The sequence below is a fragment of the Streptomyces sp. NPDC099050 genome (assembly GCF_044759865.1).
Lineage (GTDB): Bacteria > Actinomycetota > Actinomycetes > Streptomycetales > Streptomycetaceae > Streptomyces.
The window spans coordinates 1-46257 of the sequence record NZ_JBIWAE010000042.1 but is presented as its reverse complement, the minus strand read 5'-3'; the positions used below and the strand labels follow the sequence as shown (position 1 = coordinate 46257).

35 protein-coding genes and 1 pseudogene are annotated in these 46257 nt (G+C 73.3%); 21 read left to right on the top strand and 15 right to left on the bottom strand.

The genetic code is table 11. The features are described 5' to 3' along the window. Positions 1-85: 85 nt before the first annotated feature. Positions 86-1210, bottom strand: a complete 1125-nt coding sequence (locus ACIQV3_RS38600; protein WP_403721482.1) for a Gfo/Idh/MocA family protein — start codon at positions 1208-1210, stop codon at positions 86-88. 237 nt (positions 1211-1447) lie between these two features. Between ACIQV3_RS38600 and ACIQV3_RS38595 the strand changes: the two genes are divergently transcribed. Both ACIQV3_RS38595 and ACIQV3_RS38590 read left to right on the top strand, forming a co-directional pair. Further along, positions 1448-2533, top strand: a complete 1086-nt coding sequence (locus tag ACIQV3_RS38595; protein WP_403721477.1) for a LacI family DNA-binding transcriptional regulator — start codon at positions 1448-1450, stop codon at positions 2531-2533. Beyond that, the gene (locus ACIQV3_RS38590) at positions 2530-3318 is read left to right on the top strand and encodes a sugar phosphate isomerase/epimerase family protein (protein WP_403721475.1); all 789 of its coding nucleotides are present in this window, start codon (positions 2530-2532) and stop codon (positions 3316-3318) included. The genes ACIQV3_RS38595 and ACIQV3_RS38590 overlap by 4 nt, the downstream gene beginning before the upstream one ends. 757 nt (positions 3319-4075) lie before the next feature. Here ACIQV3_RS38590 and ACIQV3_RS38585 read toward each other — a convergent pair. After that, positions 4076-5068, bottom strand: coding sequence for a hydroxyacid dehydrogenase (locus ACIQV3_RS38585; protein WP_403721473.1), 993 nt, complete (start codon positions 5066-5068; stop codon positions 4076-4078). Between the two features lie 393 nt (positions 5069-5461). After that, positions 5462-6586 carry a substrate-binding domain-containing protein gene (locus ACIQV3_RS38580; protein WP_403721470.1) on the bottom strand — a complete coding sequence of 375 codons (1125 nt, stop codon included), beginning with the start codon at positions 6584-6586 and terminating at the stop codon, positions 5462-5464. A gap of 646 nt (positions 6587-7232) precedes the next feature. Here ACIQV3_RS38580 and ACIQV3_RS38575 point away from each other — a divergent pair. After that, on the top strand, positions 7233-7442 hold the full coding sequence (locus ACIQV3_RS38575; protein ID WP_403721468.1) for a hypothetical protein: 210 nt from the start codon (positions 7233-7235) through the stop codon (positions 7440-7442). A gap of 203 nt (positions 7443-7645) precedes the next feature. Then, complete coding sequence (locus tag ACIQV3_RS38570) at positions 7646-8596, top strand: aldo/keto reductase (protein ID WP_403721466.1); 951 nt, start codon at positions 7646-7648, stop codon at positions 8594-8596. Positions 8597-8621: 25 nt separating this feature from the next. On the opposite strand, the gene ACIQV3_RS38565 is transcribed toward ACIQV3_RS38570, so the two are convergent. The 3 genes from ACIQV3_RS38565 to ACIQV3_RS38555 form a co-directional block, all read right to left on the bottom strand. Continuing rightward, positions 8622-9521, bottom strand: a complete 900-nt coding sequence (locus ACIQV3_RS38565) for a carbonic anhydrase (RefSeq protein ID WP_403721463.1) — start codon at positions 9519-9521, stop codon at positions 8622-8624. Positions 9522-9757: 236 nt separating this feature from the next. Then, complete coding sequence (locus ACIQV3_RS38560; RefSeq protein WP_403721460.1) at positions 9758-10696, bottom strand: ABC transporter permease; 939 nt, start codon at positions 10694-10696, stop codon at positions 9758-9760. Next, positions 10693-13416: an alpha/beta fold hydrolase gene (locus ACIQV3_RS38555; protein WP_403721457.1), complete on the bottom strand. Its 2724-nt coding sequence runs from the start codon at positions 13414-13416 to the stop codon at positions 10693-10695. Before ACIQV3_RS38555 ends, ACIQV3_RS38560 begins: the two co-directional genes overlap by 4 nt. Positions 13417-13757: 341 nt before the next feature. On the opposite strand from ACIQV3_RS38555, the pseudogene ACIQV3_RS38550 reads away from it, so the two are divergent. The 5 genes and pseudogenes from ACIQV3_RS38550 (at position 13758) to ACIQV3_RS38530 (ending at position 17911) form a co-directional block, all read left to right on the top strand. After that, a pseudogene (locus ACIQV3_RS38550) lies at positions 13758-15309 on the top strand (ATP-dependent DNA ligase). A 73-nt stretch (positions 15310-15382) separates the two neighbouring features. Beyond that, positions 15383-16102 (top strand): helix-turn-helix domain-containing protein, encoded by a 720-nt coding sequence (locus ACIQV3_RS38545; RefSeq protein ID WP_403721454.1) that lies wholly within the window; start codon positions 15383-15385, stop codon positions 16100-16102. 18 nt (positions 16103-16120) lie between these two features. Further along, positions 16121-16288, top strand: a complete 168-nt coding sequence (locus ACIQV3_RS38540; protein WP_403721451.1) for a DUF6126 family protein — start codon at positions 16121-16123, stop codon at positions 16286-16288. A 64-nt stretch (positions 16289-16352) separates the two neighbouring features. After that, a complete protein-coding gene (locus ACIQV3_RS38535; protein ID WP_403721450.1) occupies positions 16353-17435 on the top strand; it encodes a dihydrodipicolinate reductase in 1083 nt (360 codons plus the stop codon). Continuing rightward, on the top strand, positions 17432-17911 hold the full coding sequence (locus ACIQV3_RS38530; RefSeq protein ID WP_403721448.1) for a carboxymuconolactone decarboxylase family protein: 480 nt from the start codon (positions 17432-17434) through the stop codon (positions 17909-17911). The genes ACIQV3_RS38535 and ACIQV3_RS38530 overlap by 4 nt, the downstream gene beginning before the upstream one ends. A 126-nt stretch (positions 17912-18037) precedes the next feature. Here ACIQV3_RS38530 and ACIQV3_RS38525 read toward each other — a convergent pair whose 3' ends face one another. Next, on the bottom strand, positions 18038-19693 hold the full coding sequence (locus tag ACIQV3_RS38525) for a GMC oxidoreductase (RefSeq protein WP_403721446.1): 1656 nt from the start codon (positions 19691-19693) through the stop codon (positions 18038-18040). 659 nt (positions 19694-20352) lie between these two features. Here ACIQV3_RS38525 and ACIQV3_RS38520 point away from each other — a divergent pair. Continuing rightward, positions 20353-22401 (top strand): glycosyl hydrolase family 28-related protein, encoded by a 2049-nt coding sequence (locus ACIQV3_RS38520; RefSeq protein ID WP_403721443.1) that lies wholly within the window; start codon positions 20353-20355, stop codon positions 22399-22401. 11 nt (positions 22402-22412) lie between these two features. Here the strand turns inward: ACIQV3_RS38520 and ACIQV3_RS38515 are convergent, their stop codons facing one another. Continuing rightward, positions 22413-23897, bottom strand: a complete 1485-nt coding sequence (locus tag ACIQV3_RS38515; RefSeq protein WP_403721479.1) for an MFS transporter — start codon at positions 23895-23897, stop codon at positions 22413-22415. A 262-nt stretch (positions 23898-24159) separates the two neighbouring features. On the opposite strand from ACIQV3_RS38515, the gene ACIQV3_RS38510 reads away from it, so the two are divergent. Further along, positions 24160-27744: a S8 family serine peptidase gene (locus tag ACIQV3_RS38510; RefSeq protein ID WP_403721441.1), complete on the top strand. Its 3585-nt coding sequence runs from the start codon at positions 24160-24162 to the stop codon at positions 27742-27744. A 74-nt stretch (positions 27745-27818) separates the two neighbouring features. On the opposite strand, the gene ACIQV3_RS38505 is transcribed toward ACIQV3_RS38510, so the two are convergent. Beyond that, positions 27819-28757, bottom strand: coding sequence for an EamA family transporter (locus tag ACIQV3_RS38505; RefSeq protein ID WP_403721439.1), 939 nt, complete (start codon positions 28755-28757; stop codon positions 27819-27821). A 148-nt stretch (positions 28758-28905) separates the two neighbouring features. Next, positions 28906-29883 (bottom strand): zinc-binding alcohol dehydrogenase family protein, encoded by a 978-nt coding sequence (locus ACIQV3_RS38500; protein ID WP_403721437.1) that lies wholly within the window; start codon positions 29881-29883, stop codon positions 28906-28908. Positions 29884-29977: 94 nt separating this feature from the next. Between ACIQV3_RS38500 and ACIQV3_RS38495 the strand changes: the two genes are divergently transcribed. Then, the gene (locus tag ACIQV3_RS38495) at positions 29978-30322 is read left to right on the top strand and encodes an ArsR/SmtB family transcription factor (RefSeq protein ID WP_403721435.1); all 345 of its coding nucleotides are present in this window, start codon (positions 29978-29980) and stop codon (positions 30320-30322) included. A 56-nt stretch (positions 30323-30378) separates the two neighbouring features. On the opposite strand, the gene ACIQV3_RS38490 is transcribed toward ACIQV3_RS38495, so the two are convergent. Then, positions 30379-30669 (bottom strand): hypothetical protein, encoded by a 291-nt coding sequence (locus tag ACIQV3_RS38490; RefSeq protein ID WP_403721432.1) that lies wholly within the window; start codon positions 30667-30669, stop codon positions 30379-30381. Positions 30670-31297: 628 nt separating this feature from the next. On the opposite strand from ACIQV3_RS38490, the gene ACIQV3_RS38485 reads away from it, so the two are divergent. From ACIQV3_RS38485 to ACIQV3_RS38465, 5 genes are all read left to right on the top strand, one after another. Then, complete coding sequence (locus ACIQV3_RS38485; RefSeq protein WP_403721429.1) at positions 31298-32461, top strand: agmatine/peptidylarginine deiminase; 1164 nt, start codon at positions 31298-31300, stop codon at positions 32459-32461. Between the two features lie 189 nt (positions 32462-32650). Then, positions 32651-33346, top strand: a complete 696-nt coding sequence (locus ACIQV3_RS38480) for a DUF4436 family protein (RefSeq protein ID WP_403721428.1) — start codon at positions 32651-32653, stop codon at positions 33344-33346. Between the two features lie 268 nt (positions 33347-33614). Then, positions 33615-34865 carry a cytochrome P450 gene (locus tag ACIQV3_RS38475; protein WP_403721425.1) on the top strand — a complete coding sequence of 417 codons (1251 nt, stop codon included), beginning with the start codon at positions 33615-33617 and terminating at the stop codon, positions 34863-34865. A gap of 254 nt (positions 34866-35119) precedes the next feature. After that, entirely contained in the window at positions 35120-36301 is a 1182-nt protein-coding gene (locus ACIQV3_RS38470; RefSeq protein WP_403721422.1) for a hypothetical protein, read from the top strand. Continuing rightward, positions 36298-36582 (top strand): hypothetical protein, encoded by a 285-nt coding sequence (locus tag ACIQV3_RS38465; RefSeq protein WP_403721419.1) that lies wholly within the window; start codon positions 36298-36300, stop codon positions 36580-36582. The genes ACIQV3_RS38470 and ACIQV3_RS38465 overlap by 4 nt, the downstream gene beginning before the upstream one ends. A 75-nt stretch (positions 36583-36657) precedes the next feature. On the opposite strand, the gene ACIQV3_RS38460 is transcribed toward ACIQV3_RS38465, so the two are convergent. After that, positions 36658-38055, bottom strand: coding sequence for a gluconate:H+ symporter (locus tag ACIQV3_RS38460; protein WP_403721414.1), 1398 nt, complete (start codon positions 38053-38055; stop codon positions 36658-36660). A 147-nt stretch (positions 38056-38202) separates the two neighbouring features. Next, a complete protein-coding gene (locus ACIQV3_RS38455; protein ID WP_403721411.1) occupies positions 38203-38718 on the bottom strand; it encodes a gluconokinase in 516 nt (171 codons plus the stop codon). A 152-nt stretch (positions 38719-38870) separates the two neighbouring features. On the opposite strand from ACIQV3_RS38455, the gene ACIQV3_RS38450 reads away from it, so the two are divergent. Beyond that, positions 38871-39617 (top strand): FadR/GntR family transcriptional regulator, encoded by a 747-nt coding sequence (locus tag ACIQV3_RS38450; RefSeq protein WP_403721408.1) that lies wholly within the window; start codon positions 38871-38873, stop codon positions 39615-39617. A 70-nt stretch (positions 39618-39687) separates the two neighbouring features. Here the strand turns inward: ACIQV3_RS38450 and ACIQV3_RS38445 are convergent, their stop codons facing one another. Beyond that, entirely contained in the window at positions 39688-40536 is an 849-nt protein-coding gene (locus tag ACIQV3_RS38445) for a helix-turn-helix transcriptional regulator (RefSeq protein ID WP_403721405.1), read from the bottom strand. Positions 40537-40674: 138 nt separating this feature from the next. On the opposite strand from ACIQV3_RS38445, the gene ACIQV3_RS38440 reads away from it, so the two are divergent. Next, positions 40675-41451, top strand: coding sequence for an NAD(P)H-dependent oxidoreductase (locus ACIQV3_RS38440; protein WP_403721402.1), 777 nt, complete (start codon positions 40675-40677; stop codon positions 41449-41451). A gap of 137 nt (positions 41452-41588) precedes the next feature. On the opposite strand, the gene ACIQV3_RS38435 is transcribed toward ACIQV3_RS38440, so the two are convergent. Then, positions 41589-41999, bottom strand: coding sequence for an Imm10 family immunity protein (locus ACIQV3_RS38435; RefSeq protein WP_403721400.1), 411 nt, complete (start codon positions 41997-41999; stop codon positions 41589-41591). Positions 42000-43593: 1594 nt separating this feature from the next. Here ACIQV3_RS38435 and ACIQV3_RS38430 point away from each other — a divergent pair. After that, positions 43594-43947, top strand: coding sequence for a hypothetical protein (locus ACIQV3_RS38430; protein ID WP_403721397.1), 354 nt, complete (start codon positions 43594-43596; stop codon positions 43945-43947). A 93-nt stretch (positions 43948-44040) separates the two neighbouring features. Beyond that, entirely contained in the window at positions 44041-46167 is a 2127-nt protein-coding gene (locus ACIQV3_RS38425; RefSeq protein ID WP_403721396.1) for an ATP-binding protein, read from the top strand. Positions 46168-46257: the final 90 nt, after the last annotated feature.

Below are 46257 nucleotides of genomic sequence, written 5' to 3'. Positions count from 1 at the left end.
ACGACCCCGTCACCCACCAGGGCAACAACAAGGTCAACAAGCCCACCGACACGCCTCTGGCGGCATAGAGGTTGACTCAGGGAACTCACAGCGCCACCTCCGGGACCACGAGCCGCCGGCCCTCCGCCGAGGAGCGCAGTCCGAGATCGGCCAGCTGCACCCCGCGGGCCCCGGCCAGCAGGTCCCACTGCCAGGGCTCGTCCCGCACGACATGGCGCAGGAAGAGCTCCCACTGGGCCTTGAACCCGTTGTCGGCGGGGGTGTTGTCCGGCACCTCCTGCCACTGGTCGCGGAAGTTCTCCGTCAGGGGCAGGTCCGGATTCCACACCGGCTTCGGGGTCGTCGCGCGGTGCTGGATCCGGCAGCCGCGCAGCCCGGCGACCGCCGAGCCGTGCGTCCCGTCCACCTGGAACTCCACGAGCTCGTCGCGGTTGACCCGCACCGCCCAAGAGGAGTTGATCTGCGCGACGGTGCCCCCCTCCAGCTCGAAGATCCCGTACGCCGCGTCGTCCGCGGTGGCCTCGTACGGCTTGCCCTCCTCGTCCCAGCGGCGGCCGATGTGGGTGCGCGTCAGCGCCTGCACCGTGCGGACCCGGCCGAACAGCTCGTGCAGCAGGTACTCCCAGTGCGGGAACATGTCGGCGACGATGCCGCCGCCGTCCTGGGAGCGGTAGTTCCACGAGGGGCGCTGGGCGGACTGCCAGTCTCCTTCGAAGACCCAGTAGCCGAACTCCCCGCGCACGGAGAGGATCTCGCCGAAGAAGCCGCCGTCGATGAGCCGCTTGAGCTTCAGCAGGCCCGGCAGGAACAGTTTGTCCTGCACGACCCCGTGCTTGACGCCGGCCGCGTCGGCCAGCCGCGCGATCTCCAGCGAGGACTCGAAGGTGAGGGCGGTGGGCTTCTCGCAGTACACGTGCTTGCCTGCCGCCACGGCCTGCCGCACGGCCGCCTCACGGGCGCTGGTGACCTGGGCGTCGAAGTAGATCTCGACCTCGGGATCGGCCAGCACCGCGGTCAGGTCCGTGCTCACGTGCTCCAGGCCGTGCCGCTCCGCGATGGCCCGCAGGGCCTCCTCGCGGCGCCCGACCAGCACCGGCTCCGGCCACAGCACCGTGCCGTCGCCGAGGTCGAGACCGCCCTGCTCGCGCAGTGCGAGCAGGGAGCGGACCAGGTGCTGGCGATATCCCATCCGCCCGGTGACGCCGTTCATGGCGATCTTGATCGTCCTGCGCTGCACGGTGTCCCCTCCTTCGTGTTGTTGCGTGTTCCTGTGCGGAGCTGCCGAGAAAACGGATAGAAAGCGCTTTCTCTACGATCAGGCTAGGGCCGCTCCCCTGCGTGATGCAAGACTCTTACGGGTGATAGAAAGCGCTTTCTTCATCGGCGAGTATGGAGATCCACACACCGGGTGAGACGATGACCCGGGACGGATCGGAAGGAGGGGGTCATGGCGGTCACACTCGCCGAAGTGGCGGTGCACGCGGGCGTATCGCCCGCCACGGTCTCGCGCGTGCTGAACGGCGGGTACCCCGTGGCGGGCGCCACCAGGACCCGCGTGGAGCGGGCGATCGAGGACCTCGGCTACATCGCCAACGGCCCCGCGCGGGCCCTCGCCGCCGCGACCTCGGACCTGATCGGCGTCCTCGTCCACGATGTCGCCGACAGCTTCTTCGGGATCCTCGCCGGATCCCTGCAGAGCGCCCTGACCCCCGGCGGACAGGGCGGCCCGCGCCGGCTCGCCGTCGTCTGCAACACCGAGGGCGCCCCGGCCGCCGAGCTCGACTACCTCGCTCTCCTGGAGGGCCAGCGGGCCGGCGGGGTCGTCCTGACCGGCGGCGCCGTGGAGGATCCCGAGCACACCCGGGCGCTCGCCGCCCGCCTCGCCCGCATCGCCGCCACCGGCGCGCCGGTCGTGCTCTGCGGGCGGCCCCCGCTGCCCATGCCCGCCGGACTCCCCGTCGCCACCGTCATGTTCGACGACCGGGGCGGCGCCTTCCGGCTCACCGAGCACCTGCTCACGCTCGGGCACCGGCACATCGCCTACGTGGCCGGCCCGCCCGGGCTGAGCACCACCCGTGAGCGCCTCGCCGGACACCAGGACGCCCTGCGCGACCACGACCCCGCCCTGCCCGCGCACTGCGCGGGGCTCACCGTGCACGCCGGGTTCGAGCGCTCCGCCGGATACGACGCCACCCGCGAACTGCTCCGCCGCGGGGCGCCCTTCACCGCCGTTGCCGCCGCCAACGACACCGTCGCCACCGGCGTCGCCGCGGCCCTGCGCGAAGCCGGCCTGCGGATACCCGAGGACGTCTCCGTGGCGGGCTTCGACGACCTGCCCGTCTGTGTCGACACCGCCCCCGCCCTCACCACGGTCCGGCTGCCGCTGCGCGAAGCCGGGGTGCTCGCGGCCCAGCTCGTCACGGGCCGCAGAGCGCTGCCGCCGGGCGGCATCACCACGCTTCCCGCCGAACTGACGGTGCGCGCCTCCACCGCGCCGCCGCCCGCCGTCACCACCGAAGGGGGCCGTCCGTGAGGTACGCCTTCTCCACCCTCGGCCTGCCCGGCACCCCGCTGGAGCGCAGCGCCGGCCTCGCCACCGCGCACGGGTACGAGGGCCTCGAACTGCGGGCCCACCCCGAGGAGCCCCTGCATCCCGCCAGCTCCGCCGCCGACCGCGCGGCCGGCCTGCGCACCCTGACCTCCGCGGGCGTCGCCGTCCTCGGAGTCGCGGGGTACGCCCGGGTTGCCGCGCCCGGCCCCGACGAGCCCGTCCTCGACGAGGTCCGGGCCCTGGTGCGGCTCGCCGCCGACCTCGAAGCCCCCTACGTACGGGTCTTCCCCGGCGGCGGTGAACAGCCGCCGGCCGACGCCGACGACCATGCGGTCCGCAGGCTCCGGGCCGCCGCACCGTTCGCCGAGCGGCACGGAGTGCGGATCCTGCTGGAGACCCACGACTCGCACCGCACCGCGACCGCCACGGCCCGGATCCTCGACCGGGTCGCGCATCCGGGCGCGGGCGCGCTGTGGGACGTACTGCACACCTGGCTCGGGGGCGAGTCCCCGGCCGAGTCGAGCCGGGCCCTCGCCGGGCACCTGGGGTACGTACAGGTCAAGGACGTGGCGTCCGCGCAGGAGCTGACCCCGCTGGGGCTCGGCGGGGGCGCGCTGCCGCTCGCCGAGGCGGTCGCCCTCGTACCGCGGAGCGGCTGGCTCTGCTGGGAGTACGAGAAGCGCTGGTACCCCACCGCCGGCGAACTCCCCGAGCGGCTCGGTCCGGGCCGGGAGTACCTGGAGCGACTGGTCCGCGCGGCGGATTAGGACTTGTCCCGTCGATCATGACTGGTTGCGGCATTCGTGATCGACCGGCCGAATCCTGGCATCACGAAGCGTGATGGGGGCAGCTGAGATACCGTCAAAACACGCCCAAGGAAGCCATGTTCACGGACGTCAGGACCCACAGCTGTCTCCCGTGCAGGAGTTCGCGTGCTGAGTCGCTTCGCGGAGCTCGCGTCACAGCTCGGCTTCGAAGCCGCCGAGGGGGACGGGTTCTGGGAGCATCAGGTGGAGGTCCGTGAACCAGTGGGCGACATCGGTGCGGTCAGCACCTGCGATGCCACCACGCCAACTCCGAATCTTCTGCCGGCTCGTGATGCGTTCGTCCGAGGAGCACCAGGTCCAGGCGCTCCACCTGCATCCGGAGTTCGCCTGAGGCCCTTGGCGGAAGCATGAACAGGGCATCCTGCAGCTTGTCCCGGGCCCAACCCTCGCCGCAGCAGCGGCAGGTGAACTCCGCTTCCCCTTGTCTCCACCGACGCCTCGTGCCGTGGACGCGCACGGACCACACGCTCAGCGCCACCGCCACGATGCCCGGAGACAAGCGCTCCCGTTCGAGCACACGGACAGCGGCATTCGCCGCTCCCGATAGGCCTGGGACATCGCGATACCGCACCCAGGGTTCACCCCGGCCGCGTTCCCGCGGTCGAAGCGAAGCAGGTGTTCTACGAGGCACGGCCCCTTCGGATGCACGTCATGAGCGGCATCTTTCCACAATCCAAGATCGGCCGGCCAGGACCTGCTAGGCGGAGTGGGCGAGCTTGGCCCGGTCGACGGGGTGGTGGAAGTCGAGGCCCCGGGCGTAGCGATCCAGTTCCTCGATGGCCGATGCCGCCAGGCGGTCCAGTTCGGTGCCGAGGGAACCGGCCACGTGCGGGGTGAGCAGCACGTTGGGCAGGTCGTACAGCGGGGAGTCGGCGGGCAGTACCTCCGGCTCGGTGTGGTCGAGTACGGCGTGCAGCCGTCCCGAGACCAGCTCCGCGGTCAACGCCGCGGTGTCGACGAGCGAGCCGCGCGCGGTGTTCACGAGGGTGGCGCCGTCCGGCATCAGGGCCAGGCGGGCCGCGTCCAGCAGACCGCGGGTTTCCGGCAGGTCGGGGGCGTGCAGGCTCACCACGTCGCTGCGGGAGAGCAGTTCGTCCAGGGCGACGGCCTCGGCACCGACGGCGGCGAGAGCGGCCGGATCGGCGTACGGATCGTGCACGAGCACCCGCAGGTCGAAGGGGCGCAGCAGCTCCAGCACGCGCCGCCCGATGAGCGAGGCGCCGATCAGGCCGACGGTACGGCGGTAGTTGCCGACGGCGGGGTAGTCGCGCAGCGGGTCGATGTGGCTTCGGGCCGCCCGGTAGGCGTGCGCGGAGTCCAGTACGCGTTTGTTGGAGAAGAGGATGGCGGCGAGCGTGTACTCCGCGACCGGCCGGGCGTTCACGGCGGCCGAGCTGGAGACGCGCAGACCGCGCTCCCAACAGGCGGCGGTGACATGGTGTTTGACGCTTCCAGCGGAGTGCACGACCGCCCGGAGTTCCGGCATCAGCTCCAGTGCCCGCGCGTCCAGCGGAGGGCAGCCCCATCCGGTGAACAGGACCTCGGCCACGGCCAGCCGACGGCGCAGGGCCTCCTCGGAGCGGGCCGGGCCGAAGTCGGTGACGAGGAGCCCGGGGTCCACATCGGCGACGCGGACCAGGTCCGCCAGGGTCCGGTCGCCGAGGACTGCGGTCCGGGTTCCGGGGCTCATGGCGAGCACGGTGACCGGCCTGCGGGGCGAAGAGCCGGGCGAGGGGCCAGAGGAGGGGGCGGATTCGCGGGCGGGGTGGGTCACTTGACGGCTCCTGCGGTGAGATCCGAAGTCCCGATGGTCACAAACCTCGGCCGCGGTGCCGGGAGCGACACGGGCGAAGGGGCTCCGGGGCCGCCGCTCCCCAAAGAGGCGGTCCCGGAGTTGTTCGCGATCCTCATCCTTTTGCGCGGACGATCATGTCGTCAAGGGCGCATGGAGGATTCGATCGAAACGAACATGCAAAACGCACATGTGGTGTGGGGGTAGGTGAGCGGGCGCTCGTTGGCCGTTGGCCGTTGGCCGTTCCCCGCATGTCGTGGCTCCGATCCATGCCGGGCTGCGGGCTACGGGCTACGGGCGGACAGTCAGCCGGGGAAGCAGGTCCAGATGCTGCCGCGGCCCCTCGCGCCCCGCCGCGCGGTCCGCCAGCCGGTCCAGCAGCATCCCGGCCGCTCGGGCCCCGACCTCGCGCTTGGCCGGAGCCACCGCCGACAGGGGTACGTCGGCCAGTTCGGCCACCTCGTCGTCGTAGGTGATCACCGCCAGGTCCTCCGGCACCCGCACCCCCCGCGCCTGGAGCCGCGGGATCAGCATGATCGCGTCCGTGTCGCTGTGGATCAGGGCGGCGGTCACACCGCCCTCGGCCACCGCCGCGCACAAGTAGTCCAGGGTCCGCGCGAAAGCCTCCGCCTCCGCGAGCGAGGCCGCCCCGGCGGCGGGCCACGCCGGCGGAGGCTCCAGCCCGAGGGTGGCCACGGCCGCCTCGAAGCCCGTGCGCAGCCGCCCCGACGTCGGGGTTTCGCGGCTGGCCAGCGCGATTCGTTGGTGGCCCAGTTCCGCCAGGTGCCGTACGGCCCGCGCCGCCCCGTCCGCGTGGTCGGAGGCCACCCGGTCCAGGGAGGCCGCCGGATGTCCCGGCGGGGCCCACCGCTCCACCAGGACGGTGGGCACCGGCAGTTCGGCCGTCCACGCCCCTTCGCCGGGTCCGGGTGTTCCGGTCCGCCAGGTCGGGGTCAGGAGCAGCCCGTCGGCACCCGTCGACAGCAACCGGTCCGCCTGTGTGCGGTCCTCGCCCGCGAGGTACCGGGTCAGCCCTACGGTGAGCCGCGCGCCCCTCGCTTCGACCACCTCGCGGGCCCCCCGGACGACGTCCGCGAAGTAGTACTCGGTGGTCGGCACGACCATCCCGATCACCAGCCCGGCGGCGCCCCGCTCCCTGCCCGTGCCTGTGTCCGTGCCGGCGCCCGTGCGGTCGCAGGCGGCGCCAGGCTCCGCGCCCGCCAGGTCGGACTCCCGCCGGCTGATCACCCCGTGCGTCCGCTGGATCTCGCCCCGCGCCGCCATCGCCTCGACGTCCCGCCGCAGGGTCACGGGGGACATGCCGAGCTCCCTGGCGAGTTCCGCGACACGGGCAGTGCCCCGCTCCCGGACGAGGGCGAGAACCCGGGCCTGACGCCGGTCGACATGTGGTCTCAAGGATCCCCCTGCGGCTTGTCCGGTCCGTGGTCGGCGGTATGCCGCTCGATTCCACCACAGAAAGCCGAAACGATCGATTCGATCGAATCCGGTCAACGTGGCATCGGCCGGACGCTGTTCGCCGCCGACGGCAGGGTGGGGACCGCGGCACCGAGTTGCCCCCGCGGGACCAGCTGGGCCCCGACCGTCCGACGGTTGTCGACCTCGACCCCCGAGCAACCTCCCGGAACTGTGACGCAGTTCATGCCCGCCGCGTCACCTCGTGGTCCGATAGCCTGGAACTGGGACAAAAGTGATCAATCAAGTATGAAAGGCCTGAACTCCCACGTCCAGGACCTGTCGGATCAGCTGGTCGCCAAATGGACCTCGCCGAAAGGCGTGCGGCTCATGGCCGCCGGGGCCGGTCTCATCGGCGGACTGCCGGCCCAGGGCCCGCTCTCCCCGGCCAGGGCGGGGGAGCTGCTCGGCTGGCCGGCCGACGAGGTCCTCGACCGTTTCCGCGCCATGGACTTCGACCTGGAGACGGACGCGGGCGGCGACATCGTCGGCGCCGGGGTCTCGCTGAACGCGGAACGGCCCTACGCCATGGAGCTCCAGGGGCAGCGCGTCACGGGCTGGTGCGTCATGGACGTCCTCATGTTTTCCCGTGGTCTTCAAGGAGGCCAGCCGGGTCACCGGCCGCTGCGCCACGACCGGTTCAACCGGCGCCGACATCCGCGAAGTCTTTTGCGATCGTGTGAACTTCTACGCCACTCCCGAACTCGCCGGGGCGGCAGCGGCGGCCGACCCCGACCTCGCGGTCTGCTCTGTGGACGAGGGCTGGGCCATCGGAAAGCGGCTCGCCGACCTCTTCTGAGGGCACCAAGAGGCGCCCCGGAGGGAAACCCGGAAGGAGGCGGGAGGAAACTCGGAAGGGGTCCGGAAGGGGTCCGGAAGGGGTCCGGAAGGGGTCCGGAAGGCGCCCGCGCGGGACGCCCGCTCCCGTCCCCGAGGGTCGGGCGGCGATCTACACTGCCGTCCTGTCGATCACGTGCCGGACGAGTGCGGAGGAACGAAAGAATGCGCCATCTCCCCCTGGGCAGTTCAGGTCTTCAGGTCTCGGCGATCGGGCTCGGCTGCAACAACTTCGGCGGCCGCCTCGACGCCCGGGCCACCCGTACCGTCGTCGACGCCGCACTCGACGCGGGCATCACCCTCCTTGACACCGCCGACATCTACGGGGGCGCCGGGGGCTCTGAAAGCCACCTCGGAGAGGCCCTCAAGGGGCGCCGGGACCAGGTCGTCCTCGCCACCAAGTTCGGCTACGACGGCGTGGACATGGGCTACGGACCCGCCGCCGGCTCCCGCGCCGGCCGCGCCTACATCCGGCGCGCCGTCGAAGCGTCCCTGACCCGCCTGGGGACCGATTACATCGACCTCTACCAACTCCACAGCCCCGACCCGGCCGTTCCCGTGGCCGAGACGCTCGCCGCGCTCACCGAACTCGTCGCCGAGGGCAAGATCCGCTACATCGGCCACTCCAACTTCAGCGGATGGCAGCTCGCCGAAGCCGCCCACGTGGCCCGCGAGACCGGCGCGGCGCCCTTCGTGTCGGCCCAGAACGAATGGTCGCTGCTCCAGCGGTCGGCGGAGCGCGAACTCGTCCCGGCCGCCCTCCACTACGGAGTGGGCGTGCTGCCGTACTTTCCGCTGGCCAACGGGCTGCTGACCGGGAAGATCCGCCGGGGCGCGCCCGTCCCCGCGGGCTCCCGCCTCCAAGGCCGCGACGCCTACCTCACCGAGGAGCGCCTCGACATCGTGGAAGCCCTGGCGGCGCTCGCCGACAAGCACGGGCGCACCGTACTGGAACTCGCCATCGGCTGGCTCTCCGCCCAGCCCGGCTGCGCCTCCGTCATCGCGGGCGCCACCTCCGCCGAGCAGGTACGGGCCAACGCGGCCGTCGCCGACCGGCCGCTCGACGCCGAACTCCTCGCGGAGGTCGACGCCGTCGCGGAGGCTGCCGCCGGCTGACCGGAGTCCGGCCGCGGCCCTGCCCTCAGGAGGCGTCGGGCGACGGACTCGCGGAAGCGGACTCCGACGGGGAGCCGGACGCCGACGCAGAGGCCGATTCCGACGCGGATTCCGACGGGCTCGGCGAGGCGCTCGCGGAGGCACTGGCCGACGTACTGGCCGACGTACTGGCCGACGGGCTGGCGGAAGCCGTGCCCGTCGGCGCCCCGGTCAGGATCTCCACCCGGCCGGTGTCCAGCGAGTAGTAGGCGCCGACCACGGCCAGTGACCCCTTCCCCACCAGGGGCGCCAGATCCGCGTTGGCCCGCAGCCCGTCCGCCGTCACCTTGATCTGATTGCGGATCATCGTGTCGACCGGGTCGGAGCCCGGATCCTTGACCGTCAGCTCGTACGCCGGCACCAGCGCCCTTTCGATCGCCCGCAGGTTGCCGGGCAGCGGGTTCCCGTCCCTGAGCGCCTTGTACGAGGCGTCGATGGCTCCGCAGCGCTGGTGCCCGAGGACCAGGATCAGCGGGGTGCCCGCCGTCATGGGCCCGAACTCCACCGATCCGGTCACCACCGGGCCGACCGCCTGCCCGCCCGTGCGCAGCACGAACAGATCGCCGAGCCCGGTGTCGAAGAGGAGCTCCGGCGGTACCCGGGAGTCGATGCACGCCAGGATCACGCCGAAGGGATCCTGCGCCTGCGCCACCAGCGCGCGGCGGTCCGGATCCCGGTCGGGGTGGTTGAGGCTGCCGCTCACCCAGCGCTTGTTGCCCTCCATCAGGCGGCTGTACGCGCCCTCGGGGGTGCTCGGCCGGGGCTCCGGCGCCGCCGCCGTCACCTTCGGGGCGCTCTTCGCCGAGCACCCCGTGAACAGGGCGGCGGCGGCCGTGAGGCCTCCCGTCAGCACGAACCTGCGGGGCGGAAGTCCTGCTCTGTCCATCGGGTCGTACCCCTCGGTGCCGTTCGGACGCGTCCGTACGTCCTGACCGAGGGCGATTCTTGGGCGGTACGGGCCGCCGGGGCGGCAGGCTCACACGGGGCCGCCCGTGTTGGCCCCCGACGGCCGAACGGGACCGTGCGTCGGAGCACGGTCCCGTTCGACCGGAGCCAGAGGCAGAGCTAGAGGCAGGTCCAAGGCCAGAGCCAAGGCAGGGCCAGAGCCCGGGGCCCGCAGCCTCAGGACACGATGTCCTTGCGGGCGAACCCGCGGAACGCGAGCGCGAACAGCACCACGGCGTACGACACCGACACCACCGTCCCCTTGATCATCCCGCCCCATTCGAGCTGCGGCTGCAAGGCGTCGGCCCAGGCGAACTGCCAGTGCGCCGGCAGGAACTCCCGCCAGGACCCCAGAGCCGTCACCGCGTCCAGCACGTTGCCGACGATCGTCAGCCCGACCGCCCCGCCCACCGCGCCCAGCGGCGCGTCCGTCCGCGTCGACAGCCAGAACGCCAGCCCGGCCGTGACCAGCTGCGACACGAAGACGAACGCCACGGCGATCGCGAGCCGCCCGAGCGTGTCCCCGGCCGGCAGCGAGCCGCCCGCGGGCAGTTCCAGCGGCCCCCACCCGTACGCCGCCGTACCCGCGGCGAGCGCCACCAGCGGCAGCAGCACCATCGCCGCCAGGCTGAACCCGAGGGCCACCACCAGCTTGCTCCACAGCAGCCGGGCCCTGGGCACGGGAGAGGCCAGCAGGTAGCGCAGCGAGGACCAGCTGGCCTCCGAGGCCACGGTGTCCCCGCAGAACAGCGCCACCGGCACCACCAGCAGGAACCCGGCCGACACGAACAGGCAGGTGGCCGCGAAGTTCGCGCCCGAAGCCGTCGCCGTGTCGATGAGGGTGATCCGGCCGTCGTCGCCGCCGCGGCTGCCGGGGCCGCCGCCCACCGCGAAGGCGATCATCAGGATGAAGGGCAGCGCGGCCAGGATCCCGCCCATCACCAGCGTCCGCCGCCGGCGCCACTGCCGCAGCGCCTCCACGCGCAGCGGCAGCGTCCGGTTCGCCCGGTAGCCGTGGGCGACCTCGCGGCCGATGCCGTCCGGCGTCACGTCGCCGTTCGCCGGCGGGCCCGCGGGCGCGTTCGCGTCCGCGTTCAGATCCGTCACGGTGTTCATGCCGCGCCTCCGATCAGGGTCAGGAACGCGTCTTCGAGCCGCCGGTGCGGACCCACTCCCGAGACCGGCACCTCCAGCCGTACGAGTTCGGCGATCAGCTCGGCGGCGCTAGCGCCGTCCAGCCGTACGAGCAGACCGTCCTCGGCGCGCGCCACGGACTCCACTCCCTCCAACGCGGCGATCTTCTCGACGACCGACTCGTCCACCGGTTCGGCGAGCGCCACCAGCAGGACGTCCCCGCCGCCGGTGATCTCGGCGACCTCGCCCGCCTGGACGAGCCGGCCGCGGTCCATGACCACCAGGTGCGTGCAGGACTGCTCGACTTCCGACAGCAGGTGGCTGGAGACGATGACCGTCCGTCCGCCGGCCGCGTACCGGATCATCACGTCGCGCATCTCGCGGATCTGCGGCGGGTCCAGGCCGTTGGTCGGCTCGTCGAGGATGAGCAGGTCCGGCATGCCGAGCATGGCCTGGGCGATCGCGAGGCGCTGGCGCATGCCCTGCGAGTACGTGCGTACCGCACGCTCCAGGGCGTCGCCGAGGCCGGCGATCTCCAGGGCCTCCTCCATGTGGGAGTCGGCGGCGGGACGGCCCGTGGCCTGCCAGTACAGCTCCAGGTTGGCGCGCCCGGTCAGGTGCGGCAGGAAGCCGGCACCCTCCACGAAAGCCCCGACCCGCGAGAGCACCGGCGCGCCGGCCCGGATCTGGTGCCCGAAGACGCGGATCTTCCCGGCATCCGGACTGATCAGCCCCATCAGCATCCGCAGGGTCGTGGTCTTGCCCGCGCCGTTGGGTCCGAGCAGGCCGAGCACCTGCCCCTTCTCCACCCGGAACGACAGGTCCCGTACGGCGTACCGGTCCTGCGCCTTGGCATAGCGCTTGGTCAGCCCGGTGATCTCCAGCGGTACGCCGGCCAGCGCGGGGTCGGGCTGCGCCGCGCCCGCCCGGCCCCTGCCCGGCCCCCGGCCGCCGGTTCTGCGGATGCCCACCAGCGCGGCGGCCAGCAGCGCGGCCCCGAGCGGCATCCACCAGGTCCAGGCGGGCAGCCCGGAGGACGCCGTGCGCACCCCGCCCGCGACGGGCACGGCCAGCGGGCCCTGCGCCGAGACGGTGTAGGTCGCCGGCGCGGCCGGTGAGGCGTAGCCGAGGTCCGTGGCGGCGACGACGAGCCGCAGCCGGTGCCCGGCCTCGACGGCGTGGTCGATCGCGGGCAGCCGCAGCTCGACGGTCTTGTCCTGCTGCGCGCCCTCCACCCGCACCGGGGCCACCAGCTGACTGGGCAGTACCTGCTGGCGCCCGTCGGGGCCGACGTCGTACACCTTGCCGAACAGGACGGCCGAACCGTCGGCAGCTGTAGACCTCACCTTTAGGGTGATGGTCGGGGTGCCGGTGATCCGGGTTTCGCCGGTCAGCGGCTCCGAGTCGAAGCGGGCGTTCTGCCCGGGGAAGTCCAGCGAGAGGCCGCCTCCGAGGGCGGCGAGCTGCCCGCCGATGCCCGGCAGCGAGGACAGCGCGGGCGGGGCCCCGCCCGCCGGGTTGGCGAAGGTCTGCTCCCGGCCGGTCAGGGCGAACTCGCGCGGCCCGGACAGCAGCCCGGGATAGGTGGAGCCGCTCGCTCCGCGCAGGGTGACCCGGCCGTCGGTGGAGTCGATGCCGCCCGAGCGCGAGACGCGGAAGGCGGGGCCGGTGTCCACGGACGCGTCGTCCTTGAGGTAGCGGTCGAACCAGGTCTTCACCCGGTCCTCGACGCGGTCCGCCTCGCGCATGCCGCCGTCGTGGCCGCCGGCCGCCCAGTCCACGGAGACGGGCGCACCGTTGGCGGCGATCGCCCGGGCCATGGCATCGGCCTGGTCCAGCGGGAACAGGGAGTCGTCCTGGCCCTGCGTGATCAGGGTCGGCACCTTGATCGCGCCGCCGACCGCCGAGGGGCTGCGCCCCTCCAGCAGCGCGCGGGCCTCGGGATCGGGCTTGCCGGCCACCGCGACGCGCTCGTACATGGTGCACAGCTCCGGCTGGAAGCGTCCGCAGCCGGGCGCGGCCGGGGCCGCCTGCGGGGCGGCGCCCGGGCCGGAGGCCCCCGGCTGCAGCCCGCCGGCGGAACCGGTGGTGAAGAAGAGGCCCGCCCACAGCTTCTTGAAGACGCCGTTCGGGAACAGGGAGTCCGCGAGGTTCCAGTAGGTGATCGAGGGGGCGATGGCGTCCACGCGCGGGTCGGTGCCGGCCGCGAGCAGGGAGACGGCCCCGCCGTAGGAGCCGCCCGCGATGCCGACGCGCGGATCCCCGGCCGCGTCGAGGCGCACCCCGGGCCGGGCGGCGATCCAGTCGATCAGCCGGGAGACGTCCTTGACCTCGTACGCGGGGTCGTTCAGCCCGATCTTCCCGCCGGAGCGGCCGAAGCCGCGCGCGGACCAGGTCAGCACGGCGTAACCCTCGCGGGCGAGGCGCTCGGCCTGCGGGCGCAGGTCCTCCTTGCTGCCGCCGAAGCCGTGGGCGAGGAGCACGGCGGGACGTTTCGCCCCACCGTCCCCTTCCCTGTCGGTGAAGTAGGAGATGTCGATGCCGGCGCCGGGCATGTCGAGGACCGTGTCCTCGCGGTGTACGGCCGGGGTGTCGCCGGCCGCGGCGGTGGCCGTGAGGGTGCCCGCCCCCGCGACGACGGCGAGCGCGGCCGCGCCCGCGAGCAGGCGGTCTCGGCGGCGCCGGGGCAGTCGGAGCTTCATACGGGAACCCTAAGCGCCAGGCAGCCGGTGGCCGCGCTCCCGGAGGCTGAACTGCGGACGTCCTCAAGGACTACACGGCTGCGCAGCGTGTACCGCGCCTGCGGTACACGGCGGTGGACGGCGGCGGCGGCGGGCTGGGGCCGAGCCCGGGGCCGGGAATCCGGACCGGGGTCGTAAAGCCCGGCGGGGTCGGGTTGGGGGTGATTTTTCCCCACCCCGCCCCTTCCCGAAACCGGGGCTCCGCCCCGGACCCCGCGCCTCAAACGCCGGCGGGGCTGGATTTGCCGCCGGGCTGCCCCCGCCGGGCTGCGGCGCCGGCCGACCGGCGGGAGGATGGCCGCATGCTGCTGGCCGAGGTCGCGCGCGTGTCCCGGGAGGTTGCCGAAACCTCCGCCAGGTCGGGGAAGACCGCCCTGCTCGCGGAGCTGTTCGCCGCCGCGCCCCGCGAGGAGGCGGCGCTGGTCGTCTCCTACCTCGCCGGGCGGCTCCCGCAGGGCCGCCCGGGGATCGGCTGGCGCGCGCTCGCCGCGGAGAGCGGACCGGCCGCCGAACCCACCCTGACCGTGACCGCCGTAGACGAGGCCGTGACCCGGCTCGCAGCCGTGTCCGGGGCCGGATCCCAGGCCGAACGCCGCCGGATCCTGGACACCCTGCTCGGCGCCGCCACCGCGGCCGAGCAGCGGTTCCTGCGCGGCCTGCTCGGCGGGGAGGTGCGCCAGGGCGCGCTCGACGCCGTGGCCCTGGAGGGAGTGGCCGCCGCGGCCGGGGTGCCCGCCGTCGAGCTGCGCCGGGCCGCGATGCTCGACGGCTCCCTGCCCCGGGTGGCGGCGGCCGTGCTCGCCGACGGGGCGGAGGCCCTGCGCGGGATCACCCTGCGCGTGGGGCAGCCCGTACAGCCGATGCTGGCGAACACCGCCAAGTCGGTGGCGGCGGCGCTGGCGGCGCTCGGGCCGTGTGCGGTGGAGGAGAAGCTCGACGGGATCCGGGTGCAGGTCCACCGCGAAGGGGACGACGTACGGCTGTACACGCGCTCCCTCGACGAGATCACCGACCGGCTGCCGGAGGTGGCCGAGCTGGCCCGGTCCTTTCCGGGGGACCGCTTCGTCCTCGACGGGGAGGTCATCGGACGTTCCGCGGCGGACGGGCGGCCGGTGCCGTTCCAGGAGGTGGCGAGCCGGGTCGGCTCCCGCGCCGACGTCGAGGCCGCCCGGCGGACCCTTCCGGTGGTCCCCTACTTCTTCGACGTACTGGTGGCGGGGGACCGCGTACTCCTCGACCTGCCGGTGCGCGAACGGTACGCGGAGTTCACCGCCCTGGTTCCGGAGGAGTTCCGGGTCGGCCGGCTCGTGGTCGAGGACCCGCGGGCGCAGGCGGCCGAGGCGGAGGCGTTCTGGGCGCGGACCCTGGGCCGGGGGCACGAGGGCGTGATGTTCAAGGCCCTCGACTCCGCCTACGCGGCCGGCCGGCGCGGCAAACACTGGCTCAAGGTGAAACCGGTGCACACCCTGGACCTGGTGGTGCTCGCGGTCGAGCGGGGCCACGGCCGCCGCACCGGTCTCCTGTCCAACCTGCACCTCGGCGCCCGGACCGCCAGACGGCGGCTACGCGATGCTCGGCAAGACCTTCAAGGGCCTGACCGACGAGATGCTGCGCTGGCAGACCGAGCGGCTCGGCGAGCTCGCGGTCGAGGACGACGGCCACACGGTCCGGGTGCGCCCCGAACTGGTCGTGGAGATCGCCTACGACGGTTTGCAGCGCTCCCCGCGCTACCCGGCCGGGGTGGCCCTGCGCTTCGCGCGGGTCCTGCGCCACCGTCCCGACAAGCGGGCACAGGACGCGGACACGGTGGAGACGGTGCTCGCGGGCCCGCCCGGACCCGGTGAGACCCCGTAGGGGGTTACGGGGGCGTTTTGCCTCAGAGGCAACGCGGATTGCCAGGGAGGTAAGGGTCTGGCTCAATCGTGGCATGACAACCGGTCCTGCCCCCGGCCCCGGCGAAGCGGCCGACCCTGACCTAGACCCCGGCCTAGACCCCGACCGAGACCCCGCCCCCGACTCCGGTGCCCCGGGCGACGACACCGCCCCCGACGCCGAGCTACCCACCGTGGCCCCGCAGCTGCGCGATCTGCGCCGCCGGGCCGGACTCACCCTGGAGGCCGCCGCCGCCCGGGCCCGGCTCTCGCCGGCGCACCTGTCGCGGCTGGAGACCGGCCGCCGCCAGCCCTCACTGCCCCTGCTGCTCGGGCTCGCCCGCACCTACGGCACGACCGTCTCGGAACTGCTCGGGGAGACCCCGGCCGTAGCCGATCCCATCGTACGGGCCGGCGGTCCCGGCGCCCGCGAGGCGGACGGCTGGACGTACTGGCAGGCCGGTGGCTCCGGCCGCGGGATGCAGGCGCTGCGCGTGCACGTTCCCTACGGGCGCAGCCAGGGCGAGCTGGTCCGCGTACATCCGGGGGAGGAGTGGCTGTACGTGCTGCAAGGGCGGTTGCGGCTGCGCCTGGGGGAGACCGAGCACCTGATGGAGCCCGGGGACAGCGCCCACTTCGACTCGCTCACCGCGCACCGGATCGGCGCGGCCTCGGCCGCCGGAGCGGAGCTGCTGTTCGTCCACACCCTGCTGCAGAGCAGCCTCGCCGGCCTGTGCCTCGGTGGCGGGACCGGCGCGACCACACATCACCGATAGGCGAGGAGCCCGTACGCCATGCCCGATACGCAGGACGCGCGACCGACACGGCAGAAGCAGCAGCAGAAGCAGCAGTCGAAGTTCCCGCGCGGTCTCATCATCCGGCTCATCGCCTACTTGTTCGTAGGTCATTTGTTCGCGTTCTTCGTCTACCTGCTGTTCGTGCTGGGTGCGCAAAACCAGTGACAGCGGGCCGGAATTTCCGTACACGGCTCTAGGAACCTACAGGCCCTGAAGCTACCCTCCGCGCATGATTTCCACGGTTGTCTGGGGTACCGGCAACGTCGGCCGTTTGGCCATCCGTGCCGTCGAGGCCCATCCGGCGCTGAAGTTGGCCGCCGTCATCGTCCACAATCCGGAAAAGGTCGGCCGCGACGCCGGTGAACTCGGCGAGCTCGACTACGAAACGGGCGTCGTGGCCACCGACGACATCGAGGCGGTCCTCGCGGCCCGTCCGCAGGCGGTCGTCTACGCGGCGTCCGGTGACATCCGCCCCGACGACGCGCTCGCCGACATCACCCGGGCGATCCGCTCCGGGGCCGTCGTCGTGAGCCCCGCCCTCTATCCGCTCTACGACTACCGCAGCGCCCCACCGGAGTTCCTCGACCCGGTCACCGCCGCGGTCGCGGAGGGCGGCGGTTCGCTCTTCGCCTCCGGCGTCGACCCGGGCTGGGGCAACGACGTGCTCCCGCTGCTGCTCAGCGGTCTCGGCACCCGGATCGACGTCATCCGCTGCCAGGAGATCTTCGACTACTCCACCTACGACCAGCCGGACTCCGTCCGCTACCTCATCGGCATGGGTCAGCCCATGGACTACGAGCCGATGATGCTCATGCCGTCCATCCCGAGCATGGTGTGGGGCGGGCAGATCCGGATGATGGCCCGCGCGCTGGGCGTCGAACTCGACGACATTCGCGAGACCGTGGAGCGCCGCGCCCTCGACACCACCGTCACCACGCGCACGATGGGCGAGTTCGAGGGCGGCACCCAGGGCGCCATCCGCTTCGAGGTGCAGGGGATCGTCGAGGGCGAACCCCGCATCGTCATCGAGCACGTCACCCGCATCCACGCCTCCTGCGCCCCCGACTGGCCGAGCCCGCCCGACGGCGGCGACGGCGCCCACCGGGTGATCATCGAGGGCCGCCCGCACATCGAGGTCACCATCGAGGCCACCGACGAGGGCGAGAACCGCTCCGCCGGCGGCAACGCCACCGCCGTCGGACGCCTCGTCGGAGCCATCGACTGGCTGGTGGAGGCCGAACCGGGGCTCTACGACGCCCTGGACGTCCCCCTGCGCCCCGCCGTCGGCAAACTCGGAAGGAAACTGTCATGAGGATCGACATACCCGAAGGCCAGCACCCCATCGAGTACGTATGGGGCGACCTGGTCCCCGGCATCGGGATGGCCGCCGCCAACTTCTCCCTGTCGGTGTACGCCCACACGACCCTGGGGCTGCGGGAGTTCGAGGCGGCGCGGCTGCGCGTCGCGCAGATCAACGGCTGCGTCTTCTGCCTGGACTGGCGCACCGACCGGGACGGCGAGAAGGTCGAGGACGAGTTCCCCGAGGCCGTCACCGAATGGCGCACCACGGACCGCTTCGACGAGCGCACCCGGCTCGCGGCGGAGTACGCGGAGCGGTACTGCCTGGACCACCACGGCCTGGACGAGGAGTTCTGGGACCGGATGACGGCCCGCTACAGCCAGGTGGAGATCGTGGAGCTGACGATGAGCATCGGCTCCTGGCTGGCCTTCGGCCGGCTCAACCACGTGCTCGGCCTCGACAGCGTCTGCGTGCTGCCGAGCCACTGAGTGCCGACCGCCGACCGCCGACCGCCGACCGCCGACCGCCGAGTGCGTGCGGTGCGCACTCGGGGCCGGGGCCGTCGGATGATCCGACGGCCCCGGCCTTCGCGCTGTGCACCGCCCGGAGACGACCTAGAGGTCGGTGGCGATGATCTTCTCGATGTTGCGCTCGGCGAGCGCCGTGATGGTGACGAACGGGTTGACGCTGGTGTTGCCGGGGATCAGCGCGCCGTCGATGACGTACAAGCCCGTGTAGCCGTGCAGACGGCCGTAGTTGTCGGTGGCCTTGTCCAGGACCGCGCCGCCGAGGGGGTGGTACGTGAGGTGGTCGCCCCAGATCTTGTTGGTGCCGAAGAGGTCGGTCCGGTAGATCGTCCCCTCCTTCTTGTTGATCTTGTCGAAGATGGTCTTCGCCATGTCGATGGACGGCTGCTTCCACGCCGTCTGCCAGTTCAGCTCGACCCCGCCCGTCGCGGCGTTGTACGTGAACTGCGCGCGGTTCGGGTTCTTCGTGATCGACAGGTAGAACGAGGCGTACGTCTCGATGCCGGTCGGCAGCGGCGCCACCTCGGCGAACGCGCCGCCCGCGTCCCAGTTGTCGATGCCTCCGCAGGGGATCGAGGCCTGTACCTTGCCGGTCGGGTCCCACATGTGGTTGGCGCGGCCGCACATGACGTTGCCGTTGTCGCCCCAGCCCTTGCCGATCTCGTTGTTCAGGTTGGGCAGTGCGCCGGTGGCCTTGAGCCGGACGAGCAGCTTGCTGGTGCCGACGCTGCCGGCCGCGAAGAACACCTTGTCCGCGACGACGGTCTTGGTGCCCACCGTGTCGCCCGTGGTGTTGATCTGGTCGATGACGACCGTGTACCCGCCACCGGAGGCCGGGGAAACCGAAGTCACCTTGTGCAGGGGCGAGATGGTGACTTTGCCGGTGGCCTTGGCCTGGGCGATGTAGGTCTGCTGGAGGGACTTCTTGCCGGCGTTGTTGCCGTAGAGGATCTCACCGGCGACGGCGGACTTCGGGACGGTCCCGGCCGCCTCCTGCTTCATGTAGTCCCAGTCGTACACGTCCGGGACGAAGATGAACGGGAACCCGGAGCGCTGGGCGTGCTTGCGGCCGACGCGGGAGAACTGGTAGCAGTCGACGGTCTCGAACCAGGCCGGGTCGATCAGGCTGACACCGAGCCCCGCGTTGGCGCGCGGGTAGTAGGTGTCGTACATCTCGTCCGCGTTCACCGTCGGCAGGACGCCCGCGAAGTTCGCGCGCTTCGGGGTGACCGCCATGCCGCCGTTGACCAGCGAACCGCCGCCGACGCCGCGGCCCTGGTAGACGATGATCCCGCCCATCTCCTCGGCGTCCAGGATGCCGGTGTAGCGCGGGACGGCCTTGTCGATGGGGAAGCCCAGGAAGTTGCTCAGCGGCGCCTTGGTCTTGGTGCGGAGCCAGTAGGCGCGGTAGTCCGGGCTGGTCGTGTTGCAGAAGATCTTGCCGTCCGAGCCGGGGGTATCCCAGGCCATGCCCATTTCGATCATGTGGACGTCGACCCCGGCCTGGGCGAGCCGCAGGGCGGCGACGGAGCCGCCGTACCCGGTACCGATCACGAGGGCCGGGACGTGCGCTCCGTTGCCGATCGGGCCGGCGGCGGCCGCGCCGGCCGTGGCGGCCTGGGCCTGGGACGGGGCGATCTGACCGGCGAGGGCCATTGCACCCAGGATGGAACCCGTTCTACCGAGAAATCCTCGACGGGAGACGCCGTTCTGGTTCGTTTTGTGCAGGCCTTTGTCGCTCATGTGAGCTTCCTCACTCTAGGCGGAATGAGAACGAGTTCTACTGCCGAGTGCTTGCGAAGTCACTAGATACGTCACGGCGTATTTCGTCGGTGGCGGCCGCGAGTCGCGTCGGTTCACGGTCCGCGGGAGGGGGTGAAGGTCCCATCGGACGCTGCGAACGACGACCCGCTGTGGATGGCCGGTCATCCCGGAGTGACCGCGGCGGCCAGGGGGGAAGGTCCCGCGGGCGGGGGGTGTCCGCTCGAATCCACCACGTCAGAAGTCGAACGTGTTACGGGGTGCTCCTCCGCGCCGGGACGTCGGGGTTCTTCGCGCACGCAGCCACTCCGTCGTGGCTGCATCCCGGGGGCTCGGCGGCCGAAAAGCGACAAACCGCAAGGTGGGCCCGTGGTCGGGCCCGAATCTTTTTACCTTCGGCGGGTGCTCCTGTTCGGCGCCCCGGCCGGTGTTGCAGGTCCGGCGCACCCCGCCCGGCGCCCTCGCGTACAGAAGGGGAAGGCGCGCGGTCGCCGGTCCGGACCGGGATCAGCGTCGAGGCGGGCCGCCGCCAAAGCGTGGACGTCTGCCACGCCACGGAAGATTGGAAAAACTCGACAAGATAAAGAAGAATCTTGCACGACTCTTGCTGTGTTTGTGTGCGGGGTCCTACTGTCCCGGCCATGCCCCCAAGAAGAGCCGCACACCCCGCCGCCGGCCGAGCCGCCGCAGCAAGCAGAAGAACCGTCCCCGCACGGGCCGGCGTCGTCCTGGCGGCGCTCACCGCGTCCGCCCTCGGCCTCGGCGCCCTGGCTGCGGGCGCGGCCGAGGCCCAGCCCGCGGCCGCGGACCCGGCGCCGCCCACGGCCGTCACCCGCGCCGCCCTCGACCCCGCACTGGCCGAGGGCCGCGGCGCCCGGGTGGACTTCGCCGAGCAGGAGGCGGAGAACGCGGCCACCTCCGGCACGCTCATCGGTCCCGACCGCACCGCGTACTCCCTGCCCGCCGAGGCCTCCGGCCGCAAGGCCGTGAAGCTGGCCCCCGGCCAGTACGTGGAGTTCACCCTGCCCGCGGCGGCCGACGCGATCACCGTCCGCTACAGCCTGCCCGACGCCCCGGCTGGCGGCGGCATCACCGCCCCCCTCGACGTCACCGTCAACGGCAAGAACCGCCGCTCCATGACGCTGACCTCGCAGTACTCCTGGCTCTACAACCAGTACCCCTTCACCAACGACCCGCAGGCGGACCTCCTGCACCCCGACTGGTGGATCACCGAGTGCGCCTGCGTCCCGGCGGCCACCACCCCGGCCCCGGTCATCGCCAAGCCGTTCCGGCCCACCCACATGTACGACGAGCAGCGCCTGCTCCTGGGCCGCACCTACCGGGCGGGCGACAAGGTCCGGCTCACCGTCCCGGCCGGCACCCCCGCCGCCTGGACGGTGATCGACCTGCTCGACTCGCAGCGCGTCGGCGCCCCGCACGTGGAGGCGGCCGCCGCGAACGCCCTCCTCTTCGGCGCCGACCCGACGGGCCGCCGGGACTCCGCCGACGCCATCGACCGGGCCATCGCCTTCGCCAAGCGCCACCGGCTGCCGGTCTACCTGCCGCCGGGCACCTATCAGGTCAACCGCCACATCATCGTGGACGGGGTCACCATCACCGGCGCCGGCAGCTGGTACACCACCGTCAAGGGCAAGGGCGTCGGCTTCTACGGCAAGGAGGCCGCCGACGGCGGCAGCCGGGGCGTCCACCTCTCCCGCTTCGCCATCGAGGGCGACGTCCGCGAGCGCGTGGACACCGACCAGGTCAACGGGGTCGGCGGCGCGATGAGCGACTCCACCGTCGACTCCCTCTACATCCACCACACCAAGGTCGGCCTCTGGTTCGACGGCCCGATGAGCAACGTGAAGGTCACCCGCAACGTCATCACCGACCAGATCGCCGACGGCCTGAACTTCCACACCGGGGTCACCGACTCCCTCGTCCAGGACAACTTCGTCCGCAACACGGGCGACGACGGCCTCGCCATGTGGGCGGAGAAGACCACGAACGCCCGCAACACCTTCGACCACAACACCGTGCAGAGCCCCACGCTGGCCAACGGCATCGCGATCTACGGCGGCGCCGACACCACCGTCAGCGCCAACCTCGTGGCCGACCCGGTCCGCGAGGGCAGCGCCCTGCACGTCGGCTCCCGCTTCGGAGCCGAACCCTTCACGGGCAGCCTGCGGATCGACGGCAACACCACCGTGCGCGCCGGCACGTACGAACTGAACTGGAACATCGGGCTCGGCGCGATCTGGTTCTACGCCCTGGACCGCAACATCGACCAGGCCGACGTCCAGGTCACCGGGAACTCCTTCCTGGACAGCACCTACAACGCGATCATGCTGGTCAGCGACTGGCCGGTGAAGGACAAGGTCCGCATCGAGAACGTCCACTTCAAGGACGTCCGGGTCGACGGCACCGGCACCTCCGTGGTGAGCGCCCGGGTGGCCGGCTCGGCGAGCTTTGAGAACGTCGACGCCCGCAATGTGGGGGCCGTCGGCGTCAACAACTGCGGCTCCTTCAACTTCCCCGCCACCGGCTCGGAGTTCACCCTCGTCGACCGCGGCGGCAACGACGGCGGCGGTACGACGGGACCGTGGCTGGCCGGCTGGGAACTGCCCAACACCATCACCTGCGACGACCGCCCGCCGGTCGTCGCCCCGCCGGCGCCGAGCCCCTGGTGAGCGCCCGCTGATCACCGCTCCGCCGCTCCCGGGGGTTCGAGCGGCGGAGCGGTCACCGCGCAGTTCGTACGGCACTGCGGGTGACGGGCCCCGGGCACGGGGGAGCGTACGGTCGCCCAGGCCAGGCACGCCCCGGCCACCAGCACCCCCGCGCACCAGAACATCGCCCGCCCGAAGGCCGCGTCGAAGGCGCCGGCCGACAGGTACGCGTCCGGCCCCATCCCGGCCAGCAGCGGCAGCGCGGCCACCGCGAGGAGTCCGGCGGCGCGCGCGGCCGCGTTGTTGATGCCGCTGGCCAGACCCGCCCGGCCGGGGTCCACCGAGGACAGCACGGTCGCCGTCAGCGGAGCCACCAGGGCCGCCATGCCCAGGCCCATCACGAGCAGCGCCGGCAGCACGTCCCGTACGTACGAGGCCTCGCGGCCCACCCTCAGCATCAGCAGCATCCCCGCCGCGCACAGCAGCGGTCCCGCGGTCAGCGGGATCCGCGGGCCGATCCGCTCACCGAGCTGCGCGGAGCGGGCCGACAGCAGCAGCATCAGGGCCGTGGTGGGCAGCAGGGCGGCCCCGGCGCCCAGGGCTGAGTACCCGGACACCACCTGGAGCTGGAGCACCACGAGGAAGAAGAACCCGCCGAAGGCCGCGTACACGCACAGGGTGACCAGGTTGACGGCGGTGAACTGGCGCGAGGAGAAGATGTCCGGCGGCACCATCGGATCGGCCCGCCGCCGCTCGACCACCACGAAGAGACCGGCCAGCAGTACACCGCCCACGGCGGCGCCCGCCACGATCGCGGTGCCCGACCGGGCTTCGATGAGCGCGTAGGTCAGCAGGGCGAGCGAGGCCGCGCCGAGTACCGCCCCGGCCACGTCGAACCGCCCGTGCGCCACCGGATCGCGCGATTCCGGTACGTGCCGCAGCGCGACCGGGACACAGAGCGCGGCCACCGGCACGTTCAGCAGGAACACCCACCGCCAGCCGGGCCCGTCCACCAGCCAGCCGCCGAGGAACGGCCCCACGGCGGCGCCCACCCCGCCGAAACCCGACCACAGGCCCACCGCCCGGGCCCGGTCGTCCGGATGGACGGACCCCTGGATCAGCGCGAGGGAACCGGGCGTCAGCAGCGCCCCGCCGATGCCCTGCAGGGCGCGGGCGGCGATGAGCACCCCGGCGTTCGGCGCGAGCCCGCACAGCAGGGAGCCGACCGCGAACCACACCACCCCGAGCATGAAGATCCGGCGCCGCCCGAACCGGTCCCCGAGCGCCCCGCCGACCAGGATGAGGCCCGCGAGGGTCAGCAGGTAGGCGTTGACCGTCCACTGGAGCACCGCCAGATCGGCGCCGAGATCCCGCCCGATGGCGGGCAGGGCCACGTTGACCACGGTGGAGTCGAGCAGCGCCATGGCGGACCCGAGCACCGTGGTCAGCACGATCCACCGGCCCTGCGCGGTACTGAGGCGCACCCCGGGGGCGGCGGACGGGGCGGGGACGGTCATTCCCCCAGGCTGGCCCGCGCGGCCCGGATCGGCCACCCGGCCGGGGGCGGGCACCGGGCTGGGGACGGGCACCGGGCCGGTGGCGGCCCCGGTGACGGCGGGCTGCCCGGCGGCCCGGGTGGCAGGCCGGGTGGAGGCCCGGCGGGCGGCACGGCTCATTAGGCACTCTTGTACGGGCCATGACACCTCCCGCACCATGGCCCGCGCACGTCACGCACACCCTTTCCGCACGTTCTGCACACGGCGTACGAGGAGACCCCACGTGGCACGAAGCGACACCCGACGACCCCCCCGCTCGCGATTACGCCCCCTGCGCACAGGGTTCGCCGCCCTCACCGCGGCCCTGCTGCTGCCCCTGGGCGCGGGCATGGCCGCGGCCGCCCCCGATCCGGCCCCCATCCCGGGCGCGGCCGAGCGCAAGATCGAGCCGACCCTCCGGGCGCAGCTCGACGGTTCCGCCAAGGCGGTCTTCTGGGTCTACCTTGACAGCGCCGCCGACCTCACCGCCGCGGCCGCGCAGCCGACCCGCGCCGCGAAGGCCGCGACGGTGCTGCGGCTGGGGAAGGAGCAGGCCGCGCGGAGCCAGACCGAGGTGATCAAGGCCGTCGAGGGCACGAAGGCCGAGTACACCTCGTACTGGATCGTCAACGCGGTCCGCGTCGTCGGCACCGAGAAGCTCGCCACCGCCCTCGCCCAGCGCCCCGAGGTCGCCCGGATCGACGCCGACGACCGGATCGACCTGGCGAAGCCCGCCGAGGGCAGCCGGGAGAAGACCGCGGCCGACGCCGTCGAATGGAACATCGACCGGATCAAGGCACCGCAGGTCTGGGACCAGCTCGGCGTGCGCGGCGAGGGCATCGTCGTCGCCAACATCGACAGCGGCGTGGACTTCACCCATCCCGCCGTGGCCGGCAAGTACCGCGGCAAGGGCGCGGACGGGTCCTACGACCACCACTACAACTGGTTCGACCCGGCGGGCGTCTGTGCCACCGCCGCCCCCTGCGACAACAACGACCACGGCACCCACACCATGGGCACGATGGTCGGCGACGACGGCGTCGCCAACCGGACCGGCGTCGCCCCGGGAGCCAAGTGGATCGCCGCAAAGGGCTGCGAGACCACCTCCTGCTCCGAGGCCTCCCTGCTCTCCGCGGGCCAGTGGATCGTCGCCCCGACCGACCTGAACGGCCAGAACCCGCGCCCCGACCTGGCCCCCCACATCGTCAACAACTCCTGGGGCGGCCCCGGCGCGGACACCTGGTACCAGCAGATCGTCGACACCTGGCGGGCCGCCGGCATCTTCCCCGCCTTCTCCAACGGCAACTCCGGACCCGGCTGCGCCACCAGCGGATCACCCGGTGACTACGCGAGTTCCTACAGCTCCGGCGCCTTCGACATCAACGGCGCCATCGCCTCCTTCTCCTCGCGCGGCGCCGGCCCCGGCGGGATCCTCAAGCCGAACATCGCGGCCCCCGGCGTGAACGTGCGCTCCTCCGTCCCCGGCGGCGGCTACGCGTCCTTCTCCGGCACCTCCATGGCCTCCCCGCACACCGCCGCGGCCGTGGCCCTGCTCTGGTCCGCCGCGCCCGCCCTCGAGGGCGACATCGCGCAGACCGAAGCGCTGCTCGACGGCACCGCGCAGGACACCGACAGCAGCCAGTGCGGCGGGAGCGCCGCCGACAACAACGTCTTCGGCGAGGGAAAGCTCGACGTGCTTTCCGCCGTCACCGGGGCCCCGCGCGGAGCCCTCGGCGCGCTCGCCGGCACCGTCCGCTCCGGCGGGCAGCCCGTCGCCGGGGCGAAGGTCACCGCCGACGGCCCCATCGACCGTGCGGCGACCACCGCGGCCGACGGCACGTACCGCTTCCCCACCCTGTCCGTGGGCTCGTACGCGCTCACCGCGTCGAAGTTCGGCTACGGGCAGCAGGGCGTGACCGTGGAGGTGACCGAGGACGCCACCGCCACCGGTGACATCGACCTCGTCCAGGCGGACTCCGGGAAGCTCACCGGCACCGTCTCCGCGGCCGCGGGCCCGGTCGCCGGCGCCTCGGTGAGCGTCGCCGACACCCCGGTGACCGCGACCACCGACGCCCGGGGCCGCTTCGAGGTCACCCTGCCGAACGGCTCCTACACCGTGAACGCCACCCATTCCTCCCGCTGCCTCACCGCCGGATCGGCCGCGGTCACCGTCGCCGGGGACACCACCGTCGCGGTGAACCTGCCCGAACGCACCGACGGCTACGGCTACGCCTGCGCCGCCTCGAACGGCAGCCCGTACCAGCCGGGCGACCGGCGGCTCGCGCTGACCGGCGACAACACCACCGAGCGCGTCGACCTGCCCTTCCCGCTGCCGCTCTACGGCAAGACGTACGGGCAGGCCTGGATCGGTACGAACGGCACGGTCAGCCTCGGCGGCAACAACACCGGGGACGTCAACGGGGACATCCCGAGCACGGCCACGCCCAACGCGGCGCTGTACCCCTTCTGGGACGACCTGGTCGTCGGCGCCGCCGGCAGCGGGTCCGGAGTCTTCACGTCGGTCACCGGCACCGCGCCGCACCGCAGTTACGTCATCGAATGGCGCCAGGTGTCCCACTGGTCGGCGCAGTCCGACACGTTCTCCTTCTCGGCGGCGATCGGCGAGGACGGCACCGTCCGGTACACCTACAAGGGCACCGGCGGCACCGGCATCAAGGGCGGCTCCACCGCCACGGTCGGCGTGGAGAACGCGACCGGCACCGACGCCTACCGGTACTCCTTCAACACGCCCGTGATCACGGACGGCCTGTCCGTCGCCTTCCGCACCACCAGGAGCGGGGTCGTGGCCGGCCGGGTGCTCGACGCGAACGACGGCAACGGGATCGCCGGAGCCACCGTCACCGTCGGCACGGGCGCCACCGCGGTCTCCGCCACCACGGCGGCCGACGGCGGGTACGTGGTCCAGAGCCCCTCGGGAGCGCGGGAACTCGCCCTGACCGCCGCCCAGTACGAGTCGGCGGCGGCCACCGTCGACGTCAAGGCGGCCGATGTCACCGAGGTGACCCGGTCCCTGCGCACCGGCAGGGTGACCGCGTCGAAGCCGGCGGTGGAGATCGTCCTGCCGCCCGGCCAGAAGCGGACGCGCACCCTCGACCTCGCCAACCCCGGTCTCGGTACGGCCTTCACGGCGGCCGAGGAAGCGGCCTGGCTGACGGTGACCCCAGGCTCCGGGAGCCTGCCCACGGGCGGGAAGGCCCCGCTCGCCCTGTCCGTGGACACCACGGGCCTGACCCCGGGCACCGTCCTGACGGCCGACCTGAAGATCACCTCGGCCAGCGGCCGGACCCCGGTGCTCACCGTCCCCGTCAAGCTCGTCGTCCCGCGCTACCAGGTCGCCCTGGACGCCGGCTCCACCGGCGCGAGCACGGACTCGCTGGGCGACGGCTGGTCCCCGGACCGCAAGTACACGACGGGCTCGTACGGCTACCAGGGCAACGGCTCCTCCCAGTCCACGAGCCGTACGATCGCGGGCACGGAGGACCAGAAGCTCTTCCGCAACGCCCGTGAGGGCATGTACGAATACCGCTTCGACAACGTCCCCAACGGCACCTACACCGTGGAACTGGGCTTCGCGGAGCTCTCCTCCACCAAGCCGAACAAGCGCGTCTTCGACGTCCTGGCGGAGAACACTCAGGTCCTGCCCTCCCTGGACATCGCCCTGGAGGCGGGCCCGTACACGGCCCTGACCCGCACTTACACGATCACGGTCACGGACGGCACCCTGAACGTCCGCTTCGTCACCCACACCGGATTCGGCAAACCCCTGCTGAACTCCCTGCGCGTGACGGACCGCCCCGACAAGAGCTGACCGGGGGCGGCGGCATCGCAGCGGGCGGGGCGCCTTCGGGCGCCCCGCCCCGTGTCTTCTGGAGTCCCGTGTCTTCAGGAGACGAGGACGTTCTCCGCCTCTCCCCGTCCGCGAACGGCCGGGGAGAGGCGGCGCGTTCCGGTTCCCGGATACGTGGCGGCGACGGAGGCGCAGGCGACGGCGGTGATGCCGAGCCACTGGGGCCAGGCGAGGTGCTGCCCGAGGATGAGCAGACCGAACAGGGCGGCGGCGGCCGGCTCCAGGCTGGTCAGGACGCCGAACACGCGGGGCGGGATCCGGCGCAGGGCTTCCAGGTTGAGCGAGTACGGCAGCACGCTGGAGGCGATGGCCACGACGGCCGCGACCGCCAGTACGTACGGGTCCAGCAGGGAGCCGCCGGCCTGCGAGATGCCGTAGGGGGCGCTCACCAGGGCCGCCCAGGCGATGGCCACCGCCAGCGCCTGACCGCCACCGAGGCGGGTGGCCATGCGGGCGGAGACGAGGATGTACCCGGCCCAGCAGCACGCCGCCACCGCGGCCAGCACAAGTCCCCCCAGGGGGAGGGAGCCGGTGCCCGTACCGCTGAGCAGGACGACGCCGCCGGCCGCCAGGCACGCGGGCAGCAGGTCGATCACGCGGCGGGAGCCGGCCAGCGCGATGGTGAACGGGCCGAGGAATTCGATCGTGGCGACGATCCCGAGCGGGACCTGACCGACGGCCTCGAAGAAGGCGATGTGGTGCGCGGCAAGCAGGGTCCCGGCGGCGATCACTGTCATCCAGGACCCCTTCACCGCGCTCAGGCTCCGGGGGCGCGGCCGCCACAGCAGGCACAGCAGCACCCCGGCGATCAGCAGCCTGAGGAACACCACCCCGGCCGCCCCCGCCTGAGGGTAGGCGTGCGGGGCGAGGGCCGCGCCGAACTGGATTCCGCACACGCTGACCAGCACGAGGCAGGGCGCGGGTACCCTCCCCGCGAGGGCGGAGAATCCGTGGGCCGTGCTGTGTTGCCGCATTCCGGGGTCCGTATCCTCGGGGCCGGGGGAACGGCATGCGTCCCCGGGCCGTTGTTCAGGGGTGATCGGCGGGGCGGGCCCGCCCGGCAGCCCGCCGTGTGCGGGAGCCCGTGGCGTGCGGGAGTCCGCCGTGGGCGGGAGCCCGTGGTCAGTCGGCGATGCGCAGCAAGAGCTTGCCCGTGGACGTGCGTCCGCCGATGAGCCGGTGCGCGCCGGCCGCGTCCGACAGGGGGAACTCGGCGGTGACGGGAAGGACGACCGTTCCGTCGCGGACGGTGCGCAGGGCGCGTTCGGTGAGCATCCGCAGGGCATCGGGTGCGGACCGGGCGAGGGCGAGCACGGAGAATCCCCCGATGGAGCGGCCCCGCGCGTACAGGTCGCCCTGCCCCGCACGCCAGGGCTCGGCGCCGCCGGCGTTGCCGAAGGACACCAGGCGCCCGAAGTCGGCCAATGACTCCAGGCCGCGGCGCAGCGTGTCGCCGCCCACCGGGTCCAGAACCAGGTCTGCGCCCCTGCCGCCGGTCGCCCGGCGGACGTCCGTCTCGAAGGTGCCGGGCCGGAACACCTCGTCGTAGCCGTGCTTGAGCGCGTAGTCGGCCTTGGCGTCGCTGGAGGCCACCCCGTACACCGCGCCGGCGCCCGCTGCCTGGGCCAACTGCCCGACCACCGTGCCGATGCCGCCCGCCGCGCCGTGCACCAGCACGTTCTCCCCGGCCCGCAGCCGCCCCACCTCGTGGACCAGGGCGTGTGCGGTCGGCAGTACGGTCGGCAGCGTGGCCGCGCTCCGCAGGTCCAGTCCGTCGGGCAACGGGAAGACCCTGGCGGCCTGCGCGAGCACGACCTCGGCGTAACCGCCGCCGTCGAGGAGCGCGGCGACCTCCTGCCCCGCCCGCAGACCCTCGACGCCCTCCCCGACCGCCCGGATGCGTCCGGAGACCTCCAGGCCCGGACGGTAGGGCAGCGACGTCACCCGGTACCCCTCGGCGCGCGCCTTCACGTCCGCGAAGTTCACCCCCGCCCAGACGGCCTCGACGGCCACCTGGCCGGGGCCCGGCTCAGGTGCCGCGGCCCGCACGATCCGCAGCACTTCGGGACCGCCGTACTCCTGGAACTCGACCGCACGCATACGCGGCACCACCCTCCCCGTGAGTGTTCAACCGAAAGCGAACACTAGCACTGTACGATGGGCATCGAACACTGGGTAGAGGAGGACATCGGAAATGTCGGACCGGGTTGAAAGCACAAGTCACCGTCCGGCGCCCGTGCATACGCACCCCGACGGCGTCCCGCTGCTCACCGCGCTGTCCGCGCTCGCGGATCCCGTGCGGATCCAGCTGATCCGCGACCTGGCCGGGCATCCCGAATGGTCGCTCAGCTGCAGCAACTTCGACGTACCGGTCGGCCGGGCCGCGAAGAGCCACCACTTCGCGGTCCTGCGCGACGCCGGCTTGGTCGAACAGCGCGACCAGGGCCCCAAACGGCTCAACCGACTGCGCCGCGAGGAGTTCGACGCCCGCTTCCCCGGCCTCCTCGACCTGGCCCTCCGCGCCGACGACACCGAGTAACAGCGGCGGCTCCTCCGCGCGGCCGTCCGCCCCGGGGTGCGGAGCCGGACGGGGCGTCAGCTCCGGCGGTACTGGTCCACCAGGATCGTGGCGGAGTCGTCGGCCGGGGCCTCGACCAGTCTCACGATCGCGACCTCGTTCCGGTCCGGGCTGCGCACGCAGAACGGGCGGGCCTTCGCGAGGGCGGCGAGGGGCAGGTCGGCGGCCGGGCGGGTCTCGATGCCCTGGAGGCAGGCGGCCACCGTCAGCTCGCCGGTGTCGGACACGAACGAGTCCGAGTCCTCGGAGGGCACCAGGGACTGCCCGTCGCGCGCCAGGTACCAGGCGGCCGTCTCCGCGGGCACCACCTTCCCGGCCTTCAGATCGAACTCGTATCCGGAGTCGGGGGCGGTGAGCTTGGCCTTCGTGTAGCCGGGGACGTACGAGGCGGCGGGGTCGGGCGCGGCGGACCCGGATCCGGGCGGGGGTGTGGCGGACGCGGGTGCCGATGCGGATGCGAATGCCGTGGGGCTGGTGGCGGGGCTGGGGCCGCCCGTGCCGCGGGCCTTTGCCCGCCGGGTTGTCCAGGTAGTAGACGGCTCCGGCTGCGGCGAGCAGGGTGCCGGTCACGAGGAGGGTCGGCAGCAGCGGAATCCGCCGCCCCCGGGCCGGCCTGCCGCGGCCCGGACCGGGGACGGATGCCGGAGCGGGGAACGGCGCGGGGGCCGGAGTGCTGTTCGGACATGCGGTGGCTCTTTCAACGAGGCGGGCGATGCGGCAGGGGCCTGCGGGCACCGTGCCATGAATTGACTGAATGTTCAGTCAGTATCAGAGTGAGCGACACGTGCCCGCACCACCCGTCCCGCGTCGCGGCCCTTTGCGGACGGAGGGCGCACCCTTGCCTCAGGGGCCCGGGACGGTCGGCCCGTGCCGTGCCTCCCGCGCCCGCCCCGGCCGGACGCAGTCGTCCTGCCGGCCCTTGATCGGAGCCCTCCCGTGTCCCACCTGCCCCCCACGCGCCGGACCGTCCTCCGCACCTTCGCCGGGGCCGGAGCCCTCGCCTTCGGGGCCGCCGCCTGCGGCCCCTCGCAGAGCGCCCCGCGTTCCCAGGCTCCCGAAGGGTCCGCCCAGCCGTCGCCGACCGGCCCCGAGCGCCGTTTCGGCGCCGAGTGGGAGAGCCACACCCGCACCGTCATGGCCTGGCCCGCCCTGGACGCGGTCTGGATGGAGGACCTGCGCTACGTGCGCGAGGACATCGCGCGGATCGCCCGGGCCGTCGGAGGGTACGAGGAGGTCATCATGATGGCCCGGCCCGAACAGGTGGCCGCGGCGCAGAAGGCCTGCGGCTCCGAGGTCGAGGTGATCCCGCTGGCCGTGGACGACATGTGGGCCCGCGACACCGTCCCCGTCTTCGTCGAGGAGGGGGACAAGCTCGTCGGCGTCGACTTCAACTTCAACGGCTGGGGCAACAAGCAGGAGCACAAGAACGACGGCCGGGTCGGGCGCCTCCTGCTCCAGAAGTACGGGATCCCCCGGGTCCAGGCTCCGCTGGTGGCCGAGGGCGGCTCCTTCGAGACCGACGGCGAGGGCACCCTGCTGATCACCGAGAGCTCGATCGTCAACGACAACCGCAACCGCGGCAAGAGCCGGGACCAGATCGAGGCCGAGCTCAAGCGGACCCTGGGGGTGGAGACGGTGGTCTGGCTGGCCGGCGTACGCGGCCAGGACATCACCGACGCCCACGTGGACAGCCTCGTACGGTTCACCGCGCCCGGTGTCGTCCTGCTCGACCGCGCGCACCCCAACACCCCGAAGGACTCCTGGTCCCGCTCCGCGGACCAGGCGAAGGCGGTGCTGTCGAAGGCGACGGACGCCCGCGGCCGGAAGTTCGAGATCATCGACCTGCCGCAGCCCGACCTGGACAAGATCACGGGCGAGGGCGACGACTTCGTGTCGACCTACGCCAACTTTTACGTGGCCAACGACTCCGTCTTCATGCCGAAGTTCGGGGACCGCCAGGCCGACGACCGGGCCCGCGGCATCCTGCAGGAGCACTTCCCCAAGCGGGACGTCGTCCCCGTCGCGATCGACACGATCGCCTCGGGCGGCGGCGGCATCCACTGCTCGACCCACGACCAGCCCGGCAAGCCCGCCGCGTGAGCGCTGTGCGACGACGCTCGTCCGGGCGGCGCTTCCCGCTGCTGCCCGGTCTGCTCCTGCTCGTCATCGTGGCGGCGGTGGGCGTGGGGTCCTGGCTGCAGTTCGGTGAGCGCCAGGCCCAGGACACCGTCCACACCGCGGGGCGGGCGGATCCGGACCGGGTGGACGTCGAGGCGACGATCCAAGCGGGTGGACGCGGCCGGGCGCGAGCTGCTGCTGCGGGTCCTGGTCGCGCCCCGCGGGGCGCTGGCCGAGGCCGGCGGGATCGCACCCGTCGAGGACCTCACCCTCCAGACCTCGACGGCCACCCGCGGCGACCTGGCCTTCAAGGCCCACCAGCGCATCTCCACCCTGGACGTGCCGGTGGCCATGACGGGCGGCTCCATCACGGACTACCCGTTCGACGCCTACGGGGCGGACGTGGAGTTCGCGGCCGTCATGGGCCACGAGAAGGTTCCGGTGCGGGTCCTGTTCTCCAACAACGACGTGCTCTTCTCGTCCACGGTGGAGGCCTCGACGACGGGTGACGGCGCCGCCGTCCTCGACATCGGGCTGGCCCGCTCCAACAGCGTGCTCGTGTTCGCGGTGTTCATGATGATCGCGATGTGGGCGCTCGCCGTGTCCGTCCTGATCGGCGGGTACTACCTCGTCACCCGCCGCAAGGGGCTCACCTGGCCCGCCCTCGGCTGGATGGCCGCCACCCTGTTCGCCCTGGCCGCCTTCCGCAACACCGCGCCGGGCACCCCGCCGATCGGCTGTCTGCTCGACTACCTCGCCTTCCTCTGGGCGGAGATCCTCATCGCGTTCTGCCTGATCACGGTGGTCGTCACGGGCATCCGCGCGGAGCCTCCGGCGGCGGAGGGAGCGGGGGTGGAGGCGGCCTGAACGGGCGTACGGGCCCGCCCCCCGACGGCCCGTAAGGGGCCCGGCCCCGCGCCCCGGAGCGCTTCGGCAGCACCGTCCGTAGCCCGCCTGCGGGCCCGTGTACCTCCCTCGTGGTCCTCGGGGCGCGGACGCGGGGTGGTCGACGTACGGTGAGCGCGAGATCACCGACCGTATAGTCCAGGCTGCGCGGAGGTACACGGATGCGTACGGCCCACGAGATCGCCCGCGATGCGCGCACGCCACCGGCCCCGGCCGCGGAGGTCCCCGTATGACGGCGCGGGCGGGGTACGGCGGGAGCGCCCGGTTCGCCGCCGCCCACACGTTGCCCGCCCTGGTACGGGGCTTCGTGGGCGCCCGCCCCCGTGCGGCGTTCGGGCACGCCGGGCCGGGCCGGCCCCGCTGGTCCGCCGCCACCCTGCGGGCCCTGCGGGAGCGGCACGGCGGGGCGCCCGTGCTCGTACGGGGGCTGACCGGCACCGTCCTGCTCATCCTCGATCCGCAGGACATCCGGCAGTTCTACGCCGAACCCATCGGCTCCACCGCCCGGCCCGCCACCGGCGCGGACGGCTGCGCCCATGCCGGGCTCGGCGCCGGGCCGCGATCGGTGGACGACTCCGTGCTCGCCGCGGGGCTGACCGTGCACCCCTCGTGCGGAGCCTTCCTCTCGGTCCTCACCGACGAGGCCCGGCGACTCACGGCCGGCGGTCCCCTCGAACTCGCCCGCGTCCGGCACTCCGTGGCCCGCGCCGCCCGGCGCATCGTCCTCGGCGACGCCGCCGCCGGGGACGCGGAACTCGGCCGCCGGCTCGGGCGGTTCCACGACAGGGCCGGCGCGCGGATCGCCGAGTACGCCGACCTCGCGGAGCCGCACACCCTCATCGGGCGGGCCCGCCGCCACGCACACCACCTCGCGGGGCCGGAGGGGGCCGGGTCGGACCCGGTCGGGCAGGTCCGCCAGTGGCTGGCGGCCTTCGACCTCGTCCCCGGCATCCTGCTGCGCACCCTGCTGCTGCTCGGCGCGCACCCGGCCGAACAGGACGCCGTGGCCGCCGAGGCCCGGGCCGCCAGATGGGCGCGGGGCAGCGCCCAGGGCGCGCTGCCCCGGCTGCGGGCCTGCGTCCGGGAATCGCTGCGGCTCTATCCGGCCGTGCCCGACCTGATACGGATCACCCGGGCCGAGACCGAATGGCGGGGCGTGCGGCACCCCGCCGGTACCTGCGTGGTGCTTCCGGTGCTGTTCCACCAGCGCGATCCCGAACACGTGCCCGCCGCGCACGTCTTCGTACCGGGCCGGTGGGCCTCGCGGGAAGCGGACCGGGACGTCCGGATGGCCCCGTTCAGTCATGCCGGCGGACGCTGCCCTGGTGAACAGCTGGGGCTGCTGGTCACCGCGGCGCTCTGCGCGGAGGTGCTGCGCGGACACCGGGTCCGGCCCGCCCGGCCCGTGCTCGACCCCCTCGGCCCGCTCCCCGCGGCCTTGGACCCGCAGGGCATCCGGCTGCACCTGACCCGCCGCTGACCCCACCACCGGCCCCGCCCGCATCCAGCCGCACCCAGCCGCACCCAGCCGCACCCCGCCTGCATCCCGCCCGCATCCCGGCGGCGCCCGGGCATCCGGTCCACCCGCACCACCTGCGCCGCCGACCTGTCCGTCCCGCACCGACCCGTCCCGCACCGACCCGACCCGTCCCGCACCGATCCGCACCGCATCGCCCCGCCCCGTACAGACCCGCCCCGTCCTGCCCGACGTTCATCCGACCCGACGAGGAATCCATGTCCGACGCTGCGACCCCCGGGACCTCCGCGACCTCAGCGCTCACCGACCCGGACGCCGATCAACTGGGCGCCCTGTGCCGGGAACTGGCCGAGGCGGCCGCCGCCGTGGACGAAGCCGCCCGCTACGCCTCCCGGCTCGCCCTCGGCTCCCAGCTGCCGGTCACCGCGCTGGGCCTCGGCAGCCGCCGCCGCGCGGCCTGGCGCACCCTGCTGCGCACCCTCACCGACCGGGACGGACTCGGCTGGGGCGCCCGGGGCCGGGGCGTGGCGCGGGCCGGGTGGCTCGCCGGGGTGTTCACCGGCCGCGAGAGCCTGGCCGTGAGCCTCGCGGTGTGCGGCCTCAGGGGCCGGATCCGGGCCGAGAGTACCCGTAACCCGGCCAGGTGGGAGGACCCGGCCGCCGCCGAAGTGTTCCTCGCGGTGGAGGAGGGCCGGCAGGCCGACGCCGTCAGGGCGTTCCGCGAGCTCGTGCGCCGACGCGGCGAGGGGCCCGCCTTCGCACTCCTGAACCCCTCCTTCGCCGACATCCTGGCCTGGAACGCGCTGACCGACGACAACCCGTTCAACGACCACGCCGGCTGGCAGGTCGCCACCGGCAGGGCCGTGGCAGCCGAGCCGCTCCTCGGGATCGCCGCCGCCCTGCGGGCCTTCTTCGACGGGGGGCCCGCCTGTTCCGATCCGGGGAGCCGCCTCCTGGCCGAGCTGGACACCACCGGCACCCCGGCCGGGTACCGGGGCAACGCCGACCGGATCGGCGGTTCCCCGGGCGCGGTCCTGCTCCAGCAGGTCACGGGCCCGGACGGGGTGGAGCGGTGCGTGCTCCAACTCGCGGGGCCACCAACGGAGTCCGGCCGCGCCGAAGTCCCGTACGCGGCTCCGTACGAAGCCCCGTACGCGGCTCCGTACGCGCACGTCCGGGACGTGGCCGCGACCGTACGACGCCTCGTGCCCTCGGGGACCGAACTCGCCCTGCTCGGCCACGGTCCGGGTGCCCGGACGGCCGGACGGCTCGCCGCGAGCCGGGAGTTCACCACCGTCTACCGGGTCACCTGGGTGGGTTCCGGCCCCGAGCCCGGTCCGGCGGCGGCCCTCGCGGCCTTCGGGGGCAGGATCACCGGAAGCCACCTCGTACGGCTGCCCGGCCACCCTGACGTCTACGTTCCGGGGAGCTCCCAGTGACGGACACCGCCGGGCCCGCCCCCCGGGCCGAGACCCGCCCGGTCCCGGCCGAGGGCCTGCGCGCCCACTCGGCCGCCCTGCGCTCGCACGCCGAGCGGCTGCGCCGCGCCGCCGGGGACCTGAACTGGCAGGGCCCGGGGGGCGATGCCTTCCGCGCCGAGGTGGAGTCCCTGGCCGCCCGCTGCGCCACGGCGGCGGGCGGCTTCGACCTGGCGGCGGCCCAACTGGCCCGCCCCGGACCCCGGGAGGGGACGCGGGGCAGGCGCCGGCGGACCGGCTGACCGGAAGCCGGCGGGAGAGCCGGCGGGAGAGCGGGCGGGAGAGCCGGGGGCAGGCGGGGAGCTGGCGGCGAGGGGTCAGAGGACCAGTGACAGCAGCAGGACGAAGCCCAGGCCGACCACCGAGATGATGGTCTCCATCACCGACCAGGTCTTGAGGGTCTGGCCGACCGTCATGCCGAAGTACTCCTTGACGAGCCAGAACCCGGCGTCGTTGACGTGGCTGAAGAACAGCGAGCCGGCTCCGATGGCGAGGACCAGCAGGGCGGTCTCCGTGGCCGGCATGCCCGCCGCGAGCGGGGCCACCAGGCCGGCCGCGGAGATGGTGGCGACCGTGGCCGAGCCGGTCGCCAGGCGGATGGCCACCGCGATGAGCCAGGCCAGCAGGAGGGTCGGTATCGCCCAGTTCGCGGACAGGTCCATGATCATCTGGCCGACGCCCACGTCGATCAGCGTCGCCTTGAAGCCGCCGCCCGCACCCACGATCAGCAGGATGCCCGCGATCGGGGCCAGTGACCTCTCCACCGTCACGGACAGCCGTGCCTTGGTGAAGCCGGCCGCCCGGCCGAGGGTGAACATGCCCGTGAGCACCGCCGCGAGGAGCGCGATCAGAGGGGAGCCCGCCACGTCGGTGACGCGCTGGACGCTGTTGGCCGGGTCGTCGACCACGATGTCGACCAGGGCCTTCATCAGCATCAGGGCCACCGGCAGCAGCACGGTGAAGACCGTCGCCCCGAAGCTCGGGCGGTGTTCCAGTTCCTCCGAGGGCCGCTGCGGGATCATGTGCTCGGGCGCCGGGATGTCCACCCAGCGGGCCGCGTACCGGGAGAACACCGGACCCGCGATGACGACGGTCGGGACGGCGACGAGCACGCCGAGCGCGAGGGTGAGGCCCAGGTTGGCGTCGAGCGCGTCGATGGCGACGAGCGGACCGGGGTGCGGCGGGATCAGTCCGTGCATCACGGACAGGCCGGCCAGCGCGGGGATGCCGATCCGCATGAGCGAATAGTTGCCCCGCTTGGCCACCAGCAGGACCACCGGGATCAGCAGCACGATGCCGACCTCGAAGAAGAGCGGGAGGCCGATCACCGAGGCGATCAGCACCATCGCCCAGGGCATGGCCCGGCCCTTGGCGCGCGCCAGGATGGTGTCCACGATCTCGTCCGCGCCGCCCGAGTCGGCGAGCAGTTTCCCGAGGATGGCGCCGAGCGCGATGAGTACGCCGACCCCCGCGACGGTGGCGCCGAGGCCGGCGGTGAAGCTGGTGACGGTCTTGGCCAGAGGGGCGCCGGCGAACACCCCCAGGGCGAGCGAGCCGAGCGTCAGCGCCAGGAAGGCGTGCAGCTTGAGGCGGGTGATGAGCAGGACGATGACGGCGATGCCCGCGAGGACGGCGATCCCCAGCTGGGTGTTGCCGGCCGAGGTGATCGGCTCGGTGGCGGCCGCTGCCAGAGTCTCGACGCTGAGACTGGTCACGGTGACGGTTCCTTCGTTCTCGCTTGCGGGCAGGGCAGGGCAGGGCAGGGCAGGGCAGGGCAGGACAGGGCAGGACAGGGCAGGACGGGGTGGCGTGGGGCGGGGTGGCGCGGGGCGGTGCGGGGCGCCCGGGCCCGGGCGGCGCGGTTACGCGACCGGCGAGGGCAGGCGGCGCAGGGCGGCCAGGGCCCGCGCGGTGATGTCCTCCGGGGATCCGGACACGTCGACGAGGACGCCGAGTTCGTCCGGCTGGAGCGGCTCCAGCGTGGCGTACTGCGAATCCAGCAGCGTGGTGGGCATGAAGTGCCCCTTGCGCGCCGCCATCCGCTCCTCGATCAGCGGCCGGTCGCCGGTGAGATGGACGAAGACGGTGTCCGGTGCGACGGCCCGGAGCCGGTCGCGGTAGGCCCGCTTGAGGGAGGAGGCGGAGACGACCCCACCCCCGATGCGGGCCCGGTTGCGCATCCACTCGCCGATCGAGTCCAGCCAGGGCCGGCGGTCCGCGTCGTCCAGGGGGGTGCCGGCGGACATCTTGGCGACGTTGGCCGCCGGGTGGAAGGCGTCGCCCTCCGCGTAGGGGAGGGCGAGCGCGTCGGCGAGCAGCCGGCCCACGGTCGTCTTTCCCGTCCCGGCCACGCCCATCACCACAATGACGCGCGTCATCGCGCACCTCTTTTTCGTCGTCCATGTCCTCGTTGACATCGGTCCGGAGGACCTGGGCTCCACTGAAACCCATTACGTAGTACTTATTCAAGGGGTCATCGGTAAAACATCACATCTTTTGTCCATCCGGCGGTCACCGTACGCTTACGCCCATGACCACTGAAGGGCCGGGCGGACCGGACGGACCGGGTGGACCGGCCGAGCAGGGCAGCCAAGGGCTCCACTCCCACGTGCTGGACACCATCGGCCTGGCGATCACGGCAGGGGACCACCCGCCCGGCAGCGTGCTGCGCACCGACGAGATCGCGGAGCGCTTCGGCGCCTCGCGGACCGTGGTCCGCGAAGTGGTCCGCGTACTGGAATCCATGCAACTGGTCGAGTCCCGCCGCCGGGTCGGCGTCACCGTCCGCCCCACCGAGGAGTGGAACGTCTACGACCCGCGCGTCATCCGCTGGCGCCTGGCCGGCGCGGACCGCCCACGGCAGTTGCGCTCGCTCACCGTGCTGCGCTCGGCCATCGAGCCGGTCGCGGCCGGACTCGCGGCGGTACGGGCCACCCCGGAGCAGTGCGCCGAGCTCACCGAGGCGGCCCTGGGCATGGTCCGCACCTCACGCGGCCACCAGCTCGACGGGTACCTGCACCACGACATCGCCTTCCACCGGATCGTGCTCAACGCCTCCGGCAACGAGATGTTCGCGCGGCTCGGCGACGTCGTCGCCGAGGTCCTGACCGGGCGCACCCAGCACGCGGTGATGTTCCACGACCCCGACCCGGCGGCCGTCACGCTGCACGTGCGGGTGGCCGAGGCCGTACGGGAGGGCGACGCGGCCCGCGCGGAGGCGCTGACGCGGCAGATCGCGGTGGGCGCGCTGGAGGAACTGGACGTACTCGCGCCGTAGACGGCCGGGCGGAGCCGGGCGGAGGCCGGGGCGGAGCCGGGCGCCCCGGGCGGGCGGGCCGCCCGTACGGTCAGTCGCGCACGGGGGCGTTCGCCGGGTGGCGGGCGTCGGCGCCGTCCGCTCCCAGGCCCGCGAGCAGGCGCAGTCCGTCCTCGGCGGGGCTGCCGGGGGCCGCGGACAGGACCACGAGCTCCATGCCCGAGTCGCCCGGCAGCGCGAAGTTCTCCTGGTGCAGTTCCAGCAGTCCGACCAGCGGGTGACGGTACTCCTTGCGGCCGTGGGTGCGGGCGCGCACGTCCGCGCGGGCCCACAGGCGGCGGAAGCGCTCGCTGCCCATGGCCAGTTCGCCGATGAGCGCGGCCAGCCCCGGGTCCTCGGGGTACTGGCCGGCCGCCAGGCGTAGGTGCCCGACCACATCGAGGGCGCACTGCTCCCGGTCGGCGTAGAGGCCGCGCTCGGCCTCCTCCAGGAAGAGGTGCCGGGCGATGTTCAGGCCCGGCATCGGCCGGCCGAAGAGGAGCCCGGCGAGGTGGTTCCCGGCGAGCGCGTCCATACGGTGGTCCATGATCAGTGCGGGCGCGCCGACGACGAGGTCGAGGACGCGCAGCACCTCCGGCCGGATCCTCCCGCCCGGCGCCTTCGCGCGGCGGCGGCGCTGCCGCGCGAGCCGGTAGAGGTGCTCCCGTTCGGTCTCGTCGAGACCGAGGACGCGGGCGAGCGCGTCGAGGACCTGCTCGGAGGGCTGGGTGGCGCGGCCCTGCTCCAGGCGCACGTAATAGTCGACACTGACGCCGGACAGGTGCGCGACCTCCTCGCGGCGCAGGCCCGCGACCCGGCGGCGGCTGTCGGTGGGGAGGCCGGCGTCCGCCGGGTCGACCCGTGCGCGCCGGGTCCGCAGGAAGCCCGCAAGATCGTCCATGGGCCCAGTATGGCCGCGGCGGCGCCCGCGAAGGTGGCCCTGCCAATACCAGGAACTCCGGTCCGACGGAAGACGCGCCCCTGAACGACGGGCGCCGCGGGGACCAGGATCGAAGGCATCCGATCCCGAGGAGTTCCCGTGAAGACGCTGATCGTCCACGCCCACCCCGAGCGCGCATCGCTCAACAGCTCGCTGAAGGACCTGGCGGTGTCCACGCTGGAGGCCGCCGGACACGAGGTGCGGGTGAGCGATCTGTACGCGATGAACTGGAAGGCGGTCGTGGACGCCGAGGACTACGGCCCCCACGCGTCGAGCCCGCTGAAGGTCGCCCTGGACTCGGGCCGGGCCTTCGAAGCCGGAGCGCTCACCCCGGACGTGCTCGCCGAGCAGGAGAAGCTGCTGTGGGCCGACACGATCGTCTTCCAGTTCCCGCTGTGGTGGTACTCGATGCCCGCGATCCTCAAGGGCTGGGTGGACCGGGTGTTCACCTACCGTTTCGCGTACGGGGTCGGCGAGCACAGCGACACCAAGTACGGCGAGCGCTTCGGCGAAGGCACCCTCGCGGGCCGCAGGGCGCTGCTCGCGGTGACCGCCGGCGGCCCGGAGTCGCACTACTCCGCTCGCGGGATCAACGGCCCCATCGACGACCTGCTGTTCCCGATCCACCACGGGATCCTCTACTACCCGGGCATCGAGCCGCTGCCGCCGTTCGTGCTGTACGGCACCGACCGGATGGGCGCCGAGGACTACGCGCTCGCCGCCCAGGTCTGGCAGGGGCGCCTGCTCACCCTGGAGTCGACCGAGCCCATCCCCTTCCGGCGGCAGAACTTCGGCGACTACGAGATCCCCTCGCTGCACCTGAAGGAGGGCTTGGAGCCCGAGGGACGGGCGGGTTTCGGGCTGCACGTGCGATGACCCCCGGCCGCGGGGTGGACCGGGCCGCCCCGCGGCCGGTGGGCCGACTGCGCTGCGGGGCCCGCGTGCCCGGCGGTCGGGCGGGTGGCAGCGACCCGATGTCGACTGTCGAGCGCGGTGCGGCAGCGCTCCTCGGATCAGACCGCCACCCGGGTGGGCAAAGCGTCCGCCCTCCCGTAGGCGAGCACCTGAGCGAGGACCTCCCGGAACCGGGCCACGTCGTGCGCCGGTGCCTCGATGACGGCCTCGATCTCACAGTCCTCCAGCCGAAGGCTCTCCAGGGCCTCGGGGTCCAGCACGACGCGAAGGACATTGCCCTCCAGGACGGCTTCGCGCACGCAGCCGTAGGCCGTCCCCTGCCCGGCCGTGACCAGGCAGTGAGTGTCCATTCCCAGGGCGACATCCTGGTCGTCGGGATCCTCCTCGCCCGACATGAACAACAGGACGAATCCACTGCCGTCCTCGGCCTCGGCGAGACCGGCCTCGGTGAAGTCGCCGTCCGGATCAATCTCGGTTCCGGCGGCGCGGGCGGTGAATCGGAAGGTCATGAAGAAGTTCTATCAAGACGGTCGGACAGCGAACGCGGCGTGGGCGTCGGCCCTCCCGCCGTCCGGCGTACCGGTACCGCGTGTCGTTGGCCCAACTCGTTGACGCTGCGGCGGCATGAGCGTTTTTGATCTTCGTCGGACCCCCTTCCTGGAGATGCTCCCCCTCGCTTCGGCCGGAGCAGACGACCATTTCCGTTCGGCGAAGGGGTACTCGCGTGTCTTCCACAGCAAGAACCGGCCGAAGGGCCCGGCTGGCCGGCGGCCTCGTACTGCCCATGGCCGTGGCACTGGGCGGATTCACGGTCCCGGCGGCGGCCTCCGACGGCGGTGCGGTGGCCTCCGGCGGTGGTGTGGTGTCGGCCTCGGGCGGTGCAGCGTCCGCTTCGGGCGGGGGTGCTGCACCGCCCGAGGCAGGGGGGTCGGGTTCGGGCGATGCCGCGCCTGCCTCGGCCGGTGGTGCGGTGCTGGGTTCGGGTGGGGATGCTGCGTCGGGTTCGGGTTCGGGTGCTGTGCCGGCTTCCGGTGGAGGTGCGGTGCCGACTTCGGGCGGAGCGCCGGCTTCTGGTGGGAGCGCTGCGCCGGATTCGGGGGGTGCTGTGCCTGCCTCGGCAGGGGGTCGGGTTCGGGCGGGGTCGGGAGGGGTGCGGCGGTTGCCTCCGGCGGGGGTGCTTCGGCCTTCGGTGGGCGGGCTGTCGGTGGGGCGGGCGTGGGTGCGGTGGCGGGGGTGCCTGCCGGGGGAGCCGGCGCCGAGTCCCGGGAAGGGCAGGCCCCGGATGCGGCGGTGTCGGGCGTGCCGAGCGCTTCGGAGCCGCTACGGGCCGGCCGTGCGCCGGAGTCGGTCCCCGCCGGGCCCGACGGCGGCTGTGGGCGGGATCGTGCCGAGGCGGTTCCGGACGGCGGCCGCCCGTGCCCCGCTCCGGCCGGGGCCCAAGGCCCCCGGGGGCCGAAGGGTGTGAAGGGGGAGAAGGGAGCCTCGGGACCCAAGGGCGACGCGGGCCCGCCGGGCCCCAGGGGCGAGCCGGGCGGGAAGGGAAACGCCGGCGCCAAGGCCGATGCCGGGCCTCCGGGACTCCGGGGCGAGCCTGGTGCGCGGGGTGAGCGGGGGAGCGCCGGCCCCAAGGGTGATGCCGGCCCCAAGGGTGACGCCGGGCCCAAGGGTGACGCCGGGCCCAAGGGTGAGGCCGGGCGCAAGGGTGATGCCGGCCCCAAGGGTGAGGCCGGGCGCAAGGGTGATGCCGGCCCCAAGGGTGAGGCCGGGCTCAAGGGTGAGGCCGGGCCCAAGGGTGACGCCGGGGTGTCCGGGGGTAAGGGCGAGGCGGGGGAGAAGGGGAGTGCCGGGCCCAAGGGGGACCCGGGTGCCGTCGGGCGCAAGGGGGACCCGGGGCCCAAAGGGGACGTAGGGCGGACCGGAGACGTCGGGGCGGCCGGGCCCCAGGGGCAGCAGGGCCCCGCGGGTCCGGCCGGTCCGGCGGGCACGCAGGGGCATCCCGGCCTTCCCGGAACCGCGGGGCCGCAGGGGTTCGCGGGACCGTCCGGGCGGGAGGGGGCCCCGGGCCCGACCGGCGCCACCGGGCCGATCGGTCCGCTGGGCCCGGTGGGTGCGCAGGGGGTGCCCGGCCCGATGGGCCCCTGCGCCTCGGTGGACAACCAGATGCCCAACAACTCCGAGGAGTTCGCGCTCGTCCTGAAGGACGGCAAGACCCACCTCGGCCGCCGCACCCGCGATATGACGGGCCAGTGGGGCGACTTCGCCTGGACCGACCTCACCGTGGCGCCGGTCACCGGCTACCCCGCCGACGTCTGCACGGTCGCCCTGGCCATCCACGGCAATGACGTGAAGGTCAAGGCCATCACCAAGACGGGCACGCTTCACCACACCCACTGTGTGACCAACGGGCGCGCCGTCACCTGCGACGCACCCTGGGCGCCCGTGCATCCGCAGCCCTGACCCGGTGCCGCCCCGCCCCCGGCGGCCTGACCCGGGGCCCCGCCCCTTCGTGACCGCGTCCCCCGCACCCGCCCCGTAGGCCACACTGGGCGGGTGCTGGGACATGGCGACGGGTACGAGGCCGGGGGCTCCGACTCCTTCGTGGGGCGGACCCGCGAACTGGCCCTGATCGAGCGGGCTTTGCGTGAGGATCGGCTGATCACTCTGACCGGGTCGGGCGGGGTCGGCAAGACCCGCCTGGCCCGCCGCGCGGCCGACCTCGCGGCCGACCTCGCGGCCGAGCTCGCGGCGGGCCCCGCCGAACCGGCCGGGGCCACCGCTGCGGTGGGCCGCTTCCCCGACGGGGTCCACTGGGCCGACCTCTCCCCGCTCCCCGACGAGCGGCTGCTCGTGGCCACCGTGGCCGACGCCCTGGACCTCGCCGACCACACCGCCCGTACCCCGGGCGCAGCGGTGCGGCAATGGATCGGCGAGCGCCGGCTGCTCCTCGTGCTGGACTGCTGCGAGCACCTGGTGACGGCCGTACGGGACCTCGTACGGGAGTTGCTCGACGCGGCCCCGCACCTCGTCCTGCTGCTCACCAGCAGGCAGCCCCTCGGGCTCGCGGACGAACGCGTCCTGGACGTAGGCCCGTTGCCGCACGCCGCGGACCCGTCCGGTCCCGAGGAGGCCCTCGCCCTGTTCACCCGGCGGGCCGCCGCTGCCGCCCCCGGGCAGGCGCCGCCCTGGACCGAGGCAAGGCTCGCGGCCGCCCGCTCCGTGTGTGCCCGTCTCGAAGGGGTCCCCCTCGCGCTGGAATTGGCCGCCGCCCAGTTGACCGACCACACCATCGAGGAGCTGGCCGCACGGCTCGCCCGCAGGATCGGCCCGCTGTCCGCACCCGCCCCCGGCGGGCCGCCGCGCCACCGGGCGCTGCGCACCGCCATCGGCTGGAGCCACGAGTGGTGCGCACCGCGCGAACGGCTGCTGTGGCTGCGGCTGTCCGTCTTCGGGGGCGCCTTCGACCTGGCCGCCGCACGCGCGGTCTGCTCCGCCGCCCCGCTCACCGAGGCGGACGTACCGCCCCTGCTCGACGCGCTGGTCGCCAAGTCCGTCGTACGCCGGGGCGCGGACGGCTCGTACCGGATGCTGGACACGATCCGGGAGTACGGGGCCATGTGGTGCGACGAGGCCGGGGAACGCGGGGCGCTGCGGGAGGCGCACGCCGGGTACTTCACCGAGCTGGTGCGCGCCGCCGAACGGGACTGGCTCGGCCCCGCCCAGCGGACCGGGTACCGGCACGTGGAGGCGGCGCACGGAGACCTGTGCGCGGCCCTGGACCACCATCTGGCCACCGCCGCCCCGGAGCGGGCCCTGGACCTGGTCGCACGGGCCGGCTTCTACTGGGCCTGCTGCGGCCACCTGCACGCCGCGCGCGGCTACCTGGAACGGGCGCTGGCCGCCGCACGGCCCGAGAAGGTGGCCCCGCGGGTCCGGGCGCGCGCCCTGTGGGCCCTCGGGGTGACCCTGCTGCTCCAGGGCGAACAGGAGCAGGCCCACCGGATCGCCGTCGGCTGCGAGGCCCTGGCCGCGAGCCTCGACGGGGACCCCGGGCCGGCGCTGGACGCCGCGTACCTGCTGGGCCTGAGCCACCTGCTGGCCGGGCGCCCGCTGGCCGCGCGGATCGTCTCCGACAACGCTCTGGAGGCCCACCCCGGCACGCCCTTCGACTCGGGGCCCCGGATCCGCTGCCACCTCGTACGGGTCTTCGCGCTCACCGGAACCGGCCTGTTCACCGACGCCCGGGCGGAGGCGGAACTGCTGCGCGCGGGCTGCGAAGAGCGCGGCGAACACTGGACCCGGGCCTACGCCGACTACCAACTGGCCCTGATCTGCCTCTTCGAGGGCCACCCCGTCGAGTCCGCCGTCCACGCCCGCGCCATGCTGGAGAGCAAGCGCGAGCTGGGCGACAGCTTCGGCACGGCCCTGGGCCTCGACCTGCTCGCCGCGGCCCGGGCGGCGACCGGGGACGGGGCCGGCGCGGCGCGCGCGTACGGCACGGGCCACGCCTACTGGCAGGCGGTCGGCCACCCGCAGCGCGGCACCCCCGAACTGGCTTCGGTAAGAGCGGAGTTCGAGCGAACGGCCCGCGGAGAACTCGGCGACCGGGCCTACGAGGAGGCCTTCCGCGAGGGCCTGCGGCACGGCCACGCCCTGCGCACCCGCCCCCACCCGTACTAGACGAGTCATTCCGAATGCTGACGGTGTGTCCGGGAACGCAGACAGGGCGTCCAAGATCGTTGTGTGACGAACAACCTGGACGCCCTGCTG

Excerpts from the sequence above, each read along its gene's own strand:
- ACIQV3_RS38600 (WP_403721482.1), bottom strand. The coding sequence starts at position 1,210 with ATGAACGGCGTCACCGGGCGGATGGGATATCGCCAGCACCTGGTCCGC.
- ACIQV3_RS38595 (WP_403721477.1), top strand. The coding sequence starts at position 1,448 with ATGGCGGTCACACTCGCCGAAGTGGCGGTGCACGCGGGCGTATCGCCC.
- ACIQV3_RS38585 (WP_403721473.1), bottom strand. The coding sequence starts at position 5,068 with ATGAGCCCCGGAACCCGGACCGCAGTCCTCGGCGACCGGACCCTGGCG.
- ACIQV3_RS38570 (WP_403721466.1), top strand. The coding sequence starts at position 7,646 with ATGCGCCATCTCCCCCTGGGCAGTTCAGGTCTTCAGGTCTCGGCGATC.
- ACIQV3_RS38565 (WP_403721463.1), bottom strand. The coding sequence starts at position 9,521 with ATGGACAGAGCAGGACTTCCGCCCCGCAGGTTCGTGCTGACGGGAGGC.
- ACIQV3_RS38560 (WP_403721460.1), bottom strand. The coding sequence starts at position 10,696 with ATGAACACCGTGACGGATCTGAACGCGGACGCGAACGCGCCCGCGGGC.
- ACIQV3_RS38555 (WP_403721457.1), bottom strand. The coding sequence starts at position 13,416 with ATGAAGCTCCGACTGCCCCGGCGCCGCCGAGACCGCCTGCTCGCGGGC.
- ACIQV3_RS38545 (WP_403721454.1), top strand. The coding sequence starts at position 15,383 with ATGACAACCGGTCCTGCCCCCGGCCCCGGCGAAGCGGCCGACCCTGAC.
- ACIQV3_RS38540 (WP_403721451.1), top strand. The coding sequence starts at position 16,121 with ATGCCCGATACGCAGGACGCGCGACCGACACGGCAGAAGCAGCAGCAG.
- ACIQV3_RS38535 (WP_403721450.1), top strand. The coding sequence starts at position 16,353 with ATGATTTCCACGGTTGTCTGGGGTACCGGCAACGTCGGCCGTTTGGCC.
- ACIQV3_RS38530 (WP_403721448.1), top strand. The coding sequence starts at position 17,432 with ATGAGGATCGACATACCCGAAGGCCAGCACCCCATCGAGTACGTATGG.
- ACIQV3_RS38525 (WP_403721446.1), bottom strand. The coding sequence starts at position 19,693 with ATGAGCGACAAAGGCCTGCACAAAACGAACCAGAACGGCGTCTCCCGT.
- ACIQV3_RS38520 (WP_403721443.1), top strand. The coding sequence starts at position 20,353 with ATGCCCCCAAGAAGAGCCGCACACCCCGCCGCCGGCCGAGCCGCCGCA.
- ACIQV3_RS38515 (WP_403721479.1), bottom strand. The coding sequence starts at position 23,897 with ATGACCGTCCCCGCCCCGTCCGCCGCCCCCGGGGTGCGCCTCAGTACC.
- ACIQV3_RS38505 (WP_403721439.1), bottom strand. The coding sequence starts at position 28,757 with ATGCGGCAACACAGCACGGCCCACGGATTCTCCGCCCTCGCGGGGAGG.
- ACIQV3_RS38500 (WP_403721437.1), bottom strand. The coding sequence starts at position 29,883 with ATGCGTGCGGTCGAGTTCCAGGAGTACGGCGGTCCCGAAGTGCTGCGG.
- ACIQV3_RS38495 (WP_403721435.1), top strand. The coding sequence starts at position 29,978 with ATGTCGGACCGGGTTGAAAGCACAAGTCACCGTCCGGCGCCCGTGCAT.
- ACIQV3_RS38475 (WP_403721425.1), top strand. The coding sequence starts at position 33,615 with ATGACGGCGCGGGCGGGGTACGGCGGGAGCGCCCGGTTCGCCGCCGCC.
- ACIQV3_RS38470 (WP_403721422.1), top strand. The coding sequence starts at position 35,120 with ATGTCCGACGCTGCGACCCCCGGGACCTCCGCGACCTCAGCGCTCACC.
- ACIQV3_RS38455 (WP_403721411.1), bottom strand. The coding sequence starts at position 38,718 with ATGACGCGCGTCATTGTGGTGATGGGCGTGGCCGGGACGGGAAAGACG.
- ACIQV3_RS38450 (WP_403721408.1), top strand. The coding sequence starts at position 38,871 with ATGACCACTGAAGGGCCGGGCGGACCGGACGGACCGGGTGGACCGGCC.
- ACIQV3_RS38445 (WP_403721405.1), bottom strand. The coding sequence starts at position 40,536 with ATGGACGATCTTGCGGGCTTCCTGCGGACCCGGCGCGCACGGGTCGAC.
- ACIQV3_RS38435 (WP_403721400.1), bottom strand. The coding sequence starts at position 41,999 with ATGACCTTCCGATTCACCGCCCGCGCCGCCGGAACCGAGATTGATCCG.